The sequence below is a fragment of the Amycolatopsis sp. NPDC049159 genome (assembly GCF_040648295.1).
Taxonomy (GTDB): domain Bacteria; phylum Actinomycetota; class Actinomycetes; order Mycobacteriales; family Pseudonocardiaceae; genus Amycolatopsis; species Amycolatopsis pretoriensis_A.
In genome coordinates this window covers 1-56,912 of the sequence record NZ_JBEZDL010000009.1, presented here as the reverse complement: position 1 = coordinate 56,912, position 56,912 = coordinate 1, and the positions used below count along the sequence as shown (strand labels likewise).

General features: G+C 72.7%; 50 protein-coding genes and 1 pseudogene (1 of these 51 running past the window's edge). 27 read left to right on the top strand and 24 right to left on the bottom strand.

The annotated features are described in order from the left end of the window. From AB0B33_RS18355 to AB0B33_RS18330, 6 genes and pseudogenes are all read left to right on the top strand, one after another. On the top strand, positions 1-2,152 hold the 3' portion of the coding sequence (locus AB0B33_RS18355; RefSeq protein WP_360772920.1) for a PQQ-dependent sugar dehydrogenase. The gene continues 719 nt to the left of window position 1, outside the view; 2,152 of the gene's 2,871 nt are visible here — the last part of the coding sequence; its start codon lies beyond the left edge, outside the window; the stop codon is at positions 2,150-2,152. Continuing rightward, complete coding sequence (locus tag AB0B33_RS18350; RefSeq protein WP_360772917.1) at positions 2,149-3,477, top strand: PHB depolymerase family esterase; 1,329 nt, start codon at positions 2,149-2,151, stop codon at positions 3,475-3,477. The genes AB0B33_RS18355 and AB0B33_RS18350 overlap by 4 nt, the downstream gene beginning before the upstream one ends. Positions 3,478-3,512: 35 nt before the next feature. After that, positions 3,513-4,859 (top strand): RICIN domain-containing protein, encoded by a 1,347-nt coding sequence (locus AB0B33_RS18345; RefSeq protein ID WP_360772915.1) that lies wholly within the window; start codon positions 3,513-3,515, stop codon positions 4,857-4,859. 60 nt (positions 4,860-4,919) lie between these two features. Beyond that, positions 4,920-5,945 carry a LacI family DNA-binding transcriptional regulator gene (locus tag AB0B33_RS18340; RefSeq protein WP_247024923.1) on the top strand — a complete coding sequence of 342 codons (1,026 nt, stop codon included), beginning with the start codon at positions 4,920-4,922 and terminating at the stop codon, positions 5,943-5,945. A 61-nt stretch (positions 5,946-6,006) separates the two neighbouring features. Then, a complete protein-coding gene (locus tag AB0B33_RS18335) occupies positions 6,007-7,443 on the top strand; it encodes an arabinofuranosidase catalytic domain-containing protein (RefSeq protein WP_360773530.1) in 1,437 nt (478 codons plus the stop codon). 369 nt (positions 7,444-7,812) lie between these two features. Further along, a pseudogene (locus AB0B33_RS18330) lies at positions 7,813-8,188 on the top strand (IS30 family transposase); the annotation flags it as partial. Between the two features lie 138 nt (positions 8,189-8,326). Here AB0B33_RS18330 and AB0B33_RS18325 read toward each other — a convergent pair. Further along, on the bottom strand, positions 8,327-9,946 hold the full coding sequence (locus AB0B33_RS18325) for a ricin-type beta-trefoil lectin domain protein (RefSeq protein ID WP_360773527.1): 1,620 nt from the start codon (positions 9,944-9,946) through the stop codon (positions 8,327-8,329). Between the two features lie 197 nt (positions 9,947-10,143). Between AB0B33_RS18325 and AB0B33_RS18320 the strand changes: the two genes are divergently transcribed. Together AB0B33_RS18320 and AB0B33_RS18315 are read left to right on the top strand one after the other, a co-directional pair. Continuing rightward, positions 10,144-12,105, top strand: coding sequence for an alpha-L-fucosidase (locus tag AB0B33_RS18320; RefSeq protein ID WP_360772911.1), 1,962 nt, complete (start codon positions 10,144-10,146; stop codon positions 12,103-12,105). 51 nt (positions 12,106-12,156) lie between these two features. Next, the gene (locus AB0B33_RS18315; protein ID WP_360772909.1) at positions 12,157-14,502 is read left to right on the top strand and encodes a ricin-type beta-trefoil lectin domain protein; all 2,346 of its coding nucleotides are present in this window, start codon (positions 12,157-12,159) and stop codon (positions 14,500-14,502) included. Here the strand turns inward: AB0B33_RS18315 and AB0B33_RS18310 are convergent. The 4 genes from AB0B33_RS18310 to AB0B33_RS18295 form a co-directional block, all read right to left on the bottom strand. Beyond that, on the bottom strand, positions 14,499-14,942 hold the full coding sequence (locus AB0B33_RS18310; RefSeq protein WP_360772906.1) for a DUF6292 family protein: 444 nt from the start codon (positions 14,940-14,942) through the stop codon (positions 14,499-14,501). The two genes, AB0B33_RS18315 and AB0B33_RS18310, sit on opposite strands and share 4 nt — an antisense overlap. Before the next feature lie 82 nt (positions 14,943-15,024). Then, positions 15,025-15,183: a DUF6307 family protein gene (locus tag AB0B33_RS18305; protein WP_247024919.1), complete on the bottom strand. Its 159-nt coding sequence runs from the start codon at positions 15,181-15,183 to the stop codon at positions 15,025-15,027. A 75-nt stretch (positions 15,184-15,258) separates the two neighbouring features. Further along, positions 15,259-15,444, bottom strand: coding sequence for a hypothetical protein (locus AB0B33_RS18300; RefSeq protein WP_247024918.1), 186 nt, complete (start codon positions 15,442-15,444; stop codon positions 15,259-15,261). A gap of 55 nt (positions 15,445-15,499) precedes the next feature. After that, positions 15,500-15,907, bottom strand: a complete 408-nt coding sequence (locus AB0B33_RS18295; RefSeq protein WP_360772902.1) for a DUF5994 family protein — start codon at positions 15,905-15,907, stop codon at positions 15,500-15,502. Between the two features lie 175 nt (positions 15,908-16,082). Here AB0B33_RS18295 and AB0B33_RS18290 point away from each other — a divergent pair, with 175 nt between their 5' ends. Then, positions 16,083-16,901, top strand: coding sequence for a GAF and ANTAR domain-containing protein (locus tag AB0B33_RS18290; protein WP_360772900.1), 819 nt, complete (start codon positions 16,083-16,085; stop codon positions 16,899-16,901). A 212-nt stretch (positions 16,902-17,113) separates the two neighbouring features. Here the strand turns inward: AB0B33_RS18290 and AB0B33_RS18285 are convergent, their stop codons facing one another. Beyond that, complete coding sequence (locus AB0B33_RS18285; protein ID WP_360772897.1) at positions 17,114-17,446, bottom strand: helix-turn-helix domain-containing protein; 333 nt, start codon at positions 17,444-17,446, stop codon at positions 17,114-17,116. 621 nt (positions 17,447-18,067) lie between these two features. Between AB0B33_RS18285 and AB0B33_RS18280 the strand changes: the two genes are divergently transcribed. Next, positions 18,068-18,328, top strand: coding sequence for a hypothetical protein (locus tag AB0B33_RS18280; RefSeq protein ID WP_247024914.1), 261 nt, complete (start codon positions 18,068-18,070; stop codon positions 18,326-18,328). 299 nt (positions 18,329-18,627) lie between these two features. On the opposite strand, the gene AB0B33_RS18275 is transcribed toward AB0B33_RS18280, so the two are convergent. From AB0B33_RS18275 to AB0B33_RS18260, 4 genes are all read right to left on the bottom strand, one after another. Further along, complete coding sequence (locus AB0B33_RS18275; protein WP_360772893.1) at positions 18,628-18,942, bottom strand: hypothetical protein; 315 nt, start codon at positions 18,940-18,942, stop codon at positions 18,628-18,630. A gap of 7 nt (positions 18,943-18,949) precedes the next feature. Beyond that, the gene (locus AB0B33_RS18270) at positions 18,950-19,417 is read right to left on the bottom strand and encodes a DivIVA domain-containing protein (protein WP_360772890.1); all 468 of its coding nucleotides are present in this window, start codon (positions 19,415-19,417) and stop codon (positions 18,950-18,952) included. Continuing rightward, positions 19,414-19,848, bottom strand: coding sequence for a DUF6292 family protein (locus tag AB0B33_RS18265; protein ID WP_360772887.1), 435 nt, complete (start codon positions 19,846-19,848; stop codon positions 19,414-19,416). The genes AB0B33_RS18270 and AB0B33_RS18265 overlap by 4 nt, the downstream gene beginning before the upstream one ends. Before the next feature lie 84 nt (positions 19,849-19,932). Further along, the gene (locus tag AB0B33_RS18260) at positions 19,933-20,367 is read right to left on the bottom strand and encodes an Hsp20/alpha crystallin family protein (protein WP_247024910.1); all 435 of its coding nucleotides are present in this window, start codon (positions 20,365-20,367) and stop codon (positions 19,933-19,935) included. A gap of 105 nt (positions 20,368-20,472) precedes the next feature. On the opposite strand from AB0B33_RS18260, the gene AB0B33_RS18255 reads away from it, so the two are divergent. Together AB0B33_RS18255 and AB0B33_RS18250 are read left to right on the top strand one after the other, a co-directional pair. Next, positions 20,473-21,084 carry an HSP18 transcriptional regulator gene (locus tag AB0B33_RS18255; RefSeq protein ID WP_360772883.1) on the top strand — a complete coding sequence of 204 codons (612 nt, stop codon included), beginning with the start codon at positions 20,473-20,475 and terminating at the stop codon, positions 21,082-21,084. A gap of 121 nt (positions 21,085-21,205) precedes the next feature. Continuing rightward, positions 21,206-21,667 (top strand): ATP-binding protein, encoded by a 462-nt coding sequence (locus AB0B33_RS18250; protein ID WP_360772881.1) that lies wholly within the window; start codon positions 21,206-21,208, stop codon positions 21,665-21,667. A 20-nt stretch (positions 21,668-21,687) separates the two neighbouring features. On the opposite strand, the gene AB0B33_RS18245 is transcribed toward AB0B33_RS18250, so the two are convergent. After that, positions 21,688-23,769 (bottom strand): glycosyltransferase, encoded by a 2,082-nt coding sequence (locus AB0B33_RS18245; RefSeq protein WP_360772878.1) that lies wholly within the window; start codon positions 23,767-23,769, stop codon positions 21,688-21,690. Positions 23,770-23,831: 62 nt separating this feature from the next. On the opposite strand from AB0B33_RS18245, the gene AB0B33_RS18240 reads away from it, so the two are divergent. Continuing rightward, on the top strand, positions 23,832-25,202 hold the full coding sequence (locus tag AB0B33_RS18240; RefSeq protein ID WP_360772876.1) for a glycosyltransferase: 1,371 nt from the start codon (positions 23,832-23,834) through the stop codon (positions 25,200-25,202). Positions 25,203-25,394: 192 nt separating this feature from the next. Further along, positions 25,395-26,276, top strand: a complete 882-nt coding sequence (locus tag AB0B33_RS18235; protein WP_360772873.1) for an oxygenase MpaB family protein — start codon at positions 25,395-25,397, stop codon at positions 26,274-26,276. A gap of 170 nt (positions 26,277-26,446) precedes the next feature. On the opposite strand, the gene AB0B33_RS18230 is transcribed toward AB0B33_RS18235, so the two are convergent. Continuing rightward, positions 26,447-27,223 (bottom strand): tyrosine-protein phosphatase, encoded by a 777-nt coding sequence (locus AB0B33_RS18230; RefSeq protein WP_360772871.1) that lies wholly within the window; start codon positions 27,221-27,223, stop codon positions 26,447-26,449. Further along, positions 27,220-30,246 carry a LamG-like jellyroll fold domain-containing protein gene (locus AB0B33_RS18225; RefSeq protein ID WP_360772868.1) on the bottom strand — a complete coding sequence of 1,009 codons (3,027 nt, stop codon included), beginning with the start codon at positions 30,244-30,246 and terminating at the stop codon, positions 27,220-27,222. Before AB0B33_RS18225 ends, AB0B33_RS18230 begins: the two co-directional genes overlap by 4 nt. A gap of 82 nt (positions 30,247-30,328) precedes the next feature. Between AB0B33_RS18225 and AB0B33_RS18220 the strand changes: the two genes are divergently transcribed. From AB0B33_RS18220 to AB0B33_RS18205, 4 genes are all read left to right on the top strand, one after another. Continuing rightward, positions 30,329-30,850: a hypothetical protein gene (locus AB0B33_RS18220; protein ID WP_360772865.1), complete on the top strand. Its 522-nt coding sequence runs from the start codon at positions 30,329-30,331 to the stop codon at positions 30,848-30,850. 25 nt (positions 30,851-30,875) lie between these two features. Beyond that, positions 30,876-31,028 (top strand): hypothetical protein, encoded by a 153-nt coding sequence (locus AB0B33_RS18215; RefSeq protein ID WP_247024901.1) that lies wholly within the window; start codon positions 30,876-30,878, stop codon positions 31,026-31,028. Positions 31,029-31,178: 150 nt separating this feature from the next. After that, positions 31,179-32,033: a sulfatase-like hydrolase/transferase gene (locus AB0B33_RS18210; protein ID WP_360772861.1), complete on the top strand. Its 855-nt coding sequence runs from the start codon at positions 31,179-31,181 to the stop codon at positions 32,031-32,033. Positions 32,034-32,183: 150 nt separating this feature from the next. Further along, a complete protein-coding gene (locus tag AB0B33_RS18205; RefSeq protein ID WP_360772858.1) occupies positions 32,184-33,041 on the top strand; it encodes a carbohydrate-binding protein in 858 nt (285 codons plus the stop codon). Here AB0B33_RS18205 and AB0B33_RS18200 read toward each other — a convergent pair. Further along, entirely contained in the window at positions 33,031-33,993 is a 963-nt protein-coding gene (locus tag AB0B33_RS18200; RefSeq protein WP_360772855.1) for a LysR family transcriptional regulator, read from the bottom strand. The two genes, AB0B33_RS18205 and AB0B33_RS18200, sit on opposite strands and share 11 nt — an antisense overlap. A 483-nt stretch (positions 33,994-34,476) precedes the next feature. Between AB0B33_RS18200 and ileS the strand changes: the two genes are divergently transcribed. Next, on the top strand, positions 34,477-37,581 hold the full coding sequence (gene ileS / locus AB0B33_RS18195; protein ID WP_360772852.1) for an isoleucine--tRNA ligase: 3,105 nt from the start codon (positions 34,477-34,479) through the stop codon (positions 37,579-37,581). A 1-nt stretch (position 37,582) separates the two neighbouring features. Here ileS and AB0B33_RS18190 read toward each other — a convergent pair whose 3' ends face one another. The 8 genes from AB0B33_RS18190 to AB0B33_RS18155 all read right to left on the bottom strand — a co-directional run bounded on the left by AB0B33_RS18190 (position 37,583) and on the right by AB0B33_RS18155 (position 47,037). Beyond that, positions 37,583-39,031 (bottom strand): glutamate--tRNA ligase family protein, encoded by a 1,449-nt coding sequence (locus AB0B33_RS18190; RefSeq protein ID WP_360772849.1) that lies wholly within the window; start codon positions 39,029-39,031, stop codon positions 37,583-37,585. Positions 39,032-39,071: 40 nt separating this feature from the next. Next, the gene (locus AB0B33_RS18185; protein WP_360772845.1) at positions 39,072-40,292 is read right to left on the bottom strand and encodes an MFS transporter; all 1,221 of its coding nucleotides are present in this window, start codon (positions 40,290-40,292) and stop codon (positions 39,072-39,074) included. A 16-nt stretch (positions 40,293-40,308) separates the two neighbouring features. Next, positions 40,309-42,159, bottom strand: a complete 1,851-nt coding sequence (gene asnB, locus AB0B33_RS18180) for an asparagine synthase (glutamine-hydrolyzing) (protein ID WP_360772842.1) — start codon at positions 42,157-42,159, stop codon at positions 40,309-40,311. A gap of 149 nt (positions 42,160-42,308) precedes the next feature. Further along, positions 42,309-43,688 (bottom strand): methylaspartate mutase, encoded by a 1,380-nt coding sequence (locus tag AB0B33_RS18175; protein ID WP_360772839.1) that lies wholly within the window; start codon positions 43,686-43,688, stop codon positions 42,309-42,311. Next, positions 43,685-44,119 (bottom strand): cobalamin-dependent protein, encoded by a 435-nt coding sequence (locus AB0B33_RS18170; RefSeq protein WP_360772836.1) that lies wholly within the window; start codon positions 44,117-44,119, stop codon positions 43,685-43,687. Before AB0B33_RS18170 ends, AB0B33_RS18175 begins: the two co-directional genes overlap by 4 nt. Continuing rightward, entirely contained in the window at positions 44,119-45,675 is a 1,557-nt protein-coding gene (locus AB0B33_RS18165) for an amino acid adenylation domain-containing protein (RefSeq protein ID WP_360772833.1), read from the bottom strand. The genes AB0B33_RS18170 and AB0B33_RS18165 overlap by 1 nt, the downstream gene beginning before the upstream one ends. Before the next feature lie 38 nt (positions 45,676-45,713). Further along, entirely contained in the window at positions 45,714-46,769 is a 1,056-nt protein-coding gene (locus AB0B33_RS18160) for a GNAT family N-acetyltransferase (RefSeq protein ID WP_360772830.1), read from the bottom strand. A gap of 1 nt (position 46,770) precedes the next feature. After that, complete coding sequence (locus AB0B33_RS18155; RefSeq protein ID WP_247024884.1) at positions 46,771-47,037, bottom strand: phosphopantetheine-binding protein; 267 nt, start codon at positions 47,035-47,037, stop codon at positions 46,771-46,773. Between the two features lie 251 nt (positions 47,038-47,288). Between AB0B33_RS18155 and AB0B33_RS18150 the strand changes: the two genes are divergently transcribed. Both AB0B33_RS18150 and AB0B33_RS18145 read left to right on the top strand, forming a co-directional pair. Then, entirely contained in the window at positions 47,289-48,134 is an 846-nt protein-coding gene (locus tag AB0B33_RS18150; protein ID WP_360772826.1) for a TauD/TfdA family dioxygenase, read from the top strand. Beyond that, the gene (locus tag AB0B33_RS18145; RefSeq protein WP_360772823.1) at positions 48,134-49,135 is read left to right on the top strand and encodes an aldose epimerase family protein; all 1,002 of its coding nucleotides are present in this window, start codon (positions 48,134-48,136) and stop codon (positions 49,133-49,135) included. Before AB0B33_RS18150 ends, AB0B33_RS18145 begins: the two co-directional genes overlap by 1 nt. 426 nt (positions 49,136-49,561) lie before the next feature. On the opposite strand, the gene AB0B33_RS18140 is transcribed toward AB0B33_RS18145, so the two are convergent. After that, positions 49,562-50,059, bottom strand: a complete 498-nt coding sequence (locus AB0B33_RS18140) for a hypothetical protein (RefSeq protein ID WP_360772820.1) — start codon at positions 50,057-50,059, stop codon at positions 49,562-49,564. A 65-nt stretch (positions 50,060-50,124) separates the two neighbouring features. Beyond that, a complete protein-coding gene (locus AB0B33_RS18135) occupies positions 50,125-50,865 on the bottom strand; it encodes a hypothetical protein (protein WP_247024876.1) in 741 nt (246 codons plus the stop codon). Between the two features lie 431 nt (positions 50,866-51,296). Between AB0B33_RS18135 and AB0B33_RS18130 the strand changes: the two genes are divergently transcribed. Genes AB0B33_RS18130 through AB0B33_RS18105 form a run of 6 tightly spaced genes read left to right on the top strand, consistent with a single transcriptional unit; the run spans position 51,297 to position 56,799 of the window. After that, positions 51,297-52,871, top strand: a complete 1,575-nt coding sequence (locus AB0B33_RS18130; RefSeq protein WP_247024874.1) for a pyridoxal phosphate-dependent aminotransferase — start codon at positions 51,297-51,299, stop codon at positions 52,869-52,871. Continuing rightward, the gene (locus AB0B33_RS18125) at positions 52,864-53,685 is read left to right on the top strand and encodes a BtpA/SgcQ family protein (RefSeq protein ID WP_247024872.1); all 822 of its coding nucleotides are present in this window, start codon (positions 52,864-52,866) and stop codon (positions 53,683-53,685) included. The genes AB0B33_RS18130 and AB0B33_RS18125 overlap by 8 nt, the downstream gene beginning before the upstream one ends. A 25-nt stretch (positions 53,686-53,710) precedes the next feature. Then, a complete protein-coding gene (locus tag AB0B33_RS18120) occupies positions 53,711-54,745 on the top strand; it encodes an SIS domain-containing protein (RefSeq protein WP_360772815.1) in 1,035 nt (344 codons plus the stop codon). A 29-nt stretch (positions 54,746-54,774) separates the two neighbouring features. Then, positions 54,775-55,068, top strand: coding sequence for a phosphopantetheine-binding protein (locus AB0B33_RS18115; protein WP_360772812.1), 294 nt, complete (start codon positions 54,775-54,777; stop codon positions 55,066-55,068). After that, complete coding sequence (locus tag AB0B33_RS18110) at positions 55,055-56,008, top strand: LLM class flavin-dependent oxidoreductase (RefSeq protein WP_360772809.1); 954 nt, start codon at positions 55,055-55,057, stop codon at positions 56,006-56,008. Before AB0B33_RS18115 ends, AB0B33_RS18110 begins: the two co-directional genes overlap by 14 nt. A gap of 5 nt (positions 56,009-56,013) precedes the next feature. After that, entirely contained in the window at positions 56,014-56,799 is a 786-nt protein-coding gene (locus AB0B33_RS18105) for a class I SAM-dependent methyltransferase (protein ID WP_360772806.1), read from the top strand. Positions 56,800-56,912: the final 113 nt, after the last annotated feature.

Genomic DNA, 56,912 nt, shown 5'->3' with positions numbered 1-56,912 from the left:
CGGCACCGCGAACACCCGCCCGGAGATCTACACGATGGGCGAGCGCAACCCGTTCCGGATGGGCCTCGATCCCAAGACCGGCTACCCCCTCGTGGCCAACTACGGTCCCGACGCGCCCAACGCCAGTTCCACCCGCGGCCCGCAGAACACCGTCGAGTGGGACGTCGTCAGCAAGCCCGGCAACGCCGGCTGGCCGTTCTGCGTCGGCCCGAACCTGGCCTACAACCAGTACAACTTCGCCACCGGCGCGTCCGGCGCGCAGTTCGACTGCGCCGGCGGCCCCACCAACAGCTCGCCCAACAACACCGGCCTGACCAAGCTGCCGCCCGCGATCCCGGCCCAGGTCTACTACCACTACCAGGCCGACCCGGCGCACTTCCCGCAGCTGTCCGGCGGCGCGCCGATGGCCGGCCCGGTCTACCGGTTCGACCCGAACCTCGCCTCCACCCGCAAGTGGCCGGTGGACTTCGACGGCCGCGCGGTCTTCGCCGAGTGGAACACCAGCGCGATGTACACCTTCCAGCTCGACGGGAACGGCACGAACGTCACCTCGATCGACCCGCTGCTGCCGTCGGTGAAGTTCAACCGGCCGATGGACTTCAAGTTCGGCGCGGACGGCGCGCTCTACGTCATCGAGTGGGGGACCGGGTACGGCGGCGGCAACAGCGACGCGTCGATCGACCGGGTCGACTACCTCGGCGGCGGCTCGGCCGCGCCGGTCGCGAAGGCCACCGCGGACCGCACCAGCGGCCCGGCCCCGCTCACCGTGAACTTCAGCAGCGCCGGCTCGGCCGATCCCGGCGGGTCCGCGTTGCGCTATTCGTGGAACTTCGGTGACGGCACCACCTCGACCGCGGCGAACCCGGGGCACACCTACGCCGCCGGCAACTACACCGCGGTGCTCACCGTGACCAACTCGGCGGGCGCCACCGGGACCGCGAGCGTCACCGTCACCGCGGGGAACACGGCACCGACCCTCACCTTCACCACGCCACCGAGCGGCGGGGTGTTCGACTGGGGTGACAAGGTGAACGTCGCCGTCACGGTCACCGACCCCGAAGACGGGGCGGTCGACTGCGGGCAGGTGACCGTCCAGGCCTACCTCGGCCACGACGAGCACGGCCACCCGCTCGACCAGTACCACGGCTGCACCGCCTCGATCCAGACCACGCTTTCGTCCGGGCACAGCGAGAACGACAACATCTTCTACGTCCTCGAGGCGTCCTACACCGACAAGGGCGGGTCCGGCGGCGCCAACCCGATCACCGGTCGCGCGCAGGTGGTCCTGCAGCCCAAGCACAAGCAGGCGGAGTTCTACACCGCCACCGGCCGCACCGCCGACGGGAAGGGCACCGACACCGCGGGCGTCACCGTGGAGGCCGCCACCGACCCGATGGGCGGCGGCAGCAGCGCGGCGTTCATCCAGGACGGCGACTGGTGGTCGGTCGACCCGCTCGCGCTGAACGGCGTCACCGGCCTCGAGGTCCGGGCGTCCTCGGGCGGGTCCGGCGGCACGCTGGAGGTGCACCGCAACGCCCCGGACGGCGCGCTGGTCGCCTCGGTGCCGATCACCGGGACCGGGGGCTGGCAGAACTGGCAGGACTTCGCCGTCGGCCTGGCCAACCCCCCGGCCGGCACGGGAACGCTGTACTTCGTCGCCCGCAACCCCGCAGGCCAGTCCGGAGCCGCGTACCTGTTCAACGTCAACTGGATCCACTACACCGGCGCCGGGGTCGGCCTGCCGGGTACCCCGCCGCCGTCGGGGAAGCAGATAGTCGGCACGCAGTCGGGCCGGTGCGTGGAGGTGCCGAACTCCTCGACGGCGAACGGCACCCAGGTCCAGCTGCGCGACTGCGGCAGCCAGGCCGCCAACCAGCAGTGGACCCCGACGAGCGGGAAGCAGCTGACGGTCTACGGGAACAAGTGCCTCGACGCGTCCGGCAAGGGCACCGCCAACGGCACGCAGGTGATCATCTGGGACTGCACCGGCCAGCCGAACCAGCAGTGGAACGTCAACGCGAACGGCACCATCACCGGTGTCCAGTCGGGGTTGTGCGTGGACGCGAACGCCCAGGGCACGGCGAACGGCACGAAGATCATCCTCTGGTCCTGCGGTACCCAGGCCGCCAATCAGCAGTGGAGCCTCCGATGAGACACGTGATCCGCGCCCTGCTCGCGACGCTGCTCTTGCTGCCCCTGACGGTGGCGCTGACCGCCGGTCCGGCGTCGGCCGCCGCGTTGACCCGCGTGACCGGCTTCGGCGCCAACCCGACCAACCTCGGCATGTACCTCTACGTGCCCGACAAGCCGGCGGCCAAGCCGGCGCTGCTCGTGCTCGTGCACTACTGCAGCGGTTCGGCGGGCGCGATCTTCAACGGCAACGGGCACGACTACGCGACGGCGGCCGACCGGTACGGCTACCTCGTCGTCGTACCCGAAGCGACGCGTGACGGGCACTGCTTCGACGTCTCCACGAAGGCGGGCCTGACCCGCGACGGCGGCAGCGACTCCACCGGCATCATGGCGATGGTCGCCTGGACCCGCCAGCACTACAACGTGGACCCGGGCCGGATCGTGGTCAGCGGCTTCTCATCGGGAGCCATGATGACGAACGTCCTCGCCGCCGAGTACCCGGACGTCTTCTCCGCCGCTTCCGCGTTCTCCGGCGTGCCGGCCGGGTGCTTCGCGACCACCGACGGTTCGCTGTGGAACAGCCAGTGCGCGGGCGGGAACGTCGTCAAGTCCGCGCAGCAGTGGGCCGATCAGGCCCACGCGATGTACCCCGGCTACTCCGGCGGCTACCCGAGGATGCAGCTGTGGCACGGGAACCAGGACACCACCCTGGCGTACCCGAACTACGGCGAAGAGATCAAGCAGTGGACCGCCCTGCGCGGGCTGAGCCAGACGCCGTCCGCCACCGACCACCCGCAGTCGTCGTGGACGCGGAACCGCTACGGCGGCACCGGCACCCAGCCCCCGGTCGAGGGCATCACCATCGCGGGCACCGGGCACACCCTGCCGCAGAACGGGATGCTCGCGTACGCGATCTCCTTCCTCGGCCTCGACAGCACGGGTGGGAGCGCACCCACCGGGAGCCCGGTGCGGTCGGTCGCGGCCGGGCGGTGCCTGGACGTACCCGGCCAGTCGGCCACGCAGGGGACGCGGCTGCAGCTGTGGGACTGCCACGGCGGCGCGAACCAGTCGTGGACGGCCACCGCGGCCGGGGAACTGACCGTCTACTCCGGCGACACCCTCCGCTGCCTGGACGCCGAAGGCGGCGGGACCAGCGCCGGCACGGCCGCGATCATCTGGGCGTGCCACGGCGGGGCGAACCAGAAGTGGCAGGTCAACGCGGACGGCACGATCACCGCGCCGCAATCGGGGCTCTGCCTCGAAGCAGCCTCGACCGCGAACGGCGCCGCCGTGCGGCTGGGGACCTGCACCCACGCCACGAACCAGCAGTGGACCCGGACCTGATCGGCGTCCCCTGTGACGAGAAAGGAGCTCGCGCGATGGTGAAGTTCAGACGTCTGTTCGCGTCCGCCGCGATCGGGGCGCTGGTGGCGATGTCCGGGGCGGGGACCGCGCAAGCCGCCGCCCCCGCCGCGGGCACCGCGGGCTGCGGAGCCGCCCCCGGGCTGGCGAGCGGCAGCCACACGATCTCCAGCGGCGGCCAGAACCGCAGCTACATCCTGCGGGTCCCCGCGAACTACGACAGCACCCACGCCTACCGGCTGTTCGTCGGGCTCCACTGGCGCGGCGGCACGGCCAACGACGTCGACTCGGGTGGGACCGACGGCTACAACTGGTCCTACTACGGGCTCCGGCGGCTCGCCGACACCGCGGGCAACAACACGATCTTCGTGGCGCCGCAGGGCAACGGCAACGGCTGGGCCAACCCCGGCGGCCAGGACGTCACGTTCGTCGACGACCTGCTGAGGCAGCTCGAAAGCGCGCTGTGCGTCGACACCTCCCAGGTCTTCGCCGGCGGGTTCAGCTACGGCGGCGCGATGAGCTACGGGCTCGCCTGCGCCCGGCCCGCCGTCTTCCGCGCGGTCGCCGTCTACTCCGGGGCGAACCTCAGCGGGTGCGCCGGCGGCACGCAGCCCGTCGCCTACATCGGGATGCACGGCATCGGCGACAACGTCCTGCCGATCGCGTCCGGCCGCTCACTGCGCGACCAGTTCGTCCGGAACAACGGCTGCACCGCGCAGAACCCGCCGGAGCCCTCGAGCGGCAGCCACACCCACATCGTCACGGCCTACTCCGGCTGCCGGGCCGGGTACCCGGTGGTCTGGGCCGCCTTCGACGGCGGCCACGACCCCGGCCCGCGGGACGGGTGCACCTGCAGCGGCTGGCAGACCTGGACGTCCGGCGAGGTCTGGAAGTTCATCACCCAGTTCGACTCGTCGACCCCGCCGTCCGGGGCACCGGTCCAGGTCGGCGTGAACTACACCCTCGCGGCCGAGCACAGCGGCAAGCTCCTGGACATCAGCGGCGTCTCCACCGCGGCCGGCGCGCTGCTGCAGCAGTGGCCGGCGACCGGCGGCCAGAACCAGCAGTTCGACTTCCTCGACTCCGGCGACGGCTACTACCGCATCCGCGCCCGCCACAGCGGCCTGGTCCTGCAGGTGGCGAGTTCGGCCACCGGCGCCGACATCAGCCAGCAGCCGGACTCCGGCGCCGCCGCCCAGCAGTGGCGGGTGACCGACCAGGGCGGGGGCGTGGTCGGCCTGGTCAACCGGCTGAGCGGCCTCGCGATGGACGTGTGGGGAGCCTCGACCGCCGACGGCGCCCGGATTTCCCAGTGGACGCCGTCGGGCGGCGCCAACCAGCGGTTCCGGGTTCAGCGCACCTGAGGCACCCGGCGATATCCTCGAGCGAGCCCGCGAAGACAACGACGTCTTGGGAGAGCCACCGTGTCCATCGCCGAGTCACCCGAATTCCGTCCGACCCTGGCCGACGTCGCGCGAGCGGCGGGGGTGTCCACCGCCACCGCGTCCCGCGTGCTCAACGGCTTTCCCCGGGTCCGGCCGAAAACGCGCAAGCAGGTCGAGTCCGCGATGTCGGCGCTCGGCTACGCCCGCCAGCGGGCCGCGCGAGGGGCGGCGGGACCGACCGGATCGGTCGCGCTGGTCGTGTGCGAAGAGGTCCTGCGGCTGTTCGCCGACCCGTTCTTCGCCCGCATCGCCGCGGGTGCGGGGCGGGAGCTGACCGCGGCGGGGCTGCAGCTGGTGCTGCTGACCGTGCCCGCGACGGAGGACTACCAGGCGCCGGTGGTGCGCTACCTCGACGGCGGTCACGTCGACGGGGCGCTCGTCGTCGGGATGCACGGGCGCCGCCCGCTCGACCTGGGCTGGCTCGGGATCCCGGTGGTGTTCGGCGGCCGTCCGGTGTGCGCGGGGGAGCCGGGCCGGTTCTCCTACGTCGACGTGGACAACCGCGGCGGCGCCGAGCGGGCGACCCAGCGGCTCCTCGACGCGGGGCGGCGGTCGGTGGCGACGATCGCCGGGCCGCAGGACATGACCGCGGGCGTGGACCGGCTGCTGGGCTACCGGCAGGCCGTGGTGGGTGCCGGGCACGGTGACCGGGGGCTGGTGGTCTTCGGGGACTTCGGCCAGGCGTCCGGCCAGCAGGCGACCGCGCGCCTGCTGGAGCGCCGGCCGAACGTCGACGCCATCTTCGCGGCTTCGGACATGATGGCGGTCGGCGCGCTGCGTGCGCTGCACCGCGCCGGTCGCCGGGTACCCGCCGACGTCGCCGTCATCGGGTTCGACGACCTGCCGATCGGCCTGCGCACGGATCCGCCGCTCACCACCGTGCGCCAGCCGATCGAGGAGATGGGTGCGCGGATGACCGACGAGCTGCTCGCGATGCTCGGGGGCTCGGCCACTCCGTGTTGCGCGGTGCTGGACACCGAGCTGGTCCTGCGCGCTTCCGCTTGATTGTGTTAACGCTAACACTCAGTTGCCCCTAGGAGGATTCGTGACCACTCGAGTCAACGCGGTGCGGGCCGTACTGGTCCTGGCCGCGATGGTGGCGGCCGCGCTGACCGGCGCGACGCCGGCGTCCGCGGCCGCGACGGCGCTGACCGGTGTGGCGTCGGGCCGGTGCCTGAACGTCCAGGGCGGCGTCGACACGCCGGGCACCGCGCTGGAGATCCGGGACTGCACCGGCCAGGCGAGCCAGGCCTTCGAGTTCACCACCGCCGGTGAGCTGCGGACGCTGAACGGGACGCGGTGCGTGGACGCCTACGGCAACCGGACCGCGCCCGGGACGGCGGTGATCATCTGGTCCTGCACCGGCGGGGCGAACCAGCAGTGGCGGCAGAACTCCGACGGGACGGTCACCGGCGTCCAGTCCGGGCTGTGCCTCGACGTCACCGGGGCCGGCACGGCCAACGGCACCGCGGTCATCATCTGGACCTGCCACGGCCAGAGCAACCAGCGGTGGAGCACCGGGAGCACACCGCCCTCGGGGGCGGGCCCGTGCGACATCTACGCCTCGGGCGGGACACCGTGCGTCGCCGCGCACAGCACCGTGCGCGCGCTTTACGGCTCCTACGGCGGAAACCTGTACCAGGTCCGGCGCGCGTCCGACAACGCGACCCGCGACGTCGGCGTGGTGGCCGCGGGCGGCGCCGCCGACGCTTCGGCCCAGGATTCCTTCTGCACCGGGACTTCCTGCGTCGTCACGGTGGTCTACGACCAGTCCGGCCGGGGGAACGACCTGTGGTACCAGGGCTCGAGCGTGGTCCCCGGCTCCAGCCAGAGCAGTCCCGCGAAGGCGACCTCGGAGTCCCTGACGGTCGGCGGCCGGAAGGCGTACTCGCTCTACATCAACCCGGGCAACAGCTACTGGCGCGACGGGCACCTGACCGGCGTGCCCACCGGCAGCGCGCCCGAGGGCATGTACATGGTGACGAGCGGGACGCACGTCAACAGCGGCTGCTGCTTCGACTACGGCAACAGCGAAACGACCAGGAAGGCCGACGCCGCCGGCGCCATGGACGCGATCAACTTCGGCAAGCAGTGCTGGTTCGGCGGCTGCTCCGGCACCGGCCCGTGGGTGCAGGGCGACCTGGAGTGGGGGCTCTACCCCGGCGGCAGCCAGACGTGGAACCCGAACCAGCGGGCGTTCACGAGCAAGTTCGTCACGGCGGTGCTGAAGAACAACGGGACTTCGCGGTTCGCCCTCAAGGGCAGCGACGCCCAGTCCGGCGGTCTCACCACCCTGTGGGACGGCGGCCTCCCGAACGGGTACAGCCCGATGAAGAAGCAGGGGGCGATCGTCCTGGGCAGCGGCGGCGACTGCTGCAAGCCCGGCGGCGGCGCCAACCTCAGCGCGGGGACGTTCTACGAGGGAGCGATGGTCGCCGGCTACCCGTCCGACGCGACCGAGAACGCGGTGCAGGCCAACGTGGTCGCCGCCGGCTACCGCTGAGGGCCGCTGCACCCGCGGGGAGAGCGGGGTGGGGCCGGTCGATCGGGCGGCCGCCCCCACCCCGTCTCCGTTCCCCTGGGGTCGTGAGTGTTCAGGAGGGTGGGAACCCCTCGGGTTCTAGCGGTCGTCGCAACACCTGACACTGGAGGTGTTGCCATGACGGAAAACCGTCGACGCTGACTGCCCCGCGACGTCCGGGTGGCGTTCTGGGACCAGATCCGAGCAGGCTGGCGGCGTGATCACCAACGCGCCATCAGCCTGCTCGGGCCGCTATCTGTCCCTGGCGAACGCGAAGAAATCATGGTCCTGCACGACCGGGTCCAGCAGGACCTGACCGCCCGGTGGTCCTCGCAACAGATCGCTGCCAGGCTGATCGCCTGCCTGCGCACCGGACGCGCGATCCGCGCACCCCAGCGCACCCCCGACGGGCGCCGCACCCGCGCAGGCAAGATCACCGGGATGGTGCCGATCTCCGCCCGGCCGGCCGAGGCCGCCGACCGGGCCGTCCCGGGGCACTGGGAAGGCGACCTGATCGTCGGCAAGGACAGCCGGTCGGTCATCGGCACCCTGGTCGAGCGCACCACCGGAGCTGCGCCGGTCGCTGGCCTGGGATCAGGGCACCGAGATGGCCCGGCACGCCACGATCACGATGGCCACCGAGATGGCGATCTACTTCTGCGACCCGCATTCACCCTGGCAGCGCGGGTCGAATGAGAACACCAACGGCCTGCTGCGTCAGTACTTACGGTCGTCCTCGTAAGACGCTCGGCTGGGACACCCCAGCCGAGCGACTCAACCCGCTACTGTCTACTCAAGGGCCTGTTGCGGCAACCACTTGGAACACCCACGTTTCCCGCTCACGACCCGGCCGGTCCGGGAGGGGTCAGGCGCGGGCCCACCGCTGGTTGGCCTGCCCGTTGCAGGTCCACAGGAGCACGCGGGTCCCGTTGGCGGTGGCCGCGCCTTCGGCGTCCAGGCAGAGCCCCGACTGACCGTTGCGGATCGTCCCGTCCTGGGCGAACGTCCACTTCTGGTCGTCCTGCCCGGTGCACGGCCGGCTGAGCACGCGGGCGCCGCTGGTGGTGCCGGCGAGGCACTTGTCGCCGAACACGCGGACCTCACCGGTGTCCCAGGTGGTCCAGAGCTGGTTCGCCGCGGTCTGGCAGTCCCAGATCACCGTGCCCGCGCCGGCGGCCGTCGAGGCGTTCTCGACGTCGAGGCAGCGGTTCGATCCCGTGCCGCGCAACCGGGACGTCGTGGCGGCCCGCGGGGAACCGCCGGACACCCGGTAGGCGGCGACCCCGTGCGCCGGCACGCTCGCGCTGATCGCGCCGGTGGTCGTCGAGGTGGTGCCGGTCCACAGGTCGGTCAGGGTGAACGCGGTGCCGGACAGGCCGATCTGCGCGGCGGTCGTGCCGGCGGTCGTCGTCGCGCTCCCGCGGTTGAGCAGGCCGACCGCCACCGACCCGTCGGACAGGGGCTTGGCGAAGACCTCGACGTCGCCGTCGTCGCGCACCCGCCGGCCGCCGGCGCCGAGCCGGTCCTGGTCGACCGCCAGCAGCCGCGGGTTGCGCAGGATCGCGCCGACGTCGGCGGACATGGTGCGGATGTCGTTCCCCGCCATCAGCGGCGCGGCCATCAGGGCCCACAGGGCGAAGTGGGCCCGGGACTCGGTCAGCGACAGCCCGGGCCGGCCGACCACGAGCATGTCCGGGTCGTTCCAGTGCCCCGGACCGGCCTGCGCGGCCAGCGGAGCGGTGACGTCGAGGACGTTGCCCACACCCATCGGGTAGCTGTTGGTGTTGCCGTTCTGCCAGATGTCGAGCAGGTCTTCGGTGGTGCGCCAGAGATCGGCGACCTGGCCCCAGTCGTACTTGTCGCCGGTGATCGCGTGGTAGCTGTTGGGGTTGATGCTGTAGACGATCGGGCGGCCGGTGGCGCGCAGCGCGTCGCGCATCACGGTGAACCGGGCGACCTGCTCGTCGCGGGTCCCGGCGGGGGAGCACCAGTCGTACTTGAGGTAGTCGACACCCCACGACGCGAAGGTGCGGGCGTCCTGGGCCTCGTGGCCCGCGCTGCCGGTGGAGCCGGGGTAGGTGCCGGTCCGCTGGGCGCAGGTCCGGTCGGTCGGCACCTGGTAGATCCCGAACTTGAGGCCGCGGCTGTGGATGTAGTCGCCCAGCGCCTGCATGCCGCCGGGGAACTTCGACGGGCTGGCGCGCAGGGCACCCTGGCTGTCGCGCTGCGGGTCGAACCAGCAGTCGTCCACGACCACGTACTGGTAGCCCGCGTCCTTCATCCCCGAGGAGACCATCGCGTCGGCCGCTTGGCGGACCGCGCTTTCGCTGACCCCGCAGCCGAAGCTGTTCCAGCTGTTCCAGCCGAGCGGCGGGGTGAGCGCCGGGCTGCCGGGCGCGGCCGTGGCCGGTGGTGACCAGGCCGTGGCGGCCACCGCCACGGCGGTGAACAGGTACGCAATCCGTCGGCGCTTTCGTGCGGGCATCATCGTCCCTTTCCCGAGGGTCGTTTCGCGGTGTTCACCTTCGCCGGACGGTTCCGGACTGGGCAATACCCGGATTTCCCGACCTGGCAAGGTGTTCCGCCGAACGAACGGAAGTCGTGAAAGTTTCAGAACGACGGCGGGTTTGCTGTTAGCGTTAACTTCCGCATCGCCGCTCGATTCCGAGGAGGCTTTCCGACATGTCCTCGTTCAGCCGTCGCACCGTGCTGGGCCTGATCACCGTCAGCGGTGCCGCGGCGGCCGGCCTCCTGCGCGGCGGCACCGCCGGGGCCACGGCCGGACCGGGCAGCTACACGCCCGCCTGGTCGTCGGTCGACCAGCACCCGCCCGCCGCGGAATGGTTCCAGGACGCCAAGTTCGGCATCTACTTCCACTGGGGCGTCTTCAGCGTGCCCGCGTTCGGCAACGAGTGGTACCCGCGCAACATGTACGTCGGCGGCTCGGCGGAGAACAACCACCACAAAGCCGTGTACGGCGACCCGTCGGCGTGGCCGTACCACAACTTCGTCAACGGGGCCCGGGACAAGGCGGGCAACTGGGTCCAGTTCGCACCGAAGCTCAAGTCCGCGGGCGGGAACTTCGACCCCGCCGAATGGGCGCAGCTGTTCGCCGACGCCGGTGCCCGGTTCGCCGGGCCGGTCGCCGAGCACCACGACGGCTTCTCGATGTGGAACAGCGCCGTCAACGAGTGGAACTCGGTCGCCAAGGGGCCGCGGCTGGACCTGGTGCGGTTGCACGCCGACGCGATCCGCGCCCGCGGCCTGAAGTTCATGGTGTCGCTGCACCACGCCTACCACTTCACCGGTTACTACGACCACGTTCCCGCGCAGTCGGACGCCGGTCTGCGCAAGCTGTACGGGCAGCTGGGCTCGGCGGCGGAAAACCAGCTGTGGTACGACAAACTCGCCGAAGTCGTCGACGGCTACCAGCCGGACCTGCTCTGGCAGGACTTCAACCTGCCCCGCGTCGACGAGTCGCGGCGGCTGAACTTCCTGGCGCACTACTACAACCAGGCCGTCGCGTGGAACAAGGACGTCGTCGCGACCTACAAGGACGGCTTCGACAACCGGGGCGAGGTCTTCGACTTCGAGCGCGGCGGGCCGGGGGACATCCAGAACCCGTACTGGCTGACCGACGACAGCATCTCCTCCTCCAGCTGGTGCTACACGACCGGCATCGGCTACTACTCGATGAAGGCGATGCTGCACGCGCTGATCGACCGCGTCAGCAAGAACGGCACCATGCTGCTGAACATCGCGCCGACGGCCGACGGCACCATCCCGGCCGGGCAGCGCACGATCCTGCTCGGCATCGGCGACTACCTCGGCCGCTTCGGCGAGTCGATCTACGCGACGCGCGCGTGGTCGGTCTACGGCGAAGGCCCGACGCAGATGGGCGGCGGGTCCTTCACCACGCCGCGCGAAGGCACCAACCGCGACATCCGGTTCACCCGGAGCAAGGACGGCACCGTCCTGTACGCCACGGTCCTGGGCTGGCCGGGCGGGACGCTCGACGTCACGACACTCGGCTCGAGCCGGATCGACCTCGCCTCGCTGAAGACGGTGCAACTGCTCGGCACCACCGCCGGGTCCTACACCGACCTGCCCGACCGCACGCAGGACGGTTCCGGGCTGCACATCCGGATGCCGTCGTCCGGCGCGCCGTTCAGCGCGCCGGCGTACGTGGTGAAACTGACCTTCGCCGGCCAGATCCCCGGTCCGGCGACCACGGGCTGGGTGCGGATCGCGAACGCCACGACCGGGCTCGTGCTCGACAGCGGCGGCACCGTCGCGTCCGGATCGGTGCTCAAGCAGTGGTCCTACGACGGCTCCACCAACCTGCACTGGCAGCTGGTCGACCTCGGCACCGGGTACCACCGGATCGTCAACCGCACCAACGGGATGGTCGCCGACAGCGGCGGGCGCACCGGCAACGGCGTCAACGCCGTGCAGGCGGCCTGGACGGGGAGCGACAACCAGCAGTGGCGGCTGACCGGCACCGGCAGCGGGCGCTACCAGATCGTCAACCGCGGCACCGGCACGGCACTCGACGGCGCGGGCAGCACCGCGGCCGGCTCGGCCGTCGTGTTGTGGGCACCGAACAGCAGCACCAACAACCAGTGGACCGTCACGGCCGTCTGAGCCCGTTCCCGACAGGAGAGAAAGACCATGCGCGGAAGGGTACGAGCGGCGATGGCCGCAGCCGTCGTCCTGGCGGCGGGACTGGTGGCCGCCGCACCGGCGCAGGCCGCCACGTCGATCACCATCAACGGGAGTTCGGCCGGCCGGACGTTCGACGGCGTCGGCGCGGTCAGCGGCGGCGGGGGCAACAGCAGGCTGCTGATCGACTACCCCGAGCCGCAGCGCGGCCAGATCCTGGACTACCTGTTCAAGCCCGGCTACGGCGCCGCCCTGCAGATCCTCAAGGTGGAAATGGGCGGGGACACCAACTCCACCAGTGGCGCCGAGCCCAGCCACGCCCACTTCCGCGGCGACCTCGACTGCAACCGCGGGTACGAGTGGTGGCTCATGGAACAGGCGAAGGCGCGCAACCCCGGTATCAAGCTCGTGGGCCTGCCCTGGGGCGCACCGGGCTGGATCGGCAACGGCACCTTCTTCTCCAACGACCTGACGGACTACTACCTGTCGTGGCTGGGGTGCGCCAAGCAGCACGGGCTCACCCTCGACTACCTCACGAGCGTCCAGAACGAGAAGCAGTGGAGCGCCGACTGGACCGTGACCCTCCGCAATGCCCTCGACGCCAACGGGTACAGCGCCGTCAAAGTCATCTCCGGTGACTCGTGGCCGGGCGACTGGGGACCGGCGAGCGCGATCTCGACGAACACGGCGTACCGCAACGCGACCGACGTGCTGAGTGCCCACTACACCTGCGGCTACCTCAGCGCGCAGACCTCCTGCAGCGTGCCGGCCAACGTCACCAACACCGGGAAGACGTTGTGGTCCAGCGAAAACGGCTCCCAGGACTACAACGACGGCGCCAAGCCGCTGGCCCGCGGGATCAACCGCGTCTACCTCGACGGCAAGATGACCGCCTACCTCAACTGGGACCTGATCGCCGCCGTCACGCCGAACATCCCGTGGCCGACCGTGGGGCTGATCCTGGCCAACCAGCCGTGGTCGGGGTACTACTCGGTCGGCAAGGACGCCTGGGCGCTGGCACACACGACACAGTTCACCGCGCCCGGCTGGAAGTACCTCGACTCCTCCAGCGGCTACCTCGGCGGGAACCGCAACAACGGCAGCTACGTCTCGCTCAAGTCGCCGAACAACACCGACTACAGCACGGTCATCGAGACGATGGACGCCACGTCGGCCCAGACGCTGAACCTGAACGTCACCGGCGGCCTGTCCACCGGCCAGGTGCACGTGTGGGCGACCAACCTCAACTCGAACAACCCGGCCGACCACTTCGTGCACAGCACCGACATCACGCCGTCCGGCGGCGCCTTCTCGCTGAACGTCCAGCCCGGCTACCTCTACTCCATCACGACCACCACCGGTCAGGGCAAGGGCACGGCGGCCGGCCCGCCGCAGGGCTCGCTGAACCTGCCCTACAGCGACGACTTCGAGGGGTACGCGAAGGGCAAGGAAGCCAAGTACCTGATGGACATGGAGGGCGCGTTCGAGACCGCCTCCTGCGGCGCCGGCCGCGCGGGCACGTGCGTGCGCCAGGCCGCGACGCAGAAGACGATCCCGTGGAAGAAGTTCGTCGATCCCTACGCGCTGCTGGGCAACATCGCCTGGAGCAACTACACGCTCAGCACGGACGTGCTGCTGGAGAAATCCGGCTACGCCGAGCTGCTCGGCCGGGCCGGCTCTCAGGACACGGGCAACCAGGGCGCGCTGAACGCGTACTACTTCCGGGTGAGCGACACGGGCGCGTGGTCGATCCGGCGCAACAACACCAGCCAGCAGAACACGACCCTGCGCACCGGCACGACGGCCGCGCTCGGCACCGGCAGCTGGCACAAGCTGGCACTGGGCTTCTCCGGCAGCACCATCACCGCCTCCGTCGACGGCACCGTGCTCGGCACGATCACCGACAGCACCTTCCCGGCCGGCCAGGTCGGCATCGGCACGAGCGTCGGGGAGACCGCGCAGTTCGACAACCTCGCCGTCGCCGGCTCGGGCGGCGGGTCGACGTCCGTGCTGCGCAACACCGGATCCGGCCGCTGCCTGGACGTCCCCAACGTGTCGCAGACCAACGGCACGCAGGTGACGCTGTGGGACTGCAACGGCGGTGGCAACCAGCAGTGGACCCTCACCTCGGGCAAGCAGCTCCAGGTCTACGGGAGCAAGTGCCTCGACGCCGAGAGCCAGGGCACCACCGCCGGCACGCGGGCGATCATCTGGGACTGCACCGGCGGGGCCAACCAGCAGTGGAACGCCGCCGCCGACGGGACGATCACCGGCGTCCAATCCGGACTGTGCCTCACCCCGGGCGGCACCGGCAACAGCACACCGGTGACCCTGCAGACCTGCACCGGCGGCAGCGGCCAGAAGTGGACGCGGAGCTAGCCGCGTTCGCGGGGATCGCCGGCCGGCGCGGGGTCGAGGTAGGGCCGCAGCCGCTCGGCCAGCGACGCCCGGGTGGCCGGCGTCACCGCCGGACTCGCTCCGCTGGAGCGCCGTCCGGCGGCGATGTCGGCGACGAACCGCGCGACCGCGGCCGGGGCCGGCACGAGGTCTTCGCTGCCTTGGTGGGCGATGACGTCCGGGGCTTCGGTGGGTTCGGTCTCCACCGCGAGCGACCAGCCGCGCCGTTCGCTCCACACCAGCATGACGTCGTGGTCGGGCCGGTCGAGCCAGCGCCGGGGGAGCCCGAGGTAGGCGGTGGCGGTGTCGCTGATCTCGACCGTGGTGCTTTCGGCCGGGACGCCGACCGCCTTCGCCACCGCGCCCACGTAGCGTCTCAGGCCGTGCTCGAGCGTCCGGATGTCGGGTTCGGGGTGCTCCATCCGGGTCACGCTAGAGGACGTCCGATCAGTTTGCCGCGCGGTTTCCGCCGGGTGTGGGTGCATCAGCTGGCCGGGCCGCTCGTCACCGCATGCGTTCGGGAACGGTGTCGATGGTGTGCAGCAGCCGCACCGCGAGCGCCTGGCAGGCGGTTTCGGACAGGTCCGTGTTCTCCTTCAGCACGTCCTGCACGAGCTTGATCCGCAGGTCGTAACGGGAGACGAAAGCGACATCCGTGGTCATGGTCATTCCTTCACCGGTCCATCGTGCCCGCCGGCACGGTCGTGCCGGCGGGGTGCATCCCCCGGGGGCCGGTGGTCAGCGGCGGCCGGACGGGTCGTACGCCGCCTCGCCGGAGCGCTGCCGCGGGGCGGGCTCGCTGCCGGGCGACGGCGTGTAGACCGGCTGGCGGAAGAGGCTGCCGTAGCGGTCCTCCTGGGGCACGGTGAGCGCTCCGGGGCGGGATTCTTCGGTGACGGGGTGGCTGAACAGCAAGCTGTCCATTGTGGAAGTGGTGATCGGGGTTTCCTTTCGTGGACGCTGGTGTGAGCGGCGTGGTTCAGGCGGGCTGCGGTGTGCGGCCGCTCGCCGCGTCCGCGAGGACGCGTTCCGCGGTCTCCGGGCCGGTTTCCGGCGGGACCACCGCCAGCGTCAGCCGCTTGCGGTTCCAGCCGATCACGGTGAGGCTGCCGGCCGCTTGCGACCGGAACCCTTCGAGCCGGACGACACCTTCGTCGAAGGCGAGCCGGCGGTGTGGTGCCGGCCACTCCTCGAGGTGGTAGGTGACCCGGTCGATCCGGCCCAGCCGCTCGGTCACCGCGCCGAGCAGCGCGGGCAGCTCGGCGGACAGGTCACGGGCGTGGGGCCACCAGGCGCCGTCGAAGCGCCCGGTCGCGGCCGTCGTCAGCCGCAAGCGTGCTTCGGTGGCCGGTGAAGCGGAGGGGGTGGTGTTCGGGCCCGACGGCATGTCGGTGCTCCCGCCTCCGGCCGGTGAACGACCGGATTGGGGCCGAGGACGGCGCAGGCTCGATCACTTGCGCACGAAATGCTCTCGGACACCACTGAGCGTACACGACGTCTTCGCGGGGTCGGTATGGTGTGGGGTCGGTGCGCGGTCATCGCGCGACGAAGAGGAGCTCGGAGTGACCGACGTCGACGCGCAGACCGGCGACTGGGAGGCCGATCGGGCAGCGTTCGGCGCGGAACCGGCGGGCGACGGCTGGGACCGCTGCGGCGTCGACACCGACGGGCCGCTCGCGCGGCGGTTCGGCGCGCTCGCCGCCGTCCTGCTCGAAGCCGGCTCCCTGCACGAGGCGATGGAGCGCGTGGTTTCCGCGGCCCTGCGGATCGTTCCCGGTGCCGATCTGGTCAGCATCACCATGCGCTCGGCCGACGGCGGGTTCCACACCCCGGTCCGCACCGGGGAAGCGGCCGAGGAGCTGGACCGGATCCAGTACCGGACCGGCCAGGGGCCCTGTCTGGAAGCGGCCCGCCAGGAGGGGCCCGGGCACTGCCTCACGAACGACCTGGCCGGCTCGGCGGCGTTCCCGGAGTTCGGCACGCGAGCCGCGCGGCTGGGGTTCGGGTCGTTGCTGGCGACGACGCTGCTGCCGGACCGCAAGGCCGAGCTGCCGCCGGGTGCGATCAACCTCTACGGCCGGTGCACGGGCGCGTTCGGCGACGAGGCCGTGAACCACGCGCTGGTCCTGTCGTCCCACGCCTCGCTGGCGCTGGCCGGGTCGGCCGCGCACACCGCGGCCGCGCTGCGGGAGCGGAACCTGCGCCGGGCGATCGACAGCCGGGACGTGATCGGCCAGGCCAAGGGCATCCTGATGCACCGCCGCGGGGTGTCCGCCGACGAGGCGTTCGACATCCTGCGCCGCACGTCGCAGGACCTCAACGTCAAGCTGGCCGAGCTCGCGCAGACGCTGACCGAGCGGCACCACGAACTCGAGGACTGAGCCGCCACGGCCGCCTGGGGAGCCGAACAGCGCAATGGCTGCCCCCGAATGGTGTGAATTCTTTTCGGGATGGGTAGTCAGGCGCCAAGTCCGGTCTTCTGCGCGCGGAAGACAGGGCCAGGTTCCGCCGGTCCAGACCTCGGGCCGGCGGAACCGCCCGGCTCAAAAAGTTCGCCGGGCCACTGTGGACTTCGTGGTGGGGCCGGGGAAGTTCACTCGCCGGCGCGGAGTTCGGTGTTGATGCGCTGGGCCTCGTGGAGCTGGTCTTCGAGGCTGATGATGCGGCAGGCGGCCTCGACCGGGGTGCCCTGGTCGACCAGTTGCCGGGCGCGGGCCGCGACGCGCAGCTGGTGGCGGGAGTAGCGGCGGTGCCCGCCGGCGGACCGCAGCGGGGTGATCAGGCCGGCTTCGCCGAGGCTGCGCAGGAACCCTTGGGTGGTGCCGAGCATGTCGGCGGCGCGGCCCATGGTGTAGGCGGGGTAGTGCTCGTCGTCGAACTTGTCGGCCGCGCTGGGCGTGGCCGGTCCTTCTTGGTCAGGGATCACTCGGCCTCCACGGCACACGAAGGACCCCGGGTACCGTGCACGGCACCCGGGGTCCTCAAGGGCTGGGTTTCACCATTGTCCGCCGGCGCGACCGCCGGCTTCCTGCACCCGCGTCCGGCGCATCGCCGGAACAAGCGGGGATCGCTCATTCGTGACCGAGCACCACCTCCGAACTCGATGGAACCACGGCACCCGCGCGGCGCTACCAGCCCGCTGCGGGCGATCCCATGATGCTCCCGTTCCCTTCTTTCCGGTGTTTTCCACTTACTCGGTACTACCGCGGACGCCACGTGCCGGGAACCCTTCCACTGATCGGTCCCAGCACGCTCACGCCGCTGGTCACTGCCCGGAGCCCCGTTCACCGATCGGCTCCGGCCACCTGACCGGTCCTGCAACTGCACTGACAACTACCACTGACTGCAACTGCTGATCCTCGCGAGCGCAGGTGCTCCGCTCGCGTCTTGCCGCACTCGCGGGCAGTTACGTCGTCTCCCGCGCCGCTTGACGTTGTCTCTCTTCGTACGAGGAGAACGCTACACCCACCCGCCGTTGAATGTCTACTTCGGCGGGCATAGATTTTCTGGAGCATCTCGGACCGGCGCGGGGGAAGGGCGTAGCACCATGAGTGATCAGGTCTTCCGGGATTCGTTCGGTGAGCGGTATCGCCTGGACGGGGTTCGTGACCTGGACGAGTACGCCGAAGCGCTGAAGCAGCTGCTGATCCGGGGACGGCGGGAGCGGTGCGTGGCGCTGGTGTCGGAGGCCGAGGCCTACGCCGCGGCGGAACTGCTCGGGCAGTTCGCGCAGCTCGACCCGCACGCCACGATGAACCAGCTGGCCGCGTCGCTGGCCAGCCGGATCTACAGCCGGCTCGGCGCCTGAGGCACCTCGCGGGACGGCTGTGTCTCCACGGTGGACGCACTGGGCGCCGCAGCTGGTTCGGGGCCGGTCTCGCGCCGGGCTCCGGTGGCGGGATCACCTCGCCGGCAGCGCATCGCGGGGCAGCTGTGCTTCCACGGTGGGCGCACCGGGCATGGCAGCTGGCTCGGGGCCGGTTCCGCGCCCGGGTCTGGCGGCGGGATTACCTCGCTGGCAGCGCCTCGCGGGGCGGCCGTGTCTCCACAGCGGACGTGTCGGGCACCGCAGCTGACTCGGTCTCGCGCCGGGCTCCGGCGGCGGGATCACCTCGCCGGCAGCAGCTCGCGGGGCGGGGGATTCTCGTTCGCGGGCGAGCGGGGCTGCCGGGCCGGCGCGGTCGTGACAGCGGCGAGTACGGCGTCAGCGTCGAGGTCCGGGCGCCACAGCTGCATCCCGACGACGTGGGCGAGCCGGCGCCGCCGGTGCTGGTCGGTGTCGGTGAGTGCGACGTCGGTCGGGCGGCCGCGTTTGACCGCGTGAACCGCGCGGGTGACGAGGATGGCTTCCTGGCGGGTGGTGCCGAGTTCGGCTGCCGCGGCGAAGATCGTTTCGGCCGCGGCCGACGCGGTGTCGGTCATCGGGCTTTCACGCGGCGGTGAGGTGCGGGCGCGGGCGGTCCGGTTCTTCGGCCAGGACGTGCTCGGCGCGGGCCAGGTAGTCGTCGACGGCCCGCAGCCGGGCGGCGACGCGTCGTTCGGCCGCGGCGGCCTGGTCCAGCACCTCCGCGGCCTGCCGGCGTGCGGTCGCGACGACGGTGCCGGCTTCGGCGCGGGCGAGTTCGAGCATCCGCCGGACGCGGTCGCCGAGCACGGCCGGGTCCGCCGGGGAGTGCAGGGCGTGGTCGAGCCGGGCGCGGAGCCCGGCGTTCTCGGCGCGGACGGTTTCGAGGCGGCGGGCCAGGTTTTCGGCTTCGGCGACGGCGGCGTCGCGGTCGAGGGTGAGCACCCGGATTTCGTCGTGCAGTTCGGCGAGGTGCTGGTCGACCTGTTCGCGGTCGTAGCCGCGCATGGTGAGCGCGAAGCTGGTCGGCAGGGGGAGCGTGCCGGTGGTCATCGGGCCCTCCCGGTGCGCAGCAGCGCTTCGAGCTCGGCCAGGTCGCCGGCGGCGCGGAGGCCCGGCGGGTCGAGCCGTCCGACGCGGTGGTCGTCCTCGCGCAAGGCCGTGACGAACCGGGCGACCGCCGCGGCCGCGGGGGTGACGGTCGGGCCGCCGAGGTAGCGGATGACGATGAGGTCTTCCCCGGAGTGGGTCTCGATCGCGGCGGACCAGCCGTGGGCCTCGTCCCAGAGCAGGGCGACGTCGCGGCCGGGGTAGCCGGGCAGGCGCTCGTCGAGGGCGATGTAGGCGGAGACCGGGGTGTCGTGGTCGACCGTGCAGGACTCGAGGCCGATCCCGAGCGCGCGGGTGACCTCGTCGAGGTAGCCGCGCAGGGCGGCGAGGGCGGGGTGGGGGTGGCCGGTCGTGATGTGCAGCGATGCGGTCACGGGTGCGGATGCCTTTCTCGTGCGACTGCCCCGGGGGCGGGACCGGCTCGGGGTTACCGGTCCCGCCCCCGGGGCAGGGGCCTGTCAGGCCTGGATTTCCTTGCGGTCGCCCGAAGTGCCGGCGATGTCGATGCGCCGCGGCTTGGCCTTCTCGGCGATCGGGATGCGCAGGGTCAGCACGCCGGCTTCGTAGCCGGCGGTGATGTGGTCGGTGTCGAGGGTGTCGCCGAGGAACAGCTGGCGGGAGAACACGCCGAGGGGCCGTTCGGAGACCTGCATCTGGACGTCGCCGCCGGGGAGGGGCCGCCGTTCGGCCTTGACGGTCAGGACGTTGCGTTCGACGTCGAGCTCGATGGCCTCGGGGGTGACGCCGGGCAGGTCGAAGCAGACGACGAACTCCTCGCCGTCGCGGTAGGCGTCCATCGGCATCGCGGCCGGCTTGGACCAGGTTCCGGGGCCGTTGAAGACCTGCTGGGCGAAGCGGTCGAACTCACGGAACGGGTCGGTGCGCATCAACATGGGTTCCACCTCCTGGGTTTCGCTGATCTGGTGTCAACACGCACCACTGTTCTAACATGTCGTCGAAAGGATGACAAGTACTACGTCGTCGAAGGGATGACTTTCATGGAGAGGGACCTGGCTGGGGGCGTGCGAGATGTGCACGAAGCCGTGCTGGCGGCCCGGCGTGGCACCGGCCTGCCCCCGGAACGGTGGCTGGCCGCGCTGACCGAACTGCGGGCGCTGCGGGAGCAGCTCGGCGCGTGGGAGCCGGAGCTGATCGCGGCGGCGCGGGACGGCGGCACGAGCTGGGCCGCCCTCGCCCCGGCGCTGGGCGTGGCGAGCCGGCAGGCCGCGGAACGGCGGTTCCTGCGGCTGCGGCCGTCTTCGACGGGGGAGAAGACCGGCGAGGCGCGCGTCGTCGCCGAGCGCGACCGGCGTGCGGGTGACCGCGCGGTCGCGGACTGGGCGCGGCGCAATTCGGCGGTGCTGCGGCAGCTGGCCGGTCAGGTCAGCGCGCTCGACGGCTTGGACGCGGCGGCCCGGGAAGGCGCCGAGCGGCTGGGTGCGGCGCTCGGCGACAACGACATCACCAGCCTGCTGTCGCCGTTGGAAGCGGTCCGCGCGCGCCTGCCGCACGAGCAAGCGGGCCTGGCCGACCGGCTGGGCGTGATCCGCGAGCGCACCGAGCAGCTGCGCCGGGAAGCGGCCGGAAGCCGCCGCGACCGGACCGGCTGACGGCCGCCGCACCGCGCGCTGCGCCGTCCGGGCGGTGCCGGGGTTGACCCGGCGCGATCGGGGAACCCGGCAGCGGTCGTCTTCAGCTACGAGGACAAGAGCGAAAAGGGTGGTGTCGGCCATGGCCGAGCGGGCAGCCGGTCCGGCCGCTTCACGACCGTGGTCGTGGAACCTGCGCGGTACGTCGGCACCGGTGCTGGTCGAAGTCCGCCGGTGGGCTTCCCGCGCGCTGGTCCTGGTCGACGACACGCACCTCGGCGACGTGCTGCTGGTGGTCACGGAGCTGGTGACGAACGCCTACGACCACGGCCGCGGTCCGCTGGAGGTCCGGATGGACTACGCCCCCGGCCCCTGCCGGGTGCGGATCGAGGTCGACGACAACAGCCTCGACCACCCCGTTCTCAGGGTGGCTTCGCCGCACGGGCGGCGAGGTCGCGGCATGGTGCTCGTGGACAAGCTCGCCGCGGGCTGGGGCGTCGCGGAGAACCGCGCGGCCGGCGGCAAGACGGTGTGGGCCGAGGTGACCTGCGACGGGGCCGGCGCTGTCCGGTGTGCCGCGGCCGCCTCTCGTACCGCCCGCTAGCGGGGGCGGGGTCCACGCGCTCACCGCACCAGGCCGCTGTCCGGTGCCGGCGGGTACCGGTCCGCACGTCCGGAAGTGGCGGCGGTGCGCTGGTAGGCGGCGGCGAACCGGCCGGCGACCTCGTGGATGCCGAAGCGCCGTGCGACGGTCTCCCGGCCGGCCGCCGCGGCCGCCCGTGCTCGTGCCGGGTCGCCGGCCGCGCCGCGGACGAAGGCCGTGAGGGCGTCGCCGAACGTCCCGAGGTCCGCCGTGTCGGCGAGCAGGCCGTTGCGGCCGTGGTCGATGTAGTGGCCGAGGCCGCCGCGCCGGGGGCCGAGGACGAGCAGCCCCGCGTCCATCGCTTCGAGCACGGCGATGCCGAACTCCTCCTTGCGGCTGGGGCAGGCGTAGAGGTGCGGTGTCGGAGCGGGCAGCAGGCGGGTGAGGCCGTGCTCGAGCAGTCGCACGTCCTCGTTGCTCAACGCCGCCAGCACCGCCAGGCGGCCCGCGGCGTCCGGGTGGTCGTCCGCCAGCTGCCGGATGCGGTCCAGGATCCGGGCTTCGTCGCCGGTCGGGTCGGCCGGGTCGCCGCCGACGAGCACGAGTGCGCTCTCCCGGTACAGGCCGCGGGCCAGCCAGGCTTCGACGAGCAGGTCCTGCTGCTTGACCGGGTGCAGCCGGCCGACGGACAGCACGACCGGCACGCCCCGGGCTTCGGGCGCGAGCCGGGGGAGCCCGGAGCCGGCGGCGAACAGGGACGCGATCAGCTGCTGCTGGCGCGCCTCGGCCGCGGCCGTCGGGGAGAGCACGGGGATGCCTTCGGCCAGTGACTCCGGTTCCGGGCGATCCCGCAGCCGGGGGAAGTACGCGGTGAGTTCGCCGTCCGGGCGGCCGGGCAGGCCCAGCACGGTGTCGGCGGCGGCCACCAGCCGGTCGGCGGCCCACACCCGGTGCAGGTCGAACCGCGCGGAAGCCCGGTCGGCACCCGGGGCGGGCCGGTGCCGCTCGGCGAGCGTGCGGTGCGGGTCGGCGGTGAGGGTGAACACGGTCCGCGAGCCCATCGCCCGGGCCGCGTCCGCGACCGCGGCGGATCCGTCGTCGGAATAGCGCACGTGGACGACGTCCGGCGTGCAGCCGGCGAGCCAGAGCAGGTGCCGGGCCAGGAACCCGATCGACGGCCGGTGCCGGGCGAGCTCCGCCTGGGCCGGTGCGCCGGGCGCGTCGACGGGCAGCCGGAGCACGACGTGCCCGCCGGTGCCGGCGTCGGCCAGGCTCTCCCGGTCGCGCAGCTGGTCGTGGCCGGCCAGGGTCAGCGTCACCACGCGCGCGATGCCGGGGTGCCGCGGCAACGCGCTCCCGAGGTGCCGCAGCAGCACGGTCAGCCCGCCGCTGGCCCCGGCTCCCGGCTGGTCGAAGGAGCCCAGCAGCATCGACTGCGCGACGGTCAGCCCGCCGCGGTCCGGCGGCGGCACCGTCCACAACGGACTCCGGTGGCCGTGCCCGGACTGGCGGGCCAGGCACACCGCGGACAGCAGGCGCTCGTAGTCGTCCTCGGCCCCGGCGTGCGCCGCGCTCAGCGCTTCGGTCGCCTCGGGGGTGGCGTCGCACTGGGAGAGGTAGCGCCACGCGGCGTGCCGGCCGCCACGGTCGCGCGGGCCGGCGTCGAGCACTTCGGCCACCGGGACGCAGCGGAAACCGTGTCGCTCGGCCAAATCCAGCACTAGCGCACGGCGTCGCGGTGACGCGTCGGCGAAGGCGGTGCGGATCGCCGTGGCCGCGGCAGCCCGGCCGTGCGCCGTGACCGCGTCGGCGAAGAGGTCGAGGACGACCGAGCCGGCCGTGGCGTCGAGCTGCGCGTCACCGGTTTCCGGCACCGCCCGCAACACCGCGGCGGCGCCGGGCGGTTCGTCTCCGCGGCCGAGGGCGCGCAGGGCGGCGACCGCCTCGCCGGGATCGCGGTCGTCCGGTCGCGCACCGGCGTATTCCACGAGCGCGGGACCGGCGAAGCCCGGGTGGAACGCCCGCCGGACCGCTTCGATCCGGGACGGGCCGGCGTCGGGTGTCAGCGCCCGGAGCGCGGTGAGCGCGTCCTCGCGGGCGGGGGTCCTGGTCTGCACGGTCACTGCGCTGCTCCAGCGGTCGGGCCGTAGGGTCGGCGGGGATGGGGGAGAGGGAGGGTTTCGGGATGGCCGCAGCGCGGGTCGTGGTGGTGAGCCCGCCGTTCGCTTCGCACGCACGTCCACTCGCGACGGTCGCCGCGGCGCTCGCGGCGGAGGGTGCGGAGGTGACGTTCGCCTGCGCGCCGGCGTTCGCGGAGCTGGCGGCCGAGCACGGGCTGCCGTTCGCGGCGCTTTCCTTCGGCGACAACGCGAACACCGGCATCGCCGAACGCACCCGCCAGGAGGCCGCCGGTGCGCGGCGGCTGGCCGAGTTCCTCGACGCCACCCGCGCCGGTGCGGTCCCCGCGCTGCTCGCGCAGGCCCGGCACCGGCGGGCGGACATGCTGCCCGACCCCGCGAGCGTGCTCGCCTCGGTCCGTTCGCTCGACGAGCGGCTGCGTCCCGGCTGGTACCTGATCGACCAGCTCGCCTACGCGGTCACCCTGGCGGTGTACGCGCTCGGCCGGCGCTGGGCCGCGTTCTGCCCGGGCCACCCCAGCTACGTCTTCGAAGGCGCGGACCGGTTCTTCGGGCTGCCGCCGTACTGGCCACGCGCGATCCGGCCGCCGCACGAGGAGCTGGACCGGCTGGTGGCCGAGGCCGGCGCCAACGACCGCACGTTCACCGGGTTGTTCGCCCGGTTCCTCGCGGAACACGCTCCGGGACGGCCGGCCCCGGCGAGGGCCTTCGGTCTGACGTCGCCGGAGGCGGTGCTGTTCAACTACCCGGAGCTGCCGTGGCTGCCGGACCTCCCGGCGGGGCCGGCGCGGATCTTCGCCGGGCACTGCAGCGACGTCGGGCGGGCGCGGCTGCCGGGCGCTTGGGCCGAGCGGGTCACCAGGCTGACCGACGGCGGCCGGCGGAAGCTGGTCCTCGTGTCGTTCGGCACCTTCTTGTCCGCGCGGGACGACGTGCTGAGCACGGTCGTCCGGGGCCTGCTCGCCCTGCCCGGCGTGTCGGTCCTGGTCGCCGCGGGTGACCGCGCGCCCGGTCTGCGCGCGGAGTTCGACGGCGAGTCCTTCGTCGACGTCGCCGACCAGGTGCCCCAGCGCGCGCTGCTGCCGCGGGTTGCCGCCGTGGTGCACCACGGCGGCAACAACTCGTTCACCGAGTGCCTGGCCGCCGGGGTCCCCGCGCTCGCGCTGCCGTTCTCCAGCGACCAGTTCGCGGTCGCCCACGACCTCGAACGCATCCCGGCCGGCCGGGTGCTCGACCCCCACCGCGTGACCCCGGACGCGGTGACCCGGGCCGCCGCGGAGGTGCTGGCGACGGCTCACGAGGCGTCCGGCGCCGGGCATCGCCTCGTCGCCGGCCGAGGGCCGGGACGGGCCGCGCGCGAAGTGCTGACAGCCATGCAACGCTCTCCGATCATCGATGCAGAGACGATGCGAATCTAGGTCCGTGACGCTGCCGCTGCCGCGCAGGCCGACGACGTCCGTGCGTGGCCGGCTCGGTCAGCGCTGGGCGGCGGAGCCGAATTCGCAGGTAGAATGCGGGGGTGCGGGCAGTCGGGCCGTGCGAACCGGCTCGGAAAAGCCGCCAGTTTGCATCGCAGTTGCATCGAACGTGCTCGCGGAGTGGAGGTAGCCTTGGCCGCAACGCCGCCCGTCGTCGCCGTGCTCCGGGAACGGACCCGTGACGCCCTCTTCGCCCGGATCGCGGGCCCGGACGGTCCCCGCAACCGGACTCGCATCCACGAGTCACCCGGCCCGCGGTGGTTCGGCCCGGACAGCGCGATCCGCCGGGTGCACGGCGACACCGCGATGTTCGTCGGTGGTCTGCGCGCGCTGCTGCTGCAGTCGCTGCACCCGCTGGCGATGGCGGCGGTGGCCGCGCACTCCGGCTACCGCGGCGACCCGTGGGGCAGGCTGCAGCGAACCAGCACCTTCCTGGCCACGACGACGTTCGGCACGGCCGACGACGCCGCCCGCGCGGTCGCGGTCGTGCGGGCGGTGCACCGGCGGGTCCGCGGAACCGCCGCCGACGGGCGGCCCTACCGCGCGGACGACCCGCACCTGCTCACGTGGGTGCACATCGCCGAGGTCGACAGCTTCCTGCGCGCCCACCAGCGCTACGGCGCGCACCCGCTCGACCAGGCGGGCCAAGATCGCTACGTCGCCGAGACGGCCGTCATCGCCGGCAAGCTCGGCGTACCGGATCCACCGCTGACCGTGGCGGCGCTCGACGAACAGCTGGCGCAGTACCGCCCGGAGTTGCACGGCACGCGCGACGCCCGGCTGGCCGCACGTTTCTTGCTGGTCACCCCGCCGATCCCGTGGCCGGCGAAGCTCCCGTACGCGGCGTTGGCGGCGTCGGCGGTGGCGATGCTGCCGGGCTGGGCGCGCCCGGAGCTGCGGTTGCCCCACCTGCCGGTGGCCGAGGCCACCGTCGTGCGCGCCGCCGGGACGGGCCTGGTGAAGGCGGTGCGCTGGGTGATGACCGCACCGGAGCCGCCGGGACGGTCGGCCTGAACCGTGGGTGCTTCGGGATCGCGAGGCCTACCCCGGGTCCCGACCGGGTGGCGGCCCCCTGCCGCGCCCTGCCGGAGTTCCCCGCGGACTCGCTGCCGGTGGTACGGGAAGACGAGTTCGCCTTCGGCCCGGAACTGATCGTCGACGGCCCGCGTCGCCGATCGAGGCGCTCAGCCCGGCGAGCCCGCGAGCCTGCCGCGAACGCGGCGGAGTTCGCCGCCGGTCACGCCGGCGTCGAGCAGGTACCGCTCGGCGTCGAAGCCGTCGAGGGTCGCCATGACGGCCTCTTCGGTGGTGGTGCCCCGGTCCGCGAGGACACGCTGGATGACCGGTTCCTGGTCGGCGGTTCCCATCGCGGCGTACAGCGCCCTGAGGGCTTCGGCGGACAGGGCGTAGTCCGCGGCGATCGCCCGGGGTTCGACGCCGGCCAGCGCGAGCAGCAGAAGCGCGATCAGCCCGGTCCGGTCGCGCCCGCCCCCGCAGTGGAACAGCACCCCGCCGGGACCGGCGTGGGCGATCGCCTTGACGACGGCGGCGCACCGCTCGGCCTTCCGCCGGAGGAAGCCGGGGTAGTAGAGCGGGGTGCCGTTGAGCCGCTCACGGTTGACGCGCTGCCAGAACTCGACGTCGCCGATGTCGTCGAGCGGGACTTCGAGCCGGTCGACGCCGGTCGGTGTGGCGGGACCCGCCGGGCTAGCCGCGAACTGCGCCGAGCCCGCCTGCGCCGTCAACGAGGTGTCGGTGGGCCGGATCTCGTCGGCGTTGCGGAGGTCGATCACCGTGCGGACGCCGGCCTCGCGAGCTTGGGCCCACCCCGTCTCGGTGACGAACCGAAGGTCCGCTGCCCTGAAAAAGGCTCCGCGGCTGGTCGTGCCGCCGGATCCGGTGGGCAGCCCGCCGAGGTCACGGGTGTTGTAGAAGCCCTCCCAGGGCACTGCTCTGCTCATGTCCGGCTGACCTCGCTCGCGGGCAGGACCCGGTTCCACACCCGGACGTCGTCGATGCTGCCCGGCCAGAAGTCGCTGTGCTGCCCGCCCGAGACCGCGCGGCCGATCGCCAGCGGGCCCGGTGCGGCGTCGCCCGCTGCCTGGCTCCACGTCTTCGCCTGCGCCACGCCGTCGACGTAGAGGGTGTACGTGCCGGCGTCGGCGTCGTGCACCCCGGCCAGGTGGTACCAGCGCCCGGGTTGCGGGGCGACGTCGGACAGGGCCCGGCCCGAACTGGTCGAGAACGCCAGGCGGTCGTCGGCCGCCGAATACTGGAGGTAGAAGCCGCTGCTCGGGGTGCCGTCCTGGCTGAGCGCCGTCGCCCAGGAACCGGTGCGGTCGAGGCGGACCCGGGCGCTGACCGAGTAGTTGCCGGTGGTGTCCACGACGGGGCCGCCGGTCGCCGCGTACTGGCTCGAGCCGTCGAGCTGCAGGGCCGTGCCGGCCGGGCCGGGGACCCACGCGGGGGAGCCGGTCAAGGTGGCGTCGTGCGTTCCCGCGCTGTCGTGGGCGAGGGTTCCGCTGCCTTCGTCGAGGTTCCAGGCGCCGACCGGGTCCCGCTGTCCGGCGGGATGGGCGATCTGGAGGTTCTGGCGCTGGTGCGTGGTTTCGGTCCGGCCACCGGGGCCGCGGTAGGACGCCGTCGCGGTCACCGTCGCCGCGCTGCCCGGCTCGGCACCCGGCGGTGCGGTCAGCGTGTAGGTCCAGGCCCGGCTTTGCCCGGGCGGGATCGCCGCGGGCGGCCGGCCGGCGGCCGTGACCGACCAGCCGGCCGGGACGGCGACGCTCACCCGCGGGGAGCCGAGCGGGCCGCCGGTGGTGTTCCGCACGGTCACGGTCAGCGGCGTGCTCCCGCCGACCGTGATGACGCCGTTGGCGTTGGCGGGCCCGGCGGTGATCCGCGCGTCGCGGCTCGACGGCGTCCAGGACTGCAGCTCGGTGACGCCGACGAAGGCGCCCGGCGGATTCGTGAACACGAGCCGGACCTTGCTGGTGGTCAGCGTCGGGAAAGTGATCCGGTTGACACCGTTGCCCACCGGGTTCGCCTGCTCGCGGATCTGGCCCGGGACCTCCTGCCAGGCCGAGCCGGTCCAGTACTCCAGGCGGTAGGCCGCGGCCGGTCTGACCCCGCCGCCGTCGTCGTAGCCGTGCCAGCGGATGTCGCCGACCGGGGTCGGGGCGCCGAAGTCGACGCCGTAGAAGTCGCTCGCGTTCGGCGAGGAGTAGTTGGTCCAGCGGGTGTTCTCGGGAACTTCGCTGTACCAGACCTTCCCGTCGAGCGCGCTCCACGGGTTGTCACCTCCCCACGTGTACGACGTGATCGGCTTCGGGTAGCCGGTGCGCAACGGGTTCGCGGCGTCGTCGACGAGTTCCCCGGGCCGGGGGAGCGCGGTGCGGCCGACGTCGATCGTGGTGGCGCGCAGCGTCGCCGAGCGCTGGACGAGCCGTCCGTCGACGTAGAGCCGCATCCCGGTGCCTTGCCCGTAGTGCTTGCCGTCGCGGTCCCACAGCACGGTCACGGAATGGCCGTGGTACGGCACGTTTTCGGCGGCGAAGTGGTCCCAAGCGGACGGGGTGAGCGGCTGGACGCGCAGGGTGTCGTCGCTCTGCGGGCGCAGGCCGATCAGCCCGGACAGCACGAGATCGGTGTAGGTGGAGTGGTTGTAGTCCTCGCTGTGGTTCTGCCCGTCGTAGATCCACGCGTCGCGGTCCGGGTCGTGCGCCTCGGCGACGTAGGGCTTGCCGTTCTTGGTCTGGGTGCGGGCGTAGGTCGCCAGCGCCGCGGCGTAGTCCTCTTTGGACACGGTGGGCTGGGCCGGGTAGTCGTCGAGGAGGTTCGCCAGTCCGGTCAACGTCTGCGCGGTGGCGAAGGGCCAGCTCGGCCCGTCCCAGCGGCAGCAGGAACCGGCGTCCTTCATGAAGTACGGGCTGCGGCGCTCGGCCGTGGCCGGGCCGAACGCGCTCGCGAAGCCCTGCGGGTCGAGCAGCTGGGACCAGGCCGTGCTGTCGCCGGGCTGGGCGGCGCCGAACATCCAGGGGAGGTACCCGATCTGCTCGCGGCTGCCGGAGAGCTTGTGGCCGGGGTTGTCGTCGCGGGGCATCGCGAAGTAGAAGCCGCGGTTCGGGTCCCACAGCCACTTCTGTAGCGAGGTCTTCAGTTTCGCGGCGCGCTGGGCGTACTCGGTGGCGAGCTTGCGGTCGCCGACCGAGTCGGCGATGCGGCTGATCGCGAGGGCGTCGCCGTACTGGTAGGAGTTGAGCGTGGGCCGGTAGCCGGCGCCGCCGTGGTAGGGGTTGGGCGATTCGTAGGAGGAGGCGGAGAACTCCATGGCGTCCCACACCGGCACGGACCAGTACAGCCCGAGATCGGCGTCGAACTGCTTGTCCCAGCCCCGGTACTGGCGCACGAGCGACGGCAGCAGTTCGCGCAGCGGGCCGAAGTCGCCGGTCACCTGCGCCTGTCCGTAGGCCGAAGTGGCCAGCCAGACGCTGTACTCGTGCGCCCAGTCGGTGGTGTCGGCGTTGACGTCGTCGGTGGCGGGTTTGGCGCCCGCGCCGGGACCGGTGAGCCAGAACCGGAGGTAGTCCTGGCCGTAGGCCGGATCGCGCAGCCAGCGCCCTTCGGTCAGCTGGTGCCCGGCGGCCGCGTTGATCGCCTGGTAGGGCGCGGCGTAACCGCAGCAGTCGAGGAACTCGGTCGAGATCCAGCCGTCGGCCGGGTCGGTGTAGCGCAGGTGTTCCTTGAAGACGCGCCAGCGGTAGTAGTAGACGCTCTCCATCGTGGTGTCGGGCAGGTCCACGAAGGGGATGTTCGCTTCGTACCAGGCGGGATCGGCGTACCCGGCGAGGGCGGCGGAGTGGTCGAGGAAGTGCGTCCCCGAGCCGGTGCCGGCTGCTTCGGCGGCGCCGCCGGCGAGCGCGACCTGCGCGAGCAGGCCCACGGCGGCGAGCCAGGTTCTTCCCTGCGACACTCGGCGGCGCATCGGGTCCTCCATGGTTTACAACGTTGTAAAACTCAGACTCGACCACTATCGCTCAGAACCGCTCAGAAGGGAACACCCGGTTGTGCGCTCCCGCGACGTTGTCCGACGGCCCGCCGCGCGAGTCCGTTCTGTAACCGGAAGGCGTCTTTCGTCCCTGTCCGCTCCCGTCCAGTACAACGGCCTCGGCACCGCCGGGTTCGTCCTCGGCCTCGTCGGCCTGGTCATCTGCGTCCTGTGGATGGCCGCCTTCGGCAAGGCGGTCAGCGACACCGCCAACGGCCTGCCGACCGCCGGCGCCGCCCCGAGCGCGGCGGCGGCCCAGCACGCGGTCGTCCTGGAAGTCACGACGGCGGCGAAGGCCAACGTGCAGCGGGGCAGCGGGTTCACCGCGAACTCCCAGGGAGTCTTGGAGAAGGGCAAGAGCCGGCGCCAGGCCCTGTCGATGGACGACCTCGCGTTCACCCGGTCACCGTCACCGCGGTCGACTTCGAGCTGGGCGCCAAGGACAACACCTGCAAGATCACCGTCGACGGGCCGGCGGCGGCTCGGTTCCGGTGGTCCCAGGTGGATGGAAGCCGTTTGGAAGTCGGGTCCGGCACCGTGAGCGGCACACGGAAGGGATTCGACCGATGAAACGTTCTGGTGCGGCCGCCTTGCTCGTCGCGGCGCTGTTCGTCCTGCTCGCTCCGGTGGCGGCCGCGGTGGAAGGGCCCCCGACCGGTGCGTCGCCCGTCGGCGGCATGGGTGGCGGTCCCTACATCGGTGACGTCCCGAAGCCCTGACCCCGGGCCACTTCGACGTCGTCCGAGCACGCACTGCTACCTGAACGACCACCAGCCGCGTGCCCCGGGTCCGGATTTACCGGACCCGAACACGACCCGGACCGGGCTCGACGATCGCGGCCTTGGCGTGCGGGTACGGCGGCAAGGACAGTGGCTACGCGGTGTTCCACGGCCGCGGCGACGACAAGTCGACTTAGGCGATGTCCATGCAGCAGGCCGGGTACCGCACCGGGATGCTGGGCAAGTACCTCAACGGCTACGACCCCGAGGCCGCCCGCGGACTACCTCGTCGACGTCATGGCGGGCAAAGCCGCGCGGTTCATCTCGGACTCGGCGGCCGCGCACACGCCGTTCGCGCTCGAGCTCGCCACGTTCGCCCCGCACGGCCTCTACCCCCCGCGCCTGCCCTCCGCCGCGCCGCCGTGGCTCGCGTCCCGGACACCGTTGACGGACAAGGAAAAGCAGGCCGTCGACAAGGACTTCCGCAAGCGGGCGCAGGCCGTGCAGTCGGTCGACCGGATGATCGGCACCGTGCCGGAGGCGCTGGACAAGGCGGGCGTCCGCGGCAACACCGAGCTCGTGTTCACCTCGGACAACGGCTACCACATGGGCGAACACCGCCTCACCCCCGGGAAGCAGACGGCGTTCGACACCGACGTGCACGTGCCGCTGCTGACCGGCACCGCGTCGCCGGCGTGGCGCACCGTCGGGCTGGTCGAGCACCACGGTCCCGACTTCGACCGGACCGACCCGGACAAGCCGAAGAAGAACAGCGGCAGCCCGAGCACCTGCGAAGCGATCCGCGGCCCCACCTTCACCTACGTCGAATACACCCGACGGCACCCAGGAGTACTACGACCGCGGGACCGATCCCCAGGAACTGCACAACACCGCCGCTCAGCTGCCGCCGGACAAGGCGAAGCAGCTGCACGACACCCTGCGGGCGCTGGTCTCCTGCCACGGCGCGGCCGCGTGCCGGTACTGATCCGCCGAACGGCGGCATAGCACCGCGCCGCGGTGAATCGCATGCCCGCGACGACCTGCGGTGCGGCGCGTCAACCCCTCGAAAGTCGCTGCCGCACAACGGAAAACCCGGCCTAGCATCCCTCTTCCGCGGGCGGTCTCGCGTCCGCCGGGGAACGAGGAGATGCGTCGATGCGGAAGCTGCTTGCCATCCTTTGCTGCGCCTTGGCCGCCACGACGGTCACGATCGCGCCGGCCGGTGCGACGGTCGCGGCGGGGGTCGTCCCCGGCTTGACCGGTGCCGCCGCGAAGGCGGCCGCCGGGCCGATGGCCGATCGGTTCCGCCAGCTGCGCCAAGGGAAAGCCGTCGCGCAGCGGCACACGTTCTGGGGGCCCGAACCGCAGCTCGCCACCAGTGCGGACGGGCTGGTGGTCACCCAGAGCGTCACACCCGGCCTGCGCATCTCCAACCGCAACGACGTCGTCTACGCACCCACGATGAAGCCGACCGGCCACTCGTGCGTCGAAGTCGTCACCGCCTACGGGCTCGGCGAAGCGGCGCAGGTCTGGGCGTGGGACTGGTGCCGTTCGGTGTCGCCGGCGAAGGTCGTCCCGATCGACAGCGCTTTCCTCGCCGCCTACACCACGTCGGTCGACGGGCACCCCGCCTACACCGTGCAGGAGGTCCGGACCAACGCCACGGCCAACAGCTGGACGGCCTCGCTCTACAACGTGAAGACCGGCGCGTGGGACACGCTGTTCACCCAGAGCGGCAGCGACCAGAGCTCGCTCGACGAGGGCTGGGACATCTTCGAGCTGTACTCGACGCGCAACCCCGCGACCGGCAACGCCTACTACTGCGCGGACGCCCGCGGCTCGGTGTTCGAGTCGAGCTCGCTGCAGCTGCGCGTCGGCGGCCGCTGGGTGCCGGCGTCGCCGGCGAACTCGCCGCTGCGCCCGACCGCGAACCCGCGGCCGGCCGACTACGACTGCTCGACGCTGCGGTTCGAGGTCCCCGCGCCGAACAGCACCTGGCGGGTCACGGTCTGAGCAGCTCGCGGCCGCGTTCGCGCCACCAGGTGTCGAACGCGGCGCTGCAGCCCTCGCGCCCGGCGTAGCTCGCCGCGACGGCGGCGTGGATCTCTTCGGCGTGCGCCGCCACCGGGGTGCCCGGCCGGTAGCAGAGCCGCAGTTCCTGCCACAGCGGCTCGCCCTCGACGGCGCGCACCGCGACCGTCGACGGCCGGTCTTCGCGCGTCGCCAGTGCCGGGGCCACGGCCATGCCGGCGCGGACGAGGTCCAGCAGCGTCGCCAGGCACCGCGGCCGGTGGGGCTGGTCGAGCACGACGCCGTGGCGCCGGCACACCCTCTGCAGGTACGCCGACCAGCGCGTCGTGCCCGGCGGGTCGTCGGCCCACGGGTGCTCGCCGAGGCCGGTGAACGGGACCGCGGGTGCCGCGGCCAGCGGGTGGTCGGGCGACAGGATCACGAACACCGGCTCCCGCGGGTGCACCACGAGGGTCTCGACGCCGTCGGGGACGACCGGGCCGGGCAGCGGCGGCAGGTAGACCAGCGCGAGGTCCAGCCCGCCCGCGGCGAGCCGGGCGAGGGTGATCGACTCGTCCGGGTCCTCGTGCACGCTCACCCCGCGCGTCCACGGCTGCTCGCCCAGCCAGCGGGACACGGCCAGGTGCAGGAAACCGCAGTAGCCGCCGACGCGCAGCGGCCCGGTGGGCGCCCGCTGCTCGCCGATCCGGTCGGTCAGCGCGGACACGCCGGCCAGCACCGCCCGGGCCTCAGTGACGACGTCGGTGCCGAGCCGGGTGGGTTCGCACCCGGTGGGGGACCGGAGGAACAGCGCGCCGCCGACCGACCGTTCGACCCGCCGCAGGAGCCCGGACAGCGCCGGCTGCGAAACGTGCAGCACGCGGGCCGCGCGGGTGAGGCTGCGCGCGTCGGCGACGGCCACGAGGGCACGCAGGTGGCGCAGTTCGAGCTCCACGCTCCCACTGTAGGCCGGGTGATCAGCGGGGACACCCGACCTGAGTCGGGTAGTGCGCGCGCAGGGGGAGGGCTCGGCGGCGAACGGGGGGCGTTCCGCCGCCGAGCCGGACTGCCGTGCCCGGACCGATCGGGGGGCGTGCCGGTCCGGGCACCTCAGCACCCGACAAGAGGGCCGGGGGCCGCCGGAATGACGTCCCGGGCCCGCATTCACCGGTTCGGGTGACGCGGGCGGGCGCCGGTATAGTGCTCGGGCACAGGCACCGATCCGGCGATCACCGGGGAGCCTCCGGAAGAACGGGCCGGCCGGCCCCAGTAGAACCGGACGGGCGTCGCACGTCACGCGGCCGAAGCGAGGGGCACCCGGTCCGCCGGGTGCAAGCGGGGTGGTACCGCGGAGAACCGGGCAGCCGGGCTTCGTCCCCGCAGGGATGAGCTGACACTCATCCGTGCGAGACGTGACGAAGCCGAGGAGCCCGCGAGCATGACCGAGAACAGTCCGTTCACCCCGCTGCCGGCCGACGTCGACTTCGGTGCCCTCGAGCGCGGCGTGATCAGGTGGTGGCAGGACAACGACGTGTTCGCCCGCAGCCTGAAGCAGACCGCGGACGGCCCGCCGTGGGTGTTCTACGAGGGGCCGCCCACCGCGAACGGGCACCCCGGCACCCACCACGTCGAGGCCCGCGTCTTCAAGGACGTCTTCCCGCGCTACCGCACGATGCGGGGCTACTCGGTGCCCCGTCAGGCCGGCTGGGACTGCCACGGGCTGCCGGTCGAACTCGCCGTGGAGAAGGAACTCGGGCTCTCCGGCAAGCCGGACATCGAGAAGCTCGGGATCGCCGAGTTCAACGACCGCTGCCGGGAATCCGTGCTGCGCCACGTCGGCGAGTTCGAGCAGCTCACCGAGCGCATGGGCTACTGGATCGACCTGTCCCACCCCTACCGGACGATGTCGCCGGAGTACGTGGACAGCGTCTGGTGGTCGCTGCGGCGCATCCACGAGGCCGGCCGGCTGGTCGAGGACTTCCGGGTCGCGCCCTACTGCGCCAAGGACGGCACCACGCTGTCCGACCACGAGGTCGCCCAGGGCTACGAGGTCGTGACCGATCCGTCGGTCTACGTCCGGTTCCCGCTGACCACGCCGGTCGCCGGGGTGGACGGGGCCGAGCTCCTGATCTGGACCACCACCCCGTGGACGCTCGTGTCGAACACCGCGGTCGCGGTGCACCCCGAGGTCACCTACGTCGTGGCCCGCACCGCCGAAGGCACCTTCGTGGTGGCCGAACCGCGGGCCGCCGCCGTGCTGGGCGAGGACGCCGAGACCCTGGCGACGGTCACCGGCGCGGACCTCGCCGGGCTGCACTACCGGCGTCCGTTCGACCTGGTCGAGATCCCCGACGCGCACGTCGTGGTGCCCGCCGGGTACGTGACCACCGCCGACGGCACCGGCCTGGTGCACCAGGCGCCCGCGTTCGGTGCGGACGACCTCGCGGTCTGCCGCGCGAACGGGCTGCCGCTGGTCAACCCGGTCGGCCCGGACGGCCGGTTCCTCACCACCGTGCCGCTCGTGGGCGGGCTGTTCTTCAAGGACGCGGACGCGCCGCTCGTCGAAGCGCTGCGGCAGAGCGGCACGTTGTTCCGCTTCGAGGAGTTCGAGCACTCCTACCCGCACTGCTGGCGCTGCCACACGCCGTTGATCCACTACGCGCAGCCGTCGTGGTACATCCGCACCACCGAGGTGCGCGACGCGCTGGTGCGCGAAAACGAGCGGACGAACTGGTTCCCCGAGCACATCAAGCACGGCCGGTACGGCGACTGGCTGGAGCACAACGTCGACTGGGCGTTGTCGCGCTCGCGGTACTGGGGCACACCGCTTCCGTTGTGGCGCTGCGGGAACGGGCACGTCACGGCCGTCGGCTCCCGCGCCGAGCTGGGCACGCTGGCGGGCCGGGACCTGGCCGGGCTGGACCCGCACCGCCCGTACGTCGACGCGATCACCTTCGCCTGCCCCGACTGCGGGGAGACCGCCACCCGCGTCCCCGAAGTGATCGACGCCTGGTACGACTCGGGCGCGATGCCGTTCGCGTCCCTGGGCTACCCGCACCTGCCGGGCAGCGTCGAAGCGTTCGAAAAGACCTACCCGGCCCAGTACATCTGCGAAGCGATCGACCAGACCCGCGGCTGGTTCTACACCCTGATGGCGATCGGCACGCTGGTCTTCGACGAGTCCCCGTACGAAAACGTCGTCTGCCTCGGGCACATCCTGGCCGAAGACGGCCGCAAGATGAGCAAGCACCTCGGCAACATCCTCGAGCCGATCCCGCTGATGGACGCGCACGGCGCCGACGCGCTGCGCTGGTTCATGGCGTGCTCCGGTTCGCCGTGGTCGGCACGCCGGGTCGGCGCCGGCCCGCTCGACGAGATCGTGCGGAAGGTCCTGCTGACGTACTGGAACACGGCGTCGTTCTTTTCGCTGTACGCGGCGGGTGCGGCCTGGACACCGGAATCGGCGCGCCCGGCCGGCGAGCGGCACGTGCTGGACCGCTGGATCCTCGCCGGGCTGCAGGCGCTGACCGCCGGGGTCACCGAGCAGCTGGACGCCTACGACACCGCCCGCGCCGGCCGGCTGCTCGCGGACTTCGTCGACGACCTGTCGAACTGGTACGTCCGCCGGTCGCGGCAGCGCTTCTGGGCCGGGGACCAGGACGCGCTTTCCACGCTGTACGAATGCATCGACGTGCTCACCCGGCTGCTGGCGCCGCTCGTGCCGTTCATCACCGAAGAGGTGTGGCAGCTCCTCGTCCGCCGAGGCGACCCGGCGGTGGCCGAGTCGGTCCACCTCTCGACCTGGCCGCGGGTGCGGGACGACCTCCTCGTCCCGGAGCTGCCCGGGCAGGTCGCGACGGCGCGGGCGCTGGCCGAGGCCGGCCGCGCGGCGCGCAAGACGACGAGCATCCGGGTGCGCCAGCCGCTCGCCCGCGCGCTGGTCGGCCTGCCGCCGGGCGTCACGCTGCCCCAGGACCTGCTCGACGACGTCGCCGACGAGCTCAACGTCAAGGCGCTGCAGCCGCTGGACGCGGCGAGCGAGGTCGTCGACGTCCAGGTGAAGGCGAACTTCCGGGAGCTGGGCAAGCGGTTCGGCAAGCGCACCCAGCAGGTGGCCACCGCGATCGCCGGGGCGGACCCCGGGGCCGTGCTGGCAAGCCTGCGGGACCGGGACGCGTTCACCGTCGACGTGGCCGGCGAAGAGCTGGAACTCGGCGCGGCCGACGTGCTGGTGACGGAGGTCCCGCGGACGGGCTGGGTCGTGGAGTCGCAGCGCGGCGTGACGATCGCGCTGGACACCGGGCTCACCCCGGACCTGGTGGCCGAGGGGATCGCCCGCGACGTCGTCCGCGCGGTGCAGCAGGCGCGCCGGGACGCCGGTCTCGAGGTCGCCGACCGCATCACCCTGGCGATCGGCGCCCCGGCGCAGGTGCGGCAAGCCGTCTTGGCGCACCAGGACCTCATCGCCCGCGAGACCCTCGCGGCTTCCTTGACGGTGGCCGAAGAAGCCGGGGAGATCGCCGTGCGGGTCGCGAAGGTGTGAGTCAGGCGACCCGGTCGCGGTGCCACTGCGCGGTGGACCGCGCCAGGACGCCGTCGATCCGCCGCAAGCCGCGCTCCGGGCCGAGCAGGACGAGGAAGTCGAGCAGCAGGTGACCGTGGGCGGGTCCGGTGACGGCGGTGCGCACCGCCGTCACCGACGCCTTGGCGAGCCCGCCCTTGAGCAGGGCCGAGAGCGTTTCTCCGGTCCACGGGGAAAGTGCGGTCAGTGCGTCGCGGGCGGCTTGCAGCGCGCCGAAGTCCGGTTCCTGGGTCGCGGCGGGTTCGTCGTCGAAGAGGGCCGCCGCGGCCCGTGCGGCTTCGGGGAGTGATTTCGCCCGGCGCCGCAAGGCGGGAGCCGCCCGGGTGAGCAGGGCGAGCCGGTCCCCGTCCAGCGGGGCCAGGTGCGGTACGAGCGCCTCGGTGAACTCCCCGGCGGTCAGCTCGCGCAGGTGGGTCGTGTCGAGGTCGGTGAGCCGCTTGACGTCGAGGCGCCCGGGGCGGGTGCGGACGCGCCGGACGTCGAAGCCCGCCACCAGCTCCGCCGGCGTGAAGACGCCGCCGCGCGTGGGGTGCGACCAGCCCAGCGCGGCCAGGTAGTTGACCATCGTGCGCGCCTGGACGCCCGCGTCCCGGTAGCCCAGCGCGTCCGCGGCGGGATCTTGCTGGCTGTTGAGGATCTTCGCGTTCGAGGCGAGCACCATCGGCACGTGCGCGAGCCGGGGGACCGCGCGGGCGACGCCGATGCGTTCGAGCGCCCGGTAGGCCGCGAGCTGGCGCGGCACCAGCGGCAGCATCGCGTCACCGCGGATGTTGTGCGTGATGCCCATCAGCGCGTCGTCCACCGGGCCGGCGAGCGCGAAGGTCGGCCGCCCGTTGGCGCGCACCAGCACCGGGTCGGCCGCGCTGCCCGCCTTGAAGACGATCTCGCCGCGCGCGAGGTCGTCGAAGACCGTCTCGCCGTCGGGCAGGCGCAGCCGCAGCGACGGGCGGCGGCCGGCGGCGCGGTGCGCGGCCTTCTCCCGCTCGCTCGTGTGCCGGTCGGCGTTGTCGTACCCGAGCCGCGGGTCCTGGCCGGCCCGGGTGCGCCGCTCGGCGACCTCCTCCGGCGTCGAGAACGACTCGTAGAGCTCGCCGGCCGCCAGCAGCCGCCGGGCCACGTCGAGGTGCAGCTCACGGCGTTCGGTCTGCAGGTACGGACCGTGCGCGCCGCCGGTACCCGGACCCTCGTCCCAGTCGAGGCCCAGCCAGCGCAGCACGTCGAGCAGGGGCTCGTAGAACTCGGGCCGCACCCGGGCCTCGTCGGTGTCTTCGACGCGCAGGACGAAGGTGCCGCCGTGGTGGCGGGCCAGCGCCCAGTTGTAGACGGCCATGCGGACCAGGCCGAGGCTCGGCCGGCCGATCGGCGAAGGGGCGAAGACGGTGCGCACCGGCGCGGGGGGAAGGTCGGGCATGGTCGTACTCCACGGGTCGTGACTGGTGGACGGGCGGGGCTCAGGAGGCGGCGGGGACTTCGGCGGGCTCGGGGTTCCGGCGCGCGGCCCACGCCACGACCGCGCCCGTCGGCAGGCTCGCGAGCACGAACGCCGCGCCCAGCACGAACCAGCCGGGGGAACCCCATTCGATCATCAGGAACGTCAGCAGGGTGGGGGCGACCATGACCGCCGCCGCGTAGCCGGTCATCGAGAAACCCTGGTATTGGCCCTGTTTCCCGGGCGGGGCGAGCTTGAAGGTGATCGTCCAGACGGCCGCGGACACGAGCATCTCGCCCAGCGCGAGCACCGCGCCCGCCGCCACCAGCAGGACGATCGACAGGGTCGTCGGGCCGAAGGCCGAGAAGGAGAAGAGCGCGCACGCGGTCAGCAGGACGAACCCGGACAGCCGGGCGGTGCGCACGGCCCGCTCCATCGTGCTCACCCGCATGCCGATCCGGATCTGGAAGAGGATCACCGCGACGCTGTTCAGCACGAACAGCACGGTCACCACGGCGGTCGGGACGTGGGTGTGCCGGGTGATCCACAGTGGTATCACCAGTTCCAGCAGCACCGTGTGCAGCGAGAGGACCGCGGTGATCGCGGTGAGCGCCGCGAAGGGCGCGTCGCGCAGGACGGCCCGTTTGGGCGCGTCCGCCGCCGGTGCCGGGGCCGGCGCGACGTAGGGGAGCGACCGGAACAGCGCCGCCGAGACGAAGTAGCTCAGCACGTTCACGATCAGCACGACCGAAAACGCGGTCGGCGTCGCGATCTGCAGGGCGATCCCGGCGATCGCCGCGCCCACGCCGATGCCGATGTTGTTGACCGAGCGCACCACGGCCTGCGTCCGGACCACGCCGTCGGCGTCGACCAGGCCGGCGATCAGGGCTTGCAGGGCGGCGCGCGATCCGCGTTGCACCACCACGAAGAAGCAGGCCGTGACCAGCAGCGCGGCGAAGCTGCGCACGAACAGGTACCCGGCCGTGCCGACGCCGTTGAGCGCGACGAGCCACGCGGTCGTCGCGCGCGGGCCGAGCCGGTCCGCCAGGTGCCCCAGCGGCATGCCCGCCGGCAGGCCGACCGCGCCGGCGATGGTCAGCCCGAGGCCCAGCTTGGCCGGCGAAAGCCCGGCCACCTGGGTGAAGTAGAGCGCCGAGCAGGTCATGAACGCGCCGTACCCCGCCGTCAGGAACAGGCTCGCGAGCGCGATCCGGCGCGCGGCCGCGGGTATCGAGCGGAACACCGGGAACTCCTTCGCGTCAGGACAGCAGCAGGCGGGGGCGGCGGAGGTCGAGCCACGCGGCCAGGTTCAGGCAGCGCTCCAGTCCGCTTCGGACACCGGGCGCGCCCGGTTCCCGCACCGCGGCCGCCAGCCAGGCGCGGTTCACCAGGTCGAACACCGGGTGCGGCCGCTCGGCGAGCAGTTCGTTCGCCTGCTCCCGCAACGCCGCCAGGTAGCCCGCCGCCTGGATCGACGGGTAGGCGCTCTTGACCCGGGTGGCGACCGAGTGCGGCAGGAGATCGCCCGCCGCCGCGCGCAGCAGGCTCTTTTCCCGGCCGTCGAAGCTCTTCTGCGCCCAGGGCGCGTTGTGGACGTATTCCACCAGCCGATGGTCGCAGAAGGGCACGCGCACCTCCAGCCCCGCGGCCATGCTCAGCCGGTCCTTGCGGTCCAGCAGCATCCGCATGAAGCGGGTGATGCCGAGGTACGACGTGACCCGGCGGTCGCGGGTCTCCGCGTCGTCGCCGGGCAGGTGCTCGACCTCGGCGACCGCTTCGGCGTAGCGGTCGCGGGTGTAGGCCGGGATGTCGAGCAGGTCGAGCAGTTCGGGCCGCAGGACGGTGCCGTCGCGGCCCTGCCCGTTCGCCGGGGCGCCGTTCGCCGCCGACATCCACGGGAACGTGCCCGCGCGCTGCGCTTCGGGCGAGCGGTGCCAGTGGTAGCCGCCGAAGACCTCGTCGGCGCTTTCACCCGACAGCGCGACCGTGGAGTGCTTGCGGATCGCGCTGAACAGCAGGTAGAGCGAAACGTCGGTGTCGCCGGTGCCGGCCGGGACGTCCCGGGCCTCGATCACCGCGCGGCGGACCGCCGGGTCGGCCATCGCGCCGGCGTCGAGCACGATCTCCGTGTGCACGGAACCCACGTGCGCGGCCACTTCGCGGACGTAAGGCGCGTCGGGGGTGGGCCGCGCCGCGTCGGGCACGTACGTTTCGCTCTGGCTGGCGAAGTCGACGGAGAAGCTGTGAACCTTTTCGCCGTGACCGGCCAGTTCCCGGGCGGCGAGCGCGGTGACGGCACTGGAGTCCAGCCCGCCCGACAGCAGCAGGCAGCGGGGGACGTCGGCGATCAGCTGCCGGGTCACGATGTCGGTCAGCAGGTCCCGCACGCGGGCGATCGACTCGGCGCGGTCGTCGGGGTGCGCCACCGTCTTCAGCGACCAGTACGCGTGTTCGCGCGATCCGCGCGCGTCGACCGTGACCACGGTGCCGGGCCGGACTTCGCGCATCCCGGCCCACACCGCGTGCCCCGGGGTCTTGACGAAGGCGAACAGCTCGCGCAGGCCGTCGAGCCCGACTTCGCGGCCGGCCTCCGGATGGGCCAGCAGCGCCTTGGGTTCCGAGCCGAACAAGACTCCATCCGAAGTGGACTCGTAGTACAGCGGCTTGACGCCCATCCGGTCGCGCACCAGCACGAGCCGCTGCGTCCGGGCGTCCCACACGGCGAAGGCGTACATGCCGTTGAGCCGTTCCGCGACCGCCTCGCCCCACTCCAGGTAGCCGCGCAGGACGACTTCGGTGTCACCGGTGGTGCGGAAGTCGTGGCCCCGGCGGCGGAGTTCGGCGCGCAGCTCGGCGTAGTTGTAGACCTCGCCGCTGTAGGTGAGCGCGAGGGTCCCGCCCGGGACGTCGAGCGTCATCGGCTGGGTGCTGCCCTCGAGGTCGAGGACGGCCAGCCGGCGGTGCCCGAGCGCCGCCGTCCCGCGCGGGTCGACCCAGGTGCCGGCCGCGTCCGGACCGCGGCACGACATGGTCGCGGTCATCGCCGCCAGTGCTTCGGTTTCCTGGCGGAGGTCGCGGTCGAAGGCGACCCAGCCGGTGATGCCGCACATGCGTCTGCTCCTCCGGGTGCGAATTCCGTTGCGGGGAAGGGAAAAGTCTCGACGGGGACGCTACCAGCGGTTCCGTCGCGAGGAGCCCGGTCGCGGTAAGCACCGCGCCACCGGGCGGTAATCCCGTCCGCCGCGGGGGTTTCGTGCGCTCATCGAGTGTCCTCTCCGAACAGTCGCGGGAAGTGGCCGATGTCGTCGGAGACGCGGTCGACCAGCGCGGCCATGTCCGGCTCGCCGGGCGGCAACCGCAGGCTCCGCCGGTTGCGCCGCACCGACGCCGGGGAAAGCGGGAGCCCGCCGGCCGCGGCGTAGCGGATGGCGCCGGTCGCGTCCCGGCAGGGCAGCACCTCGCCGCGGGCGTGCTTGCTGGCGCTGAACGGGATGTCGAGCGTGCCGTCGGCGAACGCCTCGACGACGGCACGGGCCGGGTCCGCGGCCGAGAGGACGGGCCCGGCGAGCTCGTCGACCTCCGCGAGGATCCCCGCGAGTTCCGCCTCGACGGCCTCCTCGTCGACGCGGACGAAGTCCAGCAGCGGCGAGTTCGCCACGGCGGCCAGGCGCATCCCGTCGACGTTCGCCGCCGCGTCGGGGATGCCGAGCGCCTCCTGGTGGGTCTTGGTGACCAGCTTGGCGGCGCCGCCGAGCCGCGCGGTGAGCGCCCCGTAGAAGATCAGCTGGTCGGCGTTGACCCGCTGAGCGGGGAAGACGCCCATGAACTCGTGCAGCACCGGGTAGACCTCGACGCCGTCCGGCAGGTATCGCTTCGCCAGCAAGGGGATCGCGCGCAACGAGGCGACGTCCTGCGCGAGGTTCCCGCCCTGCGGGTAGGACAGCGACAGGCACGCCACGCCCTCGGCGGCGGCCAGGCTCGCTTCGATGATCCCGACGGCGAGGCTGATCGACGGCGGGACCAGCACCGCGGTCAGGGTGCCGAACAGCTCGCGGTCCAGCGTGAGCCCGGCCCGGTGGAGGTCGCCGGTCAGCGCGTCCACCTCGCGCCAGCAGGCGAGCGAGTGCGCCAGCGGGACGTCCTTGCAGTACGGGAGGTTGTAGGAGATCCCGCCGCCCTCGAACGAGGTCGCGCCGGCGGCCACGGAGACCCGGAACAACGCGCGGGCGTCGGGGGAGCCGTGCCGGATCTCCACCGGGGCGGAGACCGCTTCGACCAGCTCGCGGCCGCGCCGCCAGCCGTGCGCGACGAGGGGGTAGCCGTTGAGCGCCGCCGGGTCCGTGTTGACCGCGCGCAACGCCTGGTCGAACCGGTTGAGCCGGGTGAACGAGTCGATGGTCAGCGTCAGGATGTCCGGCGCCGCCCCGGTTTCCAGCTGCCGCAGCAGCCGGAGCATCTCGGCGTGGCCGCCGACGCCGCAGCGGGGCTGGATCGCCGGCACCCCGCGCCCGGCCGCCCGCGCGAGCACGTCCCGGGCGGTCGGCCGGGCGCGGGCATACCGCACGACTTCGGCCGTGGACGGGAAGTCGGCCTCCGCACCGGGAGCGGCGAAGGGGAGCAGGGCCGGCAGGCCGTTCATCCGGCGCGGGGCGCCCGCGCGGAAGCGGCGCGCCGCTCCAGTTCGCGCAGCAGCGGCACGAGTTCGCCGAGCCCGGCCAGGACGTGGTCGACGCCGAGCGCGCGCAGCCGGTCCTCGGCGCTGCCGTCCTTGTGGCTGCCGACGGACAGGTTGCCGCCGAGCACGATCGGGCACGGCAGGTCGCCGGCGGCCCGGGCGGCCGGCAGCGGGCGCAGGTCGTCGCAGGCGTGGCCGTTGAGGCTGCCGACGACCACCGCGAGGGTGTCCGGGTGCTCGCGCACGGCCTGCGCGAACTCCTCGACCGGCGTGCAGGCACCCAGGTTGACGACGGTGTAGCCCTCGGCCCGCAGCCGGTGGGCGATGAGCTGGTTGGCGACCGAGTGGGCGTCGCTGGCGGTCACGCCCAGGATGATCGGGCCGCGGCCGGGCATCACCGCACCTCCTGCAGCGCGGCCTGCTCCCGGGTGGCGCGGACGTCGCGCTTCCCGTTGGCGTTGACCTGGATCTCGGGGACGACGTGGATCCGCCGCGGCACCAGCTCGGGCGGCAGCAGCGTGGCCAGCCCCGCGCGGATCTCCCGTTCCGTCGGCGCGTCCCCGCGGTGGTCGAAGACGACGAACGCCTCGACGACGTCGAGCGTGCCGCCGCGGATGATGTCGAACGCGGCGTCGGCCACCCGCGGCAGCGTCAGGGCGTGCCGGCGCAGCTCGGCCTCCTCGAAGCGGTGACCGTTGACCTTGAGCTGCCCGTCGGCCCGCCCGAGGTGCAGCAGCATCCCGCCGGGCAGCACCTCGACGATGTCGCCGGTCCGGTAGGCGCGGCCGCCGAACGCGGGGTCGTCGAGGAACCGGCCGCCGTCCCCGCCGAGGTAGCCGCGGGCGATGCCCGCGCCGGCGACGAAGAGCTCGCCGTGGCCGCCGGCTCCCACCGGCTCGCCGCGTTCGTCCAGCACGTACGCCCCGGTGTTCCAGGCCGGCGTGCCGATCGGCACGGTCGGCAGGTCCGGCAGGTCGCGCACCTCGCTGCGGTGGGCGAAACAGCCGATGGTGGTCTCGGTCGGCCCGTAGTGGTTCACCACCTGAACGCCGTCGAGCCGCTCGCCCATCGCTTTCAGCATGGCGGGTTCGAGGGGCTCGCCGCCGATCATCAGCCGGTGCGCGACGGCCCGGTAGTCCGGCTCGAGCATCCGCTCGAACAGCCGGAAGTGGCTCGGGGTGGCCTTGATGAAGTCGTAGGGGCGGTCGCGGCGGGCGAACAGGCTCGCGTAGTTCCAGGAGGACTCGAGCAGGACGATCGTGCGCCCGTGCGCCAGCGGCACCCACAGCGTCGTGAGCGCCAGGTCGAAGCTCATGCTCGCGAAGACCGGGCAGGCCGCGCCGCCGGCGGCGGGCAGGACGTGCGCCTCGGCCCAGCCGATGTAGTTGACCAGGGACCGGTGCTCGACCTGGACGCCCTTCGGCAGGCCGGTGGAGCCGGAGGTGAACACGACGTAAGCGACGTCGCCCGGCCGCGGCTCGGCCATGGCCGGGACCGTGCCCGGCTCCGGCAGCCGCGAGGTGTCGACGCCGGGGTAGCCGAAGGTGCAGTCCGCGTCGCCGGTCCCGTCCCACAGCACGAACCGGGGGCTGACCTGCTCGAGGATGAGGCGGACCCGCCCGGCGGGGTTGGTCGGGTCGATGGGCGCGTAGGCCGCGCCGGCCGCCATCACCGCGATCATCGCCGCGATGCTCTCCGGGGTGCGGCGCGCGACGACGCCGACGAGCTCACCGCGTCCCACGCCCATCTCGCGCAGCGCGGCGGCGATGACGACGGAGCGCCGCCAGAGCGTGCCGAAGGTGGTCACGCCGCCGTCGCTTTCGATCGCGACCGCGCCGGGCGTGGCTTCGGCCCGCTCGCGGATGAGGGCCACGACGGACGCCGCGGTCAGCTCGTGGTGCTCGCCGGTGAGCGTCGCGCCCGGGAAGCCTGCTGCTCGTTGGCCGGCCACTGGGAATCCTCTCTGCCTCTGGCGGTGGGAAGGGCCGGCTAGCGCCAGCCGCGGCCGGACACCCCGCGGAAGTCCCACGAGTCCGGCTTGACCAGGTCCGCCAGCGCGGCGGGGACGGTCTGCGCGCCGGTCGCCCGGATCAGCAGGCTCGGCAGCGGCCGGTCGCGGGTGGGCCGCCCGGTCGGTTCGACGAACTCGGCGCCGAGGCCGGCGAGTTCCTTGAGGACCGGGTCCGGCAGGTCGCGGGTCCACAGCAGGAACCGGGTGCCGGGCAGGGTCTCGGCGGCGAGCCGCACGAGGTCGGCCTGGACGTCGTCGCTGCTCGCTTCGCAGTCGACGACCGTGGTCGGGGTCGGCCCGTCGTCGGTGTCCACACCGGACCGGTGGGCGACGAGGTACCCCTCCACCGCGCCGGTTTCGCTTCGGGCCAGGAGGTAGTAGTACTTCGCCAGCGGGTTCCCCGCGCGCCAGCCGAAGTAGGACGCCGTGCGCGCGACCCGGACCCGGCCGTCGCCGGGCAGGGCCGCCGCGACCGCCGCCATGGCCTCGACGTCCGGTGCGGTGGCCGCGGTGATCGTCACGCCGGACCGCGTGCCCCTCGCGTCGGGGAGCGCGGACCACGGGCCGCGGAAACCGTGCCCGGCCGGGCGGTTCAGCACCGCCTGCCCCCACGGGCCGACCTGCTGCCAGCCGCGGATCAGCATCGCGGGCACGGTGCCCTGGTCGCCGAAGTCCAGCAGCCACGGCACGTTGTCCCGGCGCAGGCGGGCGAGGACCTCGTCGACCATCGCGTGGAACACCGGCCCGTTGCGGTGCTCCGGTGCGACGATCGTGTCGGTCAGGCACGGCAGCACGAACCGCTGCCCGTCGACCTCCCAGCCGGACCCGAACACGCCGACCATCCCGGCCAGCTCCCCACCGGGGGTCCGGGCCAGCACGACGTACCGGCCGTCCAGGTAGGGGTTTTCGTGGTACTTCCAGTCCAAGTAGGACCCGTTGCCCTCGGGACCGCCGCGCAGCAACGGATCCTGCAAGGCGCAGGCTTCGGCGCGGTCTCCGGGGGTGTAGCCGGTGAGGACGAAGTCGACGGCCACGTCAGGCGTCCCCGCCCTTGGCGCGGACGAACCGCGCGATCCGTTCGAGGGTCCGGAAGTTGTCCTGGCTGATGTCGTCACCGGTGATGCGGATGCCGAAGTGGTCTTCGAGCTCGACGAACACCGCCAGGAAGCGCGAGGAGTCCAGCACGCCGCTGGCGATGAGGTCGTAGTCGGCCGCGAGCGGCTCCACGGGCAGGACCTCGCCGAGGCACGCGCGGAGCCGGTCGAGCACGGCCTGCTCCGCGGCGGTCGCGTCGGTTTTCATCGGTCACCTCAGATCCGGGGTCGGGCGGTGGTCCGGGCTCCCCGAACGTAGCGCGGGCGCCCCCGCGCGGAGGTAATCGCGCGGCACGTGGGGCGCCACCGCGGCGCACTGGCCGCCGGTTACCCGCCGATTACCCCGGCACGGCGGATTACCGCGCGGTGAGCGCGGCCGCGGTGCCGTTTACCCGGTGGTGGGCGGGTCGCGCCTAGCGTGGGCTCGCGTCCACCGCACGACCGAAGACGGAGGTCAAGGTGTCGAAGGGATCCTACGAGGAGAAGGCCGCTCCCGGGTACGCTCGGTCGCGCCACGAACTGCTCGACGCCGGCCGGATGCTGCCACCGCCGTTCGACGGGGTCGCCAAGACCTCGGCACCCCGCGCGGCCGACGTCTTCGCCCTCGTCGAGCCGATGCTGCGTGAGCACGGCGCCGGCGTGGTGCTGCTCGACGAGCCGTTCGCCGACGAGGAGTTCGTCGCGTTCGGCGCCCGGCTCGGCACCGCGACCGAGGAGACCGACCCGGCGGTGCAGCCGTTCGTGACCGGCGGCGTGATCCTCAACCTGCTCGGCAAGAACCGGCGCACCGACGACGTCTCGCTGCAGCCGTTCGCCGAGAACTCGCTGTCGCTGCACACCGAAGGCAGCGGCCGGGTGGCCGTCGACCAGCCGCGGTACATCGTGCTGATGTGCTGCCACCCGGGCCCGCGGCCGACCGCGGCGCAGACCGTCCTGGTGCCGATGGAAGAGATCTTCGGGCGGTTGTCCGCGCCGGACCGCGAAGTGCTGTCCCGCACCCGCTACGCGCACCTGCCGCCGGGGGAGACGATCCTGCGCGAGCACGACGGCCGTCCGGTGTTCTCGTTCCGCGACTTCCTCGGCGGGCGCCTCGACTGGGTCAACGACGGCGGCGACCCGCCGGAAGCGGTCGACGTCGCGCTGGAGAACCTCCACGCGGCGATGTACGCCCCCGGCGCGCGGGGTGTGCACTGGCAGCGCGGGCTGCTGGTGGTGATCGACAACCGGCGCCACTTCCACGGCCGGACGGCGGGCACCGCCCCGGCGGGCGAACCGCGGCACCTCAAGCGGCTGCGCATCCGCTGATGCGGGGCATCGAACGCACGACCGTCGGCAAGGTCCCGGGCCGGCCGGTCACGGAAGTCGAGTCGTACACGCTGCACACCGGTTCGGGGTTCGCGATCACGGCGTGGAGCTACGGGGCAACGCTGGTGGAGGTGCTGGCCGCGGACCGGGACGGGCGGCACGCCAACGTGTGCCTGCGGCTGCCGGACCTGGACGCCTACCTGGACCGGGCCCGCAACCCGTACGTCGGCGCGACGGTCGGCCGCTATTGCCGCTGCGTGGCGGGTGCGGAGTTCACCTTGGACGGCGTGCGCCACCGCCTGGACCGCAACGAAGGCCGCCACCACGTCCACGGCGGCACGGAGGGCCTCGACCGGCACGTGTGGTCGGCCGAGGCGTCCCCCGACGGCGACGCACTGGAGGTCCGGTTCACGACGACCAGCCCGGACGGCGACCAGGGCTACCCCGGCGAGCTGACGGTGTGCACGAGCTACCGCGCCGAGCCGGACGGCACACTGGTGATCGCGCACCGGGCGCGGACGACGGCGCCGACCGTGGTCGGCCTCACGAACCACGCGTTCTGGAACCTGGGTGGGCAGGGAACGATCGACGACCACCGCCTGCGCCTCGCGGCGACGGAAGCGGTTCGTTTCGACCCGGACCTGGTCCCGCTGCCGGGGGCACCGGAGGCGGTGTCCGGCACCGCGCGTGACTTCACGGCGGAGCGTGAGCTGGCGGGGGTGCGGGTGGACAACTGCTTCCTGGTCCCGGCTTCGGAGCACCTCGCGACGCTGACCCACCCGCCGAGCGGCCGGGTGATGCGGGTGAGCACGGACCAGCCGGCGGTCGGGGTCTACACGGGGGACTGGTTCACGGGGAACCCGCGCGGCGGGATCTGCCTGGAGACGGGCGCGTTCCCCGATGCGCCGAACCGCCCGGACTACCCTTCGGTCCGCCTCGACCCGGGTGAAACGCACCGGCACCGGACGGTGCACCACTTCGGGGTGGTGGACGCGGGGTGATGCGCACGGTACCCGTGTGGTGCGCTGGTTCGGTCGCGCCGACCGCGGGTGCGCCGCACTGGCACCGTGCGGTGCACCATTTCGGCCGCGCCGACCGCGGGTGCGCCGCTCTAGCGCCGTGCGGTGCACCATTTCGGCCGCGCCGACCGCGGGTGCGCCGCTCTAGCGCCGTGCGGTGCACCGCTTCGGGGTGGCGGATGCCGGGTGATGCGCACGGTACCCGTGTGGTGCGCTGGTTCGGTCACGCCGACCGCGGGTGCGCCGCACTGGCGCCGTGCGGTGCACCATTTCGGCCGCGCAGCCAGTCCCAGCGCTGTCTGCCGCTTTCGGGCGCGTTCCGGATACCGCGAATGACTCATGGGGGACCTCCAAGGTCCCCCATGAGTCACTCGCGACTTCGGTCGCCCCACTCCAACCCGTAACGGATCAGCCCAGCGGGTGGTGGAGGTAGGTCCGCCGCGGCGAACCCCCACCGCCGAAGATCGGGCCGCAGCGGGTGAACCCCAGCAGGACCATCACGTCCACTGTGGACTCCAGATCCGGATTCGCCTCGGCCCGCAGCGCATCCGCACCGCTCTCACGCGCGATCGACACCGCGCGCCGCAAGCACTGCGGCCCGGCCAGGGAATTGCCCAGTGAAGGGTGCACGGCGAGCCTGCTCAGGTAAGCCGGGGTGTGCGCCTCCGGAAAGACCCCGGTCGGCGGCTCGAAAGCCGGGTGCCAGGTCAACGTGAACATCGCCGCCGCGCGGTCGTCCGCGCGCAGCAGGTGCACCACCCCCGCGCGCACGCGGGACTCGGTCGTGGCGGGGTTGCGCGCCGGGACGGGGGAGCCGAACCGGCGGCCCTGGTGCTGGTCGCTCGCGCAGAGCAGCGCGTGGACCTCGGCGGCGTCGGTCGCGATTTCCCAGTGCTGCGTGGTCATCGTCCTCCCCGTTCGTCGGGTGGCACGCGGGGGCGCACGGTCCGGGGGAACCGTGCGCGTCCCGCTCACCGCGGCAGGTCGGCGCAGGTCTCCGCGCTCTGCTTCTCCTCGGCGAGGAAGATGGTCTGGGCCATCATCTTGTAGTCGCGCATGCTCTCGCGGAACACCTCGATCGACTCCTCGGGGTGCACCGAGTCGATGACCGCGTTCGGGCCGATCGCGTTGAACTGGTGCGAAGTGCCGCGCGGGATCTGCATGTCCACCCACGAGTTCTCCGGCACGATCAGGTTGTACCGCGTGCGCCGGTGGCCCTCCGGGGTGCCGGGCAGGTCGTCTTCGAAGGCTTCCGGCGCGAACGGCGTCACGCCCGGGACGTCACCGACGATGAACGGCGACAGGCTGGAGACGCGGATGCGCGTGCCGGGCCCGGTCATCATGCGCACGAAACGCAGGCCCGTGTGCAGGTGCATGCGGGAACACATGTCCCGCTCTTCGACGTCGTAGAAGTCCATCAGGTAGCGGTCGGCGAAGTACCCGTCGAACGGGCTCGCCAGCATGTAGACGTCGCCCTCCTCGAACGTCTGGGCGCGGACGATGCCCTCGGCGTCGGGGGAGGTGGCTTCTTCGGACTTGTGCGCTTCGCGGACCACCGACGCCAGCCGGTCGACGATCGCGAAGGCGATGTCGGCGGGCCATTGGGCGACCGGTGTCACCCGGTTCTGCGCCGGGTCGCGGAACCCGATGAGGTCCTGGACCTCGTTCTCCTCGTCCGGCGCGTGCTTCATCGTCTGGGAAACCGCTTCCATCGACCAATCCTTTTCCTCGGCGTTCCGGGCTCTGGCTCCGGCGCGAACGGCGATTCGTCGGGATCGCCAGTGATCCTGGCCGCCATCGAACGTACGGTGCCGGTGCGACATCTGTACAGTTACGAATTCAGGGATCCGCTCATCGCGCGGTAATCAGCCACCCGGTATTCACCGCGGGAAATCACGCTTTACCGTCCGGTTACCCCGGACATTTTATGTCGCCGGGGTCGATTACCCGGTGATGAGGGGGCGAAGAGCGGCGTGGTTGGCCGGGTCCGGGCCGAATCGCTAACGTGATCGGTGCCCGCAATTCGGGGCGAAATCACCGAAGTCGCACCTTCGCGCAGCCGGCGGTTCGTGCCGGCCCCATCCCACGCCTGCGGATCTGGTGAGCTGTCCGATCAGGCCCGGCCCAGAACGGAGCCCGGTTCATGCCGCTGTTCGATCCCCCGTCCCGGCCACGGCGCATAACGGTTCCCGAAGACGCGCGAGCCTGTGCCGCGCTCGCCCGGCCCGCCGAGGCGGACCTGGACACCTTCTGCCCCGACGTCGACGACCGGCTGCTCGACGTCATCGCCCGCGCGGAAGATCCCGGGGACGCCTTCGAACTGCGGGACCTGTGGCTCGGCCGCGTCGAACACGAACTCGGCGCCGACGCCCTGCGCCCCGGTCTCGCCGAACTCTGGCGCGGTTCCCGCCGCCGGCGCCACGTCGGCGCCGAAGAAGCCCTGGCTTCGCGAGCCACCGTCCGGTTCGTCAAGGAGCTCTTCAACTGGTACTTCCGCGACGACCTCTACGGCGACCTCGCGGCCGACCGGCAGCTGCTGCTCTCGAGCGGCGCGGTCGACGAAGAACGCTGGGGCCTGCCCGCCGCGCTCAAGGACTGCGTGCGCTTCGCCCTCGACCGCGACTGGTACGGCTACTCGGACTCGCGTGGCCGGATACCGGCGCGGGAAGCCGTCGCCGCGTACGAGAACGCCTTGATGGAGCGGGACGTCTACGACGAGCACAACGTCGCGCTCACCATGGGCGGTACCTTCACCGTGAGCACCCTGGCCGATTTCCTCCTCACCGGCCGGACCGGCCCGACCGGGCCCGCGCTGTGCGGCATCCCCAACTACCCGCCGCTGGTCGAGGCGGTCGCCCGCCGCGGCGACGTCCGGCTGGTGCCGCTGCCCAGCACCGCGGGCCGGACGTCGCTCGAACCGCTCATCCAGGCGTTGTCGGCCGACACGCCGCTGGTCATGATCCAGACCGCCGCCAACCCCACCGGCGCGCTGGTCGACGAGGACGAGCTGACCCGGCTGATCCGCGCCGCGGGCCCGCGCACCACGATCATCCTCGACGAGTGCCACGAGTGGCTCGGCCCGCGGCGCACCCGCGGCACCGCCCGCGCCGCGAGCAACGTCGTGCGCGTGTCGAGCCTGTCGAAGAACTGGTCCGCGCCGGGCATGAAGATCGGCTGGATCCTGGCCGGCCGGGAGTTCATCGACGAGTACTACGAGCACGCGTCGACCGCGTTCGGGGGCCCGCCGTCGTTCCTCTACACGGTCGTCGAGCTGCTCGCCCGGATGGAACGCTGGCTGGTCACCGGGCTCGACCGGCCCGGCGCGGCCGAGGTCGCGGAGTTCGAGCCCGCCTACCGCCTCGACGCCGACCGGCTGGGCGTGGCCTACGCGGGCTACCGGCGGGAGCGCTGGGAACGCCAGGACGCGCTGACGGCGTTGCGCGACGCGGCGTGCCACCGGCTCTCGGCGGTGGCCAGGGTGACCGTCCCGGCGTACTCCATCAACGCCGCGGTCCGCGTCCCCGGCTGGGACGACAGCTACCGGTGCTTCCGCGACCTGCTGCGCACCACCGGGGTGTCGACCTACCCGGGCATCCTCAACTTCTGCTTCTCCGGCGGGGTGGTCCGGGTGACCACGGCCCGGCCGTGGGCGGAGCTCGCGGAGGCCGGTGACCGCCTGGCCTACGCCGTGGCCGAGCCGGGGGTGCTCCGTGTCTGAGCGCCCGACGGCCGGGTTCGCGGCCCGCGCCGGGCACAAGGCGGTGCTCGGCATGATCCACCTGCCGCCGCTGCCCGGCAGCCCGTACCACCGCAGCGGCACGTTCGCCGGGATCACCGAGACCGCCGTGCGTTCCGCCCGCGCCCTGGAGAACGGCGGCGCCGACGGGTGCCTGGTCCAGACCGCCGACCGCGTCTACGGGACCGAGGACGAAGCCGACCCGGCGCGCGTCGCGGCGATGGCGCTCGTGGTGGCCGAAGTCGTACGGGCCACCGGACCGGGCTTCCGGACCGGGGTGCAGATCATGCGCAACGCGATTTCGGCGTCGCTGGCCGTGGCGGCGGTGGCGGGCGCGTCGTTCGTGCGCGCGGCCACCCTCGTCGGGGCCACGCTCAGCCCGCAGGGTCTCGTCCAGGGCGACCCGCTGCGGGTGATGACCTACCGCCGCGCCATCGAAGCCGGGGACGTCGCGGTCGTCGCCGACGTGGACTCGATGCACTTCTCGTGGCTCACCGGGGACAAGACCACCGGGCAGGTCGCGAAGCACGCCGTGGACGCCGGCGCGGACGCGGTCACCCTCGCCCACCGCGACGAGGACAAGGCGCTGGCGATGATCGCTTCGGTCCGCGAGACGGCGCCCTCGGCGCCGGTGCTCCTGGCCGGGCACACCCACCACCGCAACGCCGCGCGGTTGCTGGGCGCGGCCGACGGCGCGTTCGTCGGCACCTGCCTGGAACGCGACGGCTGGGGCGGTGAGATCGACGAGCGGCTCGTCCACGACTACGTGCGCGAAGTCCGCGCGGTGCAGCAGTGAACCACGAAGGGCGGGCGAACCGCGGATGAAGGCGGAAGTGCTGGTGCGGCAGGCGGATCGGCTCGGTGCGGACCTGCGGGCGTGCGCCGGCGGGATCGCGGAACGGGTGGCGGACCTCGTGGCGGCGCCCGGGTTCGCCGGGATCGGGCGGGTCGTCCTGCTCGGCAACGGCGACTCCCACCACGCCGCCCACGCGGCCGCGCTCGCGTTCGCGCGGTTCGCCGGCGTCGCGGCCGAACCCCTGCCCGCGCAACGGTTCGCCGACCACCCCGACCCCGGGACGGGCCCCGGCACGCTCGCCGTCGGCGTCTCGGCGTCGGGTGGCAGCCCGATGGTGGCCGAGGCGCTGGGCCTGGCGCGGGAACTCGGCGCGGTGACCGTCGCGGTGACCGGACGGCCCGGCACCGCCGTCACCGGCGCCGCGGAGCACGCGCTCGTCACCGAACTCACCGACCTGGAACCGTCGCCGGGCGTCCGCACCCACCAGCTGAGCCTGCTGACCCTGCTGGCGCTCGCGATCGGGCTCGGCGCGCGCCGAGCCGCCTTGTCCACAGTGGACGCTCAGGGTCTGACGGGCGAACTCGGCGGCTTGGCCGCGGTGGTCGAGGAGACGGCGGAACTCGTCCGGCCCGCCTGCGTCAAGACCGCGGCCGACATCGCGCACGCGCCGCTGCGGGTGTTCCTCGGCACCGGGCCGAGCCACGGGACCGCCCTGCACGCCGCCGCGAAGCTCATCGAGGCCACCGGCGCGCCCAGCTTCGGGCAGGACACCGAAGAGTGGTGGCACGTCGAGCGGTTCTGCCGGCCCACCGACCTCCCGGTGTTCGTGCTCGCCCAGCCCGGGACCGCGCAGCGGCGGGCGCGGGCCCTCGCCGAACGGGCCCGGCAGCGCGGCCGCCGGCTGCGCTTCGTCGGCGGAAATGCGGCCGACATCCCGGTCGCGGGCCCGGTGCGGGAGGAGTTCGCGCCGCTCGTGCACGGCGTCTTCGCCCCGTACCTCGCCGCGGCGATGGCGGCCGAGCTGGACCGCGAACCGTTCCTGGCCGACCTGCCCGGCTGAACCGCACCGAGGAAAGGACACAGAGGACCATGGGAAACGCACTGGCGGGGCGGACCGGTGACGCACTGGTCGCGGCCCTGCGTGAGCTCGTCCTGCGCCAGCTGCCCGCCACCGCGGCGGACCTGGGCCCGGACTCCCCGCTGGGCGAGGCCGGGCTGACCTCGCTGCGCACCGTCGCGACACTGGTCGCCATCGAGGCCGGCCTGGGTACGGAGCTGCCCCCGGAACTGATCACCCCCGACACCTTCCGCAGCGTCCGCACGCTGGCCGCCGCGATCGAACCGGTGGCCGCGGCGGCGGGACCGGCTCGTGACCGCGTCTGAACCGCGGCTGCGGTTCGGCGTCCATTCCGGACAGCAGTACGAAAGCTTCGGTGAGATAAGGGAACTGTGGCAGCGCGCCGAAGAACTCGGGTACGACTGGTGCTCGGTGTTCGACCACCTGCGCCCGCCGATGGGCGGGCCGGCCGGGCCGTGCTTCGAGGGCACGACCCTGTTGTCCGCGCTCGCCGCGAGCACCAGCCGGGTCCGCTGCGCGCTGATGGTCGCGCCGGTCGCGTGGCGGCACCCGGCCGTGCTGGCCGCGCTCGCCGCCACCATCGACCACGTCAGCGACGGCCGCGTGGAACTGGGTATCGGCGTCGGCGGTGCCGATCTGGCGCACGGGCAGTACGGCCTGCCGCAGCCGCCCCGCGCGGACCGGCTCGGGATGCTCGAAGAGACCGCGGAAGTCCTCAGAGGACTGTGGTCGGGTGAGCCGGTGACGTTCGTGGGCAAGCACTTCCGGCTCACCGAAGCCCACCTGCGGCCCGTCCCGGTCCAGCCGCGGCTGCCCCTGGTGGTCGGCGGCGTGAGCGAGCCGGTGCTGCGCACCGTGGCGCGGCACGGGGACGTCTGGAACAGCCTGCTCGCCGACCCGGCCGAGTACCGCGAGCGCAGCGCGCGCCTGGACCGCCTGTGCGAGGAAGCCGGCCGCGATCCGGCGAGCGTCCGGCGGTCGATGACCTTCCGCGCCCTGCTCGTCGAGGACCCCGCGGAGCTGCCCGGTGAACTCGAGCGGCTGCGGCGGCGTTACCCGCCCGATTCCCCGGTGTGGCCGGAATACCTGGTCTTCGGCACGCCGGAGCAGTGCGCCGAAGCGTTGCGGCCCTACGTCGGGCTCGGGGTCACCGACTTCGTGCTCGGCGTCCGGCCGCCGGTGGACTGGCGCTGCGTCACGCTTTTCTCCGACCAGGTCGTCCCCCAGCTCCGCGCGTCCCGGTGACGCCGGTGAGAAAGGAAGCCACGATGGGCAACTACTACTCGGAGGGGTTCGCCTCCTTCTTCGACAACAGCTACACCGGCTGGGTCAACCGGTTCTCGCCGAAGCTGGTCGCCCACCTGGCGACCGTGCCGGGCACCGACCGCACCGCCGTGGACATCTGCTGCGGCACCGGCGTCACCGCGGCCTGCTTCCTCGACGCGGGCTGGACGCTGCACGGCGTCGACGGGTCGAAGTCGATGCTGGACCTGGCCCGCGCCCGCCACGCCGGGGCGATCGAAGCCGGCCGGTTCTCGGTGGTGCAGTCCGACGCCCGCGCGTTCCGGCTGCCGGCACCGGTGTCCGCGTGCGTCAGCATGGACGGCGCGCTCAACCACCTGCCGTCCACAGAGGACTTGCAGGCCTGCTTCTCCGCGGCGCACGCGGCACTCGCCCCGGGCGGCGAGTTCGTCTTCGACCTCTACGAGCAGACGCACTTCCTGCACTGGAACAACGTCACGCTCACCGACACCGACGAGGCGGTGGTGGTCAAGCGCGGGGTCTGGGACACCGACACCCGCACGGGCATGCTGCGCGTGTCCGGGGTGTTCGGCGCGGGCGACCGGGTGCAGCGCGTGGACCAGACGCTGACGAGCTGGTACTACGACGCCGAGGACGTCACGGGTGCCCTGCGCGCGGCCGGCTTCGAGCCCCTGCCGCACGACTTCGGCGGCGAGGACCTCAAGTGCGACTCGGGCTCCTGCTCCCGGACGGCGGTCCCGTGCCGCGCGATCTACCGGGCCCGCAAACCCTGACGCACCCCAATGTGGCGTTGGGGGGGGGGGGGGGGCCCCCCCCCCCCACCCGGCGCGCGGCGGCAGAGGAAACCACAGGAGAACAAAGAACAAAAAAAACCACGCGCGATGAG

Coding starts and splice junctions, on each gene's coding strand:
- AB0B33_RS18350 (WP_360772917.1), top strand. CDS start 2,149: ATGAGACACGTGATCCGCGCCCTGCTCGCGACGCTGCTCTTGCTGCCC.
- AB0B33_RS18345 (WP_360772915.1), top strand. CDS start 3,513: ATGGTGAAGTTCAGACGTCTGTTCGCGTCCGCCGCGATCGGGGCGCTG.
- AB0B33_RS18325 (WP_360773527.1), bottom strand. CDS start 9,946: ATGCCCGCACGAAAGCGCCGACGGATTGCGTACCTGTTCACCGCCGTG.
- AB0B33_RS18320 (WP_360772911.1), top strand. CDS start 10,144: ATGTCCTCGTTCAGCCGTCGCACCGTGCTGGGCCTGATCACCGTCAGC.
- AB0B33_RS18315 (WP_360772909.1), top strand. CDS start 12,157: ATGGCCGCAGCCGTCGTCCTGGCGGCGGGACTGGTGGCCGCCGCACCG.
- AB0B33_RS18310 (WP_360772906.1), bottom strand. CDS start 14,942: ATGGAGCACCCCGAACCCGACATCCGGACGCTCGAGCACGGCCTGAGA.
- AB0B33_RS18305 (WP_247024919.1), bottom strand. CDS start 15,183: ATGACCACGGATGTCGCTTTCGTCTCCCGTTACGACCTGCGGATCAAG.
- AB0B33_RS18300 (WP_247024918.1), bottom strand. CDS start 15,444: ATGGACAGCTTGCTGTTCAGCCACCCCGTCACCGAAGAATCCCGCCCC.
- AB0B33_RS18295 (WP_360772902.1), bottom strand. CDS start 15,907: ATGCCGTCGGGCCCGAACACCACCCCCTCCGCTTCACCGGCCACCGAA.
- AB0B33_RS18280 (WP_247024914.1), top strand. CDS start 18,068: ATGAGTGATCAGGTCTTCCGGGATTCGTTCGGTGAGCGGTATCGCCTG.
- AB0B33_RS18275 (WP_360772893.1), bottom strand. CDS start 18,942: ATGACCGACACCGCGTCGGCCGCGGCCGAAACGATCTTCGCCGCGGCA.
- AB0B33_RS18270 (WP_360772890.1), bottom strand. CDS start 19,417: ATGACCACCGGCACGCTCCCCCTGCCGACCAGCTTCGCGCTCACCATG.
- AB0B33_RS18260 (WP_247024910.1), bottom strand. CDS start 20,367: ATGTTGATGCGCACCGACCCGTTCCGTGAGTTCGACCGCTTCGCCCAG.
- AB0B33_RS18255 (WP_360772883.1), top strand. CDS start 20,473: ATGGAGAGGGACCTGGCTGGGGGCGTGCGAGATGTGCACGAAGCCGTG.
- AB0B33_RS18250 (WP_360772881.1), top strand. CDS start 21,206: ATGGCCGAGCGGGCAGCCGGTCCGGCCGCTTCACGACCGTGGTCGTGG.
- AB0B33_RS18240 (WP_360772876.1), top strand. CDS start 23,832: ATGGCCGCAGCGCGGGTCGTGGTGGTGAGCCCGCCGTTCGCTTCGCAC.
- AB0B33_RS18230 (WP_360772871.1), bottom strand. CDS start 27,223: ATGAGCAGAGCAGTGCCCTGGGAGGGCTTCTACAACACCCGTGACCTC.
- AB0B33_RS18225 (WP_360772868.1), bottom strand. CDS start 30,246: ATGCGCCGCCGAGTGTCGCAGGGAAGAACCTGGCTCGCCGCCGTGGGC.
- AB0B33_RS18215 (WP_247024901.1), top strand. CDS start 30,876: ATGAAACGTTCTGGTGCGGCCGCCTTGCTCGTCGCGGCGCTGTTCGTC.
- AB0B33_RS18205 (WP_360772858.1), top strand. CDS start 32,184: ATGCGGAAGCTGCTTGCCATCCTTTGCTGCGCCTTGGCCGCCACGACG.
- ileS (WP_360772852.1), top strand. CDS start 34,477: ATGACCGAGAACAGTCCGTTCACCCCGCTGCCGGCCGACGTCGACTTC.
- AB0B33_RS18190 (WP_360772849.1), bottom strand. CDS start 39,031: ATGCCCGACCTTCCCCCCGCGCCGGTGCGCACCGTCTTCGCCCCTTCG.
- asnB (WP_360772842.1), bottom strand. CDS start 42,159: ATGTGCGGCATCACCGGCTGGGTCGCCTTCGACCGCGACCTCCGCCAG.
- AB0B33_RS18175 (WP_360772839.1), bottom strand. CDS start 43,688: ATGAACGGCCTGCCGGCCCTGCTCCCCTTCGCCGCTCCCGGTGCGGAG.
- AB0B33_RS18170 (WP_360772836.1), bottom strand. CDS start 44,119: ATGCCCGGCCGCGGCCCGATCATCCTGGGCGTGACCGCCAGCGACGCC.
- AB0B33_RS18155 (WP_247024884.1), bottom strand. CDS start 47,037: ATGAAAACCGACGCGACCGCCGCGGAGCAGGCCGTGCTCGACCGGCTC.
- AB0B33_RS18145 (WP_360772823.1), top strand. CDS start 48,134: ATGCGGGGCATCGAACGCACGACCGTCGGCAAGGTCCCGGGCCGGCCG.
- AB0B33_RS18140 (WP_360772820.1), bottom strand. CDS start 50,059: ATGACCACGCAGCACTGGGAAATCGCGACCGACGCCGCCGAGGTCCAC.
- AB0B33_RS18135 (WP_247024876.1), bottom strand. CDS start 50,865: ATGGAAGCGGTTTCCCAGACGATGAAGCACGCGCCGGACGAGGAGAAC.
- AB0B33_RS18130 (WP_247024874.1), top strand. CDS start 51,297: ATGCCGCTGTTCGATCCCCCGTCCCGGCCACGGCGCATAACGGTTCCC.
- AB0B33_RS18120 (WP_360772815.1), top strand. CDS start 53,711: ATGAAGGCGGAAGTGCTGGTGCGGCAGGCGGATCGGCTCGGTGCGGAC.
- AB0B33_RS18115 (WP_360772812.1), top strand. CDS start 54,775: ATGGGAAACGCACTGGCGGGGCGGACCGGTGACGCACTGGTCGCGGCC.